General features: G+C 70.7%; 50 protein-coding genes and 2 pseudogenes (2 of these 52 running past the window's edge). 35 read left to right on the top strand and 17 right to left on the bottom strand.

Annotated elements, in window-relative coordinates:
• A pseudogene (locus tag QYS60_RS11075) lies at positions 1 to 340 on the bottom strand (hypothetical protein); its annotated part reaches 11 nt to the left of the window's first position; the annotation flags it as partial.
• Between the two features lie 241 nt (positions 341 to 581).
• On the opposite strand from QYS60_RS11075, the gene QYS60_RS11070 reads away from it, so the two are divergent.
• Entirely contained in the window at positions 582 to 1934 is a 1353-nt protein-coding gene (locus tag QYS60_RS11070; RefSeq protein WP_003938137.1) for an ammonium transporter, read from the top strand.
• Between the two features lie 193 nt (positions 1935 to 2127).
• On the opposite strand, the gene QYS60_RS11065 is transcribed toward QYS60_RS11070, so the two are convergent.
• From QYS60_RS11065 to glnT, 5 genes are all read right to left on the bottom strand, one after another.
• Entirely contained in the window at positions 2128 to 2775 is a 648-nt protein-coding gene (locus QYS60_RS11065) for an XRE family transcriptional regulator (protein WP_054374234.1), read from the bottom strand.
• Positions 2776 to 2908: 133 nt separating this feature from the next.
• Entirely contained in the window at positions 2909 to 4234 is a 1326-nt protein-coding gene (locus tag QYS60_RS11060; RefSeq protein ID WP_371383151.1) for an FMN-binding glutamate synthase family protein, read from the bottom strand.
• Between the two features lie 34 nt (positions 4235 to 4268).
• Entirely contained in the window at positions 4269 to 5012 is a 744-nt protein-coding gene (locus QYS60_RS11055; RefSeq protein WP_371383149.1) for a protein glxC, read from the bottom strand.
• 44 nt (positions 5013 to 5056) lie between these two features.
• Positions 5057 to 5944 (bottom strand): glutamine amidotransferase, encoded by an 888-nt coding sequence (locus QYS60_RS11050; RefSeq protein WP_003938141.1) that lies wholly within the window; start codon positions 5942 to 5944, stop codon positions 5057 to 5059.
• A gap of 46 nt (positions 5945 to 5990) precedes the next feature.
• Complete coding sequence (gene glnT / locus QYS60_RS11045; protein ID WP_371383147.1) at positions 5991 to 7352, bottom strand: type III glutamate--ammonia ligase; 1362 nt, start codon at positions 7350 to 7352, stop codon at positions 5991 to 5993.
• A 297-nt stretch (positions 7353 to 7649) separates the two neighbouring features.
• Here glnT and QYS60_RS11040 point away from each other — a divergent pair, with 297 nt between their 5' ends.
• The 8 genes from QYS60_RS11040 to QYS60_RS11005 all read left to right on the top strand — a co-directional run bounded on the left by QYS60_RS11040 (position 7650) and on the right by QYS60_RS11005 (position 13864).
• Positions 7650 to 8027, top strand: a complete 378-nt coding sequence (locus QYS60_RS11040; protein ID WP_003938143.1) for an ethanolamine utilization protein EutQ — start codon at positions 7650 to 7652, stop codon at positions 8025 to 8027.
• A 10-nt stretch (positions 8028 to 8037) separates the two neighbouring features.
• A complete protein-coding gene (locus QYS60_RS11035; protein ID WP_371383146.1) occupies positions 8038 to 8550 on the top strand; it encodes a dimethylamine monooxygenase subunit DmmA family protein in 513 nt (170 codons plus the stop codon).
• Entirely contained in the window at positions 8550 to 9545 is a 996-nt protein-coding gene (locus tag QYS60_RS11030) for a 2Fe-2S iron-sulfur cluster-binding protein (RefSeq protein ID WP_371383145.1), read from the top strand. Before QYS60_RS11035 ends, QYS60_RS11030 begins: the two co-directional genes overlap by 1 nt.
• Positions 9542 to 10549, top strand: a complete 1008-nt coding sequence (locus QYS60_RS11025; RefSeq protein WP_371383144.1) for a DUF3445 domain-containing protein — start codon at positions 9542 to 9544, stop codon at positions 10547 to 10549. The genes QYS60_RS11030 and QYS60_RS11025 overlap by 4 nt, the downstream gene beginning before the upstream one ends.
• Positions 10546 to 11022, top strand: coding sequence for a dimethylamine monooxygenase subunit DmmA family protein (locus tag QYS60_RS11020; RefSeq protein ID WP_371383143.1), 477 nt, complete (start codon positions 10546 to 10548; stop codon positions 11020 to 11022). The genes QYS60_RS11025 and QYS60_RS11020 overlap by 4 nt, the downstream gene beginning before the upstream one ends.
• Positions 11023 to 11045: 23 nt before the next feature.
• Complete coding sequence (locus QYS60_RS11015; RefSeq protein ID WP_003938148.1) at positions 11046 to 12053, top strand: DUF3445 domain-containing protein; 1008 nt, start codon at positions 11046 to 11048, stop codon at positions 12051 to 12053.
• A 71-nt stretch (positions 12054 to 12124) separates the two neighbouring features.
• Positions 12125 to 13291 carry a lycopene cyclase family protein gene (locus QYS60_RS11010; RefSeq protein ID WP_371383142.1) on the top strand — a complete coding sequence of 389 codons (1167 nt, stop codon included), beginning with the start codon at positions 12125 to 12127 and terminating at the stop codon, positions 13289 to 13291.
• Between the two features lie 333 nt (positions 13292 to 13624).
• Complete coding sequence (locus QYS60_RS11005; protein WP_017680511.1) at positions 13625 to 13864, top strand: WhiB family transcriptional regulator; 240 nt, start codon at positions 13625 to 13627, stop codon at positions 13862 to 13864.
• A 41-nt stretch (positions 13865 to 13905) separates the two neighbouring features.
• Here the strand turns inward: QYS60_RS11005 and QYS60_RS11000 are convergent.
• Positions 13906 to 15916: pseudogene (locus QYS60_RS11000) on the bottom strand (SpoIIE family protein phosphatase).
• 97 nt (positions 15917 to 16013) lie between these two features.
• Complete coding sequence (locus QYS60_RS10995) at positions 16014 to 17204, bottom strand: NAD(P)/FAD-dependent oxidoreductase (protein WP_371383141.1); 1191 nt, start codon at positions 17202 to 17204, stop codon at positions 16014 to 16016.
• 148 nt (positions 17205 to 17352) lie between these two features.
• Between QYS60_RS10995 and QYS60_RS10990 the strand changes: the two genes are divergently transcribed.
• From QYS60_RS10990 to proB, 12 genes are all read left to right on the top strand, one after another.
• Positions 17353 to 17967, top strand: a complete 615-nt coding sequence (locus QYS60_RS10990) for a GNAT family N-acetyltransferase (RefSeq protein WP_371383140.1) — start codon at positions 17353 to 17355, stop codon at positions 17965 to 17967.
• Between the two features lie 125 nt (positions 17968 to 18092).
• A complete protein-coding gene (locus QYS60_RS10985; protein ID WP_371383139.1) occupies positions 18093 to 18509 on the top strand; it encodes a toxin-antitoxin system YwqK family antitoxin in 417 nt (138 codons plus the stop codon).
• A gap of 185 nt (positions 18510 to 18694) precedes the next feature.
• Positions 18695 to 20698 carry a prolyl oligopeptidase family serine peptidase gene (locus tag QYS60_RS10980; protein ID WP_371383138.1) on the top strand — a complete coding sequence of 668 codons (2004 nt, stop codon included), beginning with the start codon at positions 18695 to 18697 and terminating at the stop codon, positions 20696 to 20698.
• An 82-nt stretch (positions 20699 to 20780) separates the two neighbouring features.
• On the top strand, positions 20781 to 23456 hold the full coding sequence (locus QYS60_RS10975; protein WP_371383136.1) for a valine--tRNA ligase: 2676 nt from the start codon (positions 20781 to 20783) through the stop codon (positions 23454 to 23456).
• A complete protein-coding gene (locus tag QYS60_RS10970; RefSeq protein WP_371383135.1) occupies positions 23453 to 24886 on the top strand; it encodes a folylpolyglutamate synthase/dihydrofolate synthase family protein in 1434 nt (477 codons plus the stop codon). Before QYS60_RS10975 ends, QYS60_RS10970 begins: the two co-directional genes overlap by 4 nt.
• On the top strand, positions 24883 to 25308 hold the full coding sequence (locus QYS60_RS10965; protein ID WP_371383134.1) for a DUF4233 domain-containing protein: 426 nt from the start codon (positions 24883 to 24885) through the stop codon (positions 25306 to 25308). Before QYS60_RS10970 ends, QYS60_RS10965 begins: the two co-directional genes overlap by 4 nt.
• 16 nt (positions 25309 to 25324) lie before the next feature.
• Positions 25325 to 25744, top strand: a complete 420-nt coding sequence (ndk, locus tag QYS60_RS10960; protein ID WP_003938159.1) for a nucleoside-diphosphate kinase — start codon at positions 25325 to 25327, stop codon at positions 25742 to 25744.
• 388 nt (positions 25745 to 26132) lie between these two features.
• On the top strand, positions 26133 to 29306 hold the full coding sequence (locus QYS60_RS10955; RefSeq protein WP_371383133.1) for a translation initiation factor IF-2 N-terminal domain-containing protein: 3174 nt from the start codon (positions 26133 to 26135) through the stop codon (positions 29304 to 29306).
• A 202-nt stretch (positions 29307 to 29508) separates the two neighbouring features.
• Complete coding sequence (rplU, locus tag QYS60_RS10950) at positions 29509 to 29820, top strand: 50S ribosomal protein L21 (protein ID WP_003939076.1); 312 nt, start codon at positions 29509 to 29511, stop codon at positions 29818 to 29820.
• A gap of 36 nt (positions 29821 to 29856) precedes the next feature.
• Positions 29857 to 30120 carry a 50S ribosomal protein L27 gene (rpmA, locus tag QYS60_RS10945; protein ID WP_003939075.1) on the top strand — a complete coding sequence of 88 codons (264 nt, stop codon included), beginning with the start codon at positions 29857 to 29859 and terminating at the stop codon, positions 30118 to 30120.
• 200 nt (positions 30121 to 30320) lie between these two features.
• Positions 30321 to 31778 (top strand): GTPase ObgE, encoded by a 1458-nt coding sequence (gene obgE / locus QYS60_RS10940; protein ID WP_371383131.1) that lies wholly within the window; start codon positions 30321 to 30323, stop codon positions 31776 to 31778.
• Positions 31779 to 31805: 27 nt separating this feature from the next.
• Positions 31806 to 32906, top strand: coding sequence for a glutamate 5-kinase (gene proB, locus QYS60_RS10935; protein WP_371383129.1), 1101 nt, complete (start codon positions 31806 to 31808; stop codon positions 32904 to 32906).
• A 10-nt stretch (positions 32907 to 32916) separates the two neighbouring features.
• Here the strand turns inward: proB and QYS60_RS10930 are convergent, their stop codons facing one another.
• The 6 genes from QYS60_RS10930 to QYS60_RS10905 form a co-directional block, all read right to left on the bottom strand.
• Positions 32917 to 33750, bottom strand: coding sequence for an NAD-dependent protein deacetylase (locus tag QYS60_RS10930; RefSeq protein WP_371383128.1), 834 nt, complete (start codon positions 33748 to 33750; stop codon positions 32917 to 32919).
• 21 nt (positions 33751 to 33771) lie between these two features.
• A complete protein-coding gene (locus QYS60_RS10925; RefSeq protein WP_371383127.1) occupies positions 33772 to 34707 on the bottom strand; it encodes a D-isomer specific 2-hydroxyacid dehydrogenase family protein in 936 nt (311 codons plus the stop codon).
• A 49-nt stretch (positions 34708 to 34756) separates the two neighbouring features.
• The gene (locus QYS60_RS10920) at positions 34757 to 35152 is read right to left on the bottom strand and encodes an ectoine synthase (RefSeq protein ID WP_003939070.1); all 396 of its coding nucleotides are present in this window, start codon (positions 35150 to 35152) and stop codon (positions 34757 to 34759) included.
• A 56-nt stretch (positions 35153 to 35208) separates the two neighbouring features.
• Positions 35209 to 36489: a diaminobutyrate--2-oxoglutarate transaminase gene (ectB, locus tag QYS60_RS10915; RefSeq protein ID WP_003939069.1), complete on the bottom strand. Its 1281-nt coding sequence runs from the start codon at positions 36487 to 36489 to the stop codon at positions 35209 to 35211.
• Between the two features lie 43 nt (positions 36490 to 36532).
• Positions 36533 to 37072: a diaminobutyrate acetyltransferase gene (ectA, locus tag QYS60_RS10910; protein ID WP_040784215.1), complete on the bottom strand. Its 540-nt coding sequence runs from the start codon at positions 37070 to 37072 to the stop codon at positions 36533 to 36535.
• 141 nt (positions 37073 to 37213) lie between these two features.
• Complete coding sequence (locus QYS60_RS10905) at positions 37214 to 39316, bottom strand: ATP-dependent DNA helicase RecQ (protein ID WP_371383172.1); 2103 nt, start codon at positions 39314 to 39316, stop codon at positions 37214 to 37216.
• Between the two features lie 404 nt (positions 39317 to 39720).
• On the opposite strand from QYS60_RS10905, the gene QYS60_RS10900 reads away from it, so the two are divergent.
• Positions 39721 to 41274 carry an acetyl-CoA hydrolase/transferase family protein gene (locus QYS60_RS10900; protein WP_371383126.1) on the top strand — a complete coding sequence of 518 codons (1554 nt, stop codon included), beginning with the start codon at positions 39721 to 39723 and terminating at the stop codon, positions 41272 to 41274.
• 22 nt (positions 41275 to 41296) lie between these two features.
• On the opposite strand, the gene QYS60_RS10895 is transcribed toward QYS60_RS10900, so the two are convergent.
• Entirely contained in the window at positions 41297 to 41914 is a 618-nt protein-coding gene (locus QYS60_RS10895) for a DUF3515 domain-containing protein (protein WP_371383125.1), read from the bottom strand.
• Between the two features lie 132 nt (positions 41915 to 42046).
• Between QYS60_RS10895 and QYS60_RS10890 the strand changes: the two genes are divergently transcribed.
• The 3 genes from QYS60_RS10890 to QYS60_RS10880 are packed head-to-tail and all read left to right on the top strand — an operon-like array spanning position 42047 to position 44252.
• On the top strand, positions 42047 to 43024 hold the full coding sequence (locus QYS60_RS10890) for a thiamine-phosphate kinase (RefSeq protein WP_371383124.1): 978 nt from the start codon (positions 42047 to 42049) through the stop codon (positions 43022 to 43024).
• A gap of 10 nt (positions 43025 to 43034) precedes the next feature.
• Entirely contained in the window at positions 43035 to 43556 is a 522-nt protein-coding gene (locus QYS60_RS10885; protein ID WP_003939063.1) for a gamma carbonic anhydrase family protein, read from the top strand.
• Positions 43557 to 43574: 18 nt separating this feature from the next.
• A complete protein-coding gene (locus QYS60_RS10880; protein ID WP_289381743.1) occupies positions 43575 to 44252 on the top strand; it encodes a uracil-DNA glycosylase in 678 nt (225 codons plus the stop codon).
• An 11-nt stretch (positions 44253 to 44263) separates the two neighbouring features.
• Here QYS60_RS10880 and QYS60_RS10875 read toward each other — a convergent pair whose 3' ends face one another.
• On the bottom strand, positions 44264 to 45055 hold the full coding sequence (locus tag QYS60_RS10875; protein WP_371383123.1) for an enoyl-CoA hydratase-related protein: 792 nt from the start codon (positions 45053 to 45055) through the stop codon (positions 44264 to 44266).
• A 132-nt stretch (positions 45056 to 45187) separates the two neighbouring features.
• Positions 45188 to 45379 carry a 50S ribosomal protein L28 gene (gene rpmB, locus QYS60_RS10870; protein ID WP_003939060.1) on the bottom strand — a complete coding sequence of 64 codons (192 nt, stop codon included), beginning with the start codon at positions 45377 to 45379 and terminating at the stop codon, positions 45188 to 45190.
• A 196-nt stretch (positions 45380 to 45575) separates the two neighbouring features.
• On the opposite strand from rpmB, the gene QYS60_RS10865 reads away from it, so the two are divergent.
• The 10 genes from QYS60_RS10865 to mutM all read left to right on the top strand — a co-directional run.
• On the top strand, positions 45576 to 47204 hold the full coding sequence (locus QYS60_RS10865) for a DAK2 domain-containing protein (RefSeq protein WP_371383122.1): 1629 nt from the start codon (positions 45576 to 45578) through the stop codon (positions 47202 to 47204).
• 59 nt (positions 47205 to 47263) lie between these two features.
• Positions 47264 to 49561, top strand: coding sequence for an ATP-dependent DNA helicase RecG (recG, locus tag QYS60_RS10860; protein WP_371383121.1), 2298 nt, complete (start codon positions 47264 to 47266; stop codon positions 49559 to 49561).
• Positions 49562 to 49745: 184 nt separating this feature from the next.
• Positions 49746 to 53144 carry a pyruvate carboxylase gene (locus QYS60_RS10855; RefSeq protein ID WP_371383120.1) on the top strand — a complete coding sequence of 1133 codons (3399 nt, stop codon included), beginning with the start codon at positions 49746 to 49748 and terminating at the stop codon, positions 53142 to 53144.
• Positions 53068 to 53733: a 16S rRNA (guanine(966)-N(2))-methyltransferase RsmD gene (gene rsmD, locus QYS60_RS10850; RefSeq protein ID WP_371383119.1), complete on the top strand. Its 666-nt coding sequence runs from the start codon at positions 53068 to 53070 to the stop codon at positions 53731 to 53733. Before QYS60_RS10855 ends, rsmD begins: the two co-directional genes overlap by 77 nt.
• Entirely contained in the window at positions 53730 to 54224 is a 495-nt protein-coding gene (gene coaD / locus QYS60_RS10845) for a pantetheine-phosphate adenylyltransferase (RefSeq protein ID WP_003939055.1), read from the top strand. The genes rsmD and coaD overlap by 4 nt, the downstream gene beginning before the upstream one ends.
• A gap of 158 nt (positions 54225 to 54382) precedes the next feature.
• Complete coding sequence (locus QYS60_RS10840) at positions 54383 to 55144, top strand: DivIVA domain-containing protein (protein ID WP_371383170.1); 762 nt, start codon at positions 54383 to 54385, stop codon at positions 55142 to 55144.
• Between the two features lie 126 nt (positions 55145 to 55270).
• Positions 55271 to 55885, top strand: coding sequence for a DUF177 domain-containing protein (locus tag QYS60_RS10835; protein ID WP_003939053.1), 615 nt, complete (start codon positions 55271 to 55273; stop codon positions 55883 to 55885).
• A 2-nt stretch (positions 55886 to 55887) separates the two neighbouring features.
• Entirely contained in the window at positions 55888 to 56070 is a 183-nt protein-coding gene (gene rpmF / locus QYS60_RS10830) for a 50S ribosomal protein L32 (RefSeq protein ID WP_371383118.1), read from the top strand.
• A gap of 19 nt (positions 56071 to 56089) precedes the next feature.
• Positions 56090 to 56851 carry a ribonuclease III gene (gene rnc / locus QYS60_RS10825; protein ID WP_054374642.1) on the top strand — a complete coding sequence of 254 codons (762 nt, stop codon included), beginning with the start codon at positions 56090 to 56092 and terminating at the stop codon, positions 56849 to 56851.
• Between the two features lie 6 nt (positions 56852 to 56857).
• Positions 56858 to 57671, top strand: partial view of a bifunctional DNA-formamidopyrimidine glycosylase/DNA-(apurinic or apyrimidinic site) lyase gene (gene mutM / locus QYS60_RS10820; RefSeq protein WP_010592786.1) — the 5' portion only. 56 nt of this gene lie beyond the right edge of the window; only the first 814 of its 870 coding nucleotides appear in the window; its start codon is at positions 56858 to 56860; its stop codon lies off the right edge, out of view.

Below are 57671 nucleotides of genomic sequence, written 5' to 3'. Positions count from 1 at the left end.
CGGTGCCGTAGCTGCGGATCGGCAGGTGGTAGAGGAACGCGGCCTCCTTGCTGGTGCGACCGGAGGTGTAGAAGACGGCGTGGTCCGGGGTGGTGCCGTTCTCGCAGAACTCCGCGGGTTTGCGATGGCCGGGGGTCTCGGGCCGTGCACTGCCCGGGCAGTCGAAGCCATGACGCTGGTTCGGACGCGGCAGCGTCGCGGCGGTGCGGGCGACGCCCCTCCGTTCGCAGGCGTGCTTCAGTGACACCAGGACCGCCGGGACGCCGGCGGCATGGTCCTTCGGCTCGGTGAGGTCGAGGCCGGATTCCACGATGTCGTGCAGCGAACCGTGTCGCGTCATGTGTCCATCCTCACCCGCGGGAGATGCGTCTACCGGTTCGAACGCTACCGGGCGTGGCCGAGCGAGCGCTGGGCGGTCGCGGTTCCCGAGGGGGCGAGCCGCCGTTACACGAAGTTCACCGGCGACTCCCACGCTCATTACACAGCAGGTTCACTCTCAGGTGACGGTGATTAACAACATAAGACAGTCACCGCGACACGTACGAGGGGCGATCCCTCGGGACTGAACAAGGTGGACACCTATGGAAGAGGCAATCGCTGCCGCCGACACCGCCTGGATTCTCGCGGCCTTCACGGCGGTCTCGCTGATGGTTCCCGGGCTCGCGCTGTTCTACGGCGGCATGGTGAGCGTCCGCAGCACGCTCAACATGATCATGATGACATTTGCAGGATTCGCGCTGGTCGGAGTCCTGTGGGTGCTGTTCGGCTACTCGGCCGTGCTCGGAAACTCGCTCGGCGGTGCCGGACTGCTCGGCAACCCCCTCGAGTATCTCGGGCTCGGCCAGCTGCTCGAGGCGCCGGCCGAACCGGGACTGCCCCCGGCCCTGATAGCAGGATTCCAGCTGCTGTTCGCGGGTATCACCGTCGCCCTGGTGTGCGGCGCCCTCGCCGACCGCATGAAGTTCTCGGCCTGGATGGTGTTCGCCGGGCTGTGGGCGGTGCTGGTGTACTTCCCCGTCGCACACTGGGTGTTCGCGTTCGACTCGGAGGACGGGTCGATCGTCGGCGGTTGGATCGCCAACACCCTCGGCGCGGTCGACTTCGCCGGCGGCACCGCCGTGCACATCAACGCCGGCATCGCGGCGCTCGCCGTGATCCTCGTCCTCGGCAAGCGCCGCTCGTTCCTCAATCCGCCTCGGCCGCACAGCCTTCCGCTGACCGTTCTCGGCGCCGGCATCCTGTTCTTCGGCTGGTTCGGCTTCAACGGGGGTTCCGCGCTCGCCGCGAACAACAGTGCCTCCGTCGTGGTGCTCAACACCCTCGCCGCGGCGTGCGCCGGCATCTGTGGCTGGCTGATCGTCGAAAAGCTGCGGGAGGGCCACGCCACCACCCTCGGTGCGGCGTCCGGCCTCATCGCCGCCCTCGTCGCGATCACCCCGGCCTGCGGTGCGGTCTCGCCGATCGGCGCGCTCGTCGTCGGTGCCCTGGCCGGCGCGCTGTGCTGCTTCGCGATCTCGCTGAAGTTCCGCCTGGGCTACGACGACGCGCTCGACGTCGTGGGCATCCACCTCGTCGGCGGCGTCCTGGGCACGATTCTCATCGGATTGCTGGCCGTGCCGGCGGCGCCGAGCGGTGCCACCGGGCTGTTCTACGGCGGCGGATTCGGCCTGCTGGGCACCCAGACCGTCGCCGTGCTCGCGGTGCTGACCTATTCCTTCGCGGTCACCTGGATCATCGCCAAGGGTCTCGACCTGGCCATGGGCCTGCGCGTCGACCCGGAGACCGAGTACGAAGGCCTCGACGTCGTCGTGCACGGCGAAACCGCGTACGTCCTCGACGCGGTGGGATTCTCCGGCACGTCCCGCCCGGAGGCGGCGTCGGTGGCCGAGGCCGCGACGGCCCTCACGTCGAAGGCCGCCGCCGAGAAGATCTGAGCGAAAGAGCCGGCCGAGCGAGGCCCCCGCTCCGGCGGGGGTCTCGTCGGCGTGAGCGGGAGGTTCTCCCGACGAGCGGGCGGTGGGGGCGGTCGGCACCCGCGAAACGCCGCGACCTGCTCCCGCTCGGGGCGAAAACCTCCCGCTCGGGGCGAAAACCTCCCGCTCGCCGTTCTCCCGATCGCCGCGGCGGTCAGTCCTGGTGCTTGTCGGGATACGCGGTGACGGCGAGGAACCGGATCGGCAGGGTGACGAGTTCGTTCGGTCCGTGGATGCCCTCACCGTCGAGCAGCAGGGCGTCGCCCGGCTGGAGCCGGTACTCGGATTCGCCGTGCCCGTATACCATCTCGCCCTCGAGCATGTAGAGCAGCTCGGTTCCCGGGTGCTGGAACAGGGGGAAGACCTCGCTCGCGTCGGTGAGCGTCACCAGTACCGGCTCGAGCCGCTTGTGCTGACCCCGCAGCGTGCCGAGCAGTTCGTAGTGGTGCCCGACGCGGGTACCGCGGCCGACGATCTCCGCGCCCTGCCCGGCCTTGACGAACACCGCCTCGCGTTGCGCGTCCGCGCCCCGGAACAGCGACGTCACCGGGACGTCGAGACCTGCCGCCAGGCGAGCGAGGGTCGACAGGCTGCACGATGTCTGGGCATTCTCGATCTTCGACAGCATCGCCTTGGAGATGCCCACCTTCGCGGCCATGTCGCCCACGGAGAGCCCGCTGGCGATCCGCAGCTTGCGGACCTCGCGGGCGATGGCGCGTTCCAGGTCCACCCCGGTCGGGGTGTCGCGCGGGACCTCCCGGCCCGGCGCGTCGTGCAGTACGGGACGCTCGGGACTGCTCATGTCCTCACTGTACGTGTTGTTTCCCGACAGTGGACGGTCGTGCGGGGGCGCACATGCGAAAGCGAGCGAATGTGCCTTGCCGTCGGACAGGCCGACAGTAAGGCACATTCGCTCGGTGGGAGGCGGGAGCGGCTCAGAAACCTCGGCCGGGAATCCAGTCGGTGCCGGCCAGCGGCACGCGCGCCATGGCGGCCGACTCGAGCGTCAGGGCCACCAGGTCCTGCGGCTCGAGGTTGCGCAGGTGCGACTTGCCGCAGGCGCGCGCAATCGTCTGGGCCTCCATGGTGAGCACGCGCAGGTAGTTCGCGAGGCGGCGGCCGCCCTCGACCGGATCGAACCGGGCCTGCAGGTCCGGATCCTGTGTGGTGATGCCGGCGGGGTCCTTGCCGTCCTGGAAGTCGTCGTAGAACCCGGCGGCCGAGCCGAGCTTCTCGTACTCCGCCTGGTATCGGGGGTCGTTGTCGCCCAACGCGATCAGCGCTGCGGTGCCGATCGCGACGGCGTCCGCGCCGAGGGCCATGGCCTTGGCGACGTCCGCGCCCGAGCGGATGCCGCCGGAGACGACGAGCTGCACGCCGCCCGGGGTGCGGTGCATCCCCAGCTCCTGCAGCGCCTGCACGGCCTGCGGGATCGCGGCGAGCGTCGGGATCCCGACGTGTTCGATGAACACGTCCTGCGTGGCCGCCGTGCCGCCCTGCATGCCGTCGACGACGACGACGTCGGCGCCGGCCTTCACGGCGAGCTTGACGTCGTAGTAGGTACGGGTCGCGCCCACCTTCACATAGATCGGCTTCTCCCACCCGGTGATCTCCCGCAGCTCGATGATCTTGATCGCGAGGTCGTCCGGACCGGTCCAGTCGGGGTGCCGGCACGCGCTGCGCTGATCGATCCCGACCGGCAGGGTGCGCATTCCGGCGACGCGCTCGGTGATCTTCTGACCGAGCAGCATGCCGCCACCCCCGGGCTTGGCTCCCTGGCCGAGGACGACCTCGATCGCATCGGCCTTGCGCAGGTCGTCCGGGTTCATCCCGTAGCGCGACGGCAGATACTGGTAGACGAGGTGCTTGGACTGGCCGCGTTCCTCCGGCGTCATTCCCCCGTCGCCGGTGGTGGTGGAGGTGCCGACCTCGCTCGCGCCGCGCCCGAGCGCCTCCTTCGCCCGGCCGGACAGCGCCCCGAAGCTCATCCCGGCGATGGTCACCGGGATGTCCAGGTGCAGTGGGTACTTCGCGTGCCGGTCGCCGAGGACCACGTCGGTCTCACACTTCTCGCGATAACCCTCGAGGGGGTATCGCGACATCGACGCGCCGAGGAACAGCAGGTCGTCGAAGTGCGGAAGCTTGCGCTTGGCGCCCCATCCACGGATGTCGTAGATGCCGGTGTCGGCGGCACGCTGGATCTCGTGGATGACGTTGCGGTCGAAGGTGGCCGACTCACGAAGTCCGGGCTGGAAGGTCATGGGAGTCTCCTGGGATGCGGTGCGGGCGGTGCGGTCAGTACGACGAGGCGTTGTCGACGTGGAAGTGGTAGAGCCCGCGGGCCGAGCCGTAGCGGGTGAACTCGGCCGGGTCGGCGTCGAAGCCGGCCGTCCGGAGGAGGTCGCGCAGTTCCTCGAGGTGCTCGGGCCGCATCTCCTTCTTCACGCAGTCCGCGCCGAGGGAGGCGACGGTGCCGCGCACGTAGATGCGTGTCTCGTACAACGAATCTCCGAGGGCCTCACCGGCGTCGCCGAGGACGACGAGCCGTCCGGCCTGTCCCATGAAGGCGCTCATGTGGCCGATGCTGCCGCCGACGACGATGTCGACGCCCTTCATGGAGATGCCGCAGCGGGCGGCGGCATTGCCCTCGATCACCAGAAGCCCGCCGTGGGCCGTGGCACCGGCGGACTGGGAGGCGTCCCCCGTGACCCGCACGGTGCCCGACATCATGTTCTCGGCAACCCCGACCCCGGCGTTGCCCGCGATGGTGACGGTCGCATGCTTGTTCATTCCGGCGGCGTAGTAGCCGACGTGGCCTTCGATGCGCACGTCGATCGGCCGGTCGAGCCCGCACGCGAGGGCGTGCTTGCCCTGGGGATTGGTGACGGTCACCGACGCGGGTGCCTCGGTGGCCTGCAGTGCGGCGTTCAGTTCGCGCGTGGTGGTGACGTCGAGGTCGTACGTCGTGGTGGCGGCAGGGATCTCGGCAGGCAGGGTGTCGGCAGGCAGGATCTCGGCAGGCAGGGTTTCGGCAGGCATGGTCGTCTCCGGCGTCGAGGAGGTGGGGGAAGCGTCGGTGCTGGTCAGCGGTGCCATACGTAGACCCGCTCCGGCTCGGGTTCGAAGATGTGGGCGTCCGCGATGCCGGGCAGACCGGCGAGGGCCCGGAACTCGGAGGCCATCGCGACGTACGCGTCGGTCTCGGCGACGATCGCGGGCTTGCACGCGATCGGGTCGCGCACGACGGCGAAGGAGTCGGACGTCGACACGAGCAGGGTGTAGAACCCGTCGAAGCGGTCTCCGAGCAGCCGCAGGGCCTTCTCGAGGTCGGCGCCCTCGGCGAGGTGCTTGGCGACGAATCGCGCCCCGACCTCGGTGTCGTTCGCGCTGTCGAACGCCACCCCCTCGGCCTCGAGTTCCCGCTTGACCGACAGGTGGTTGGAGAACGAGCCGTTGTGCACCAGGCACTGATCCGGGCCGACGGCGAACGGGTGCGAGCCGGCGGCGGTGACGGCCGATTCGGTGGCCATGCGGGTGTGGCCGACGCCCTGCCATCCGGAGGCGACGGGGATCCCGAAGCGCTCGGCCAGCGCCACCGGGTCACCCATGCCCTTGAGGACGGTGACGTCGTCGCCGAAGCCGATGAGCGTGGCGCCGGGATCGACAGCGCGGACGGTGTCGGCGAGCAGCTGCGCCGGAACCGGCGCGTGCAGCACCGTGGTGGGTGCCAGGTCGATGCCGGTCACGCTCACCCCGAGTGCGGCACCGACGGTGGCGGCGAGGTCCGGGGCGGCGCCGAGCAGGGACACCGAGGTGTGGCCGGCGGGGGAGAAGGTGGGGTCGCCGTAGAGGGCGACCCCGGCCGAATCCGGCCCCCGGTCGACCATCTGGCCGAGCATGCCGGTCAGCAGGCTGCCCAGGCGGGGGGCGAGGGCGGCGTCACGCAGGTGAAGCCCGACGATTCCGCACATGGGTCGTCTCTCCTTTTCGATCGTCGTTCGCGGTGACCCGAACGGGTCAGAAGGCGGTCAGGTAGCTGTCGATCTCCCACGCGGTCACGGTGTTGTGCCAGTGGAAGAACTCCTCGCGCTTGAGGGCGGCGAAGTATTCGGCGACACCCGGGCCGGCGGCATCGAGGGCGCCGGTCACGACGGGGTCGGCGGTGAGGGCGTCCATCGCGTGCAGCAGGGTCATCGGCAGCGTCTCCGGATTCGGGGTGCCGCCGGGTGCACCGGGATCGAGCCTGCGGTCGATGCCGTCGAGGCCCGCCGCGACGGCTGCGGCGGCAGCGAGGTAGGGGTTGGCCGAGCCGTCCCCACCGCGCAGCTCGACGCGGTTGCCGTCCGGAACACGCAGGTAGTGGGTGCGGTCGTTGCCGCCGTAGGTGGCGTGCCGGGGCGACCACGTCGCGCCGGAGCTGGTCGCGGTGGCTCCGGTCCGCTTGTAGGAGTTGACGGTCGGGGCGATCACACCCTGCAGGGCGCAGGCATGGTCGAGGATGCCGGCGATGAACGCGTACGCGGTCTCGGACAGCCCGAGTCCGCGGGGGTCGTCGGCATCGGGGAACGCGGCCCCGTCCGCCCGCCACAGCGACAGGTGCATGTGCATGCCCGAACCGGTGCGGTCGGCGAACGGCTTGGGCATGAAGGTCGCGGTCATGCCGCGTTGCTCGGCGAGCACCGAGATCAGGTAGCGCAGCGTGACCACGCGGTCGGCGGTGGTCATCGCGTCGGCGTAGTGGAAGTTCTGCTCGAACTGCCCGTTGCCGTCCTCGTGGTCGTTGGCGTAGTTGCCCCAGCCGAGGGAGTTCATCGCCGCGGAGATCGAGGTCAGGTGTTCGTACATGCGGGTGACGTCCCGGGCGTCGTAGCAGGGCTGGCGCGAGGTGTCGAGGACGTCGGCGGTGCGCAGCGTCCCGTCCTCGTCCCGCCGGACGAGGAAGTACTCGATCTCGGCACCGACTTTGACGGAGAGGCCACGCTCGGCGGCCTTGCCCAGGACCTGCTTCAGGATCACCCGAGGGGCGTAGGGCCAGGGCTTGCCCTCGACGTGGGGGTCGCAGTGCACCAGCGCGAGGCCCGGACGCACGAACGGGATCGGCGTGAAGGAAGTGGGGTCCGGGAGTGCGACGAGGTCGGGATCCCTCGGGACCTGACCCATCGCTCCGGCGGCGTAGCCGGCGAAACCGACCCCGTCGGACTGGAGCTCGTCGACCGCCTCGACCGGGACGAGCTTGGCGCAGGGCTTTCCGGCGAGATTGGTGAACACCGCGAGGATGAAGCGGGTGTCGGTGGCGCGGGCGAGAGCGGCGAGATCGGCGGCGGGGGCGTCCGTGGAGGATAGACGCATCACGGGGAGGTCGGTGGCTTCGAGCGTCATGGGTGCTCCTGAGGTCCGGCTGCGAAGTTTCATACTGTGAATCGCTGTCGAATGAAATGAAACATAGCATGCATGACGACCGTGTTACGTGGTCGTGAGTTTGTGGTGACGGTCCGGCCCGGCCCGCCGGAGTTCCGCCGAATCGCGAATTTCCCTCGGACCGAGAGGATTCGGTTACACGCGTTAACGCGACCGCAACCGCCCGGGGTGTTTCATCTCATTACTGTCTGTTTCACGTCAGCGATCGACGTTCTTCTCACCCCGCCGGTGCAGCCGGCCTCGAACCCAGGAGCCTCCATGGCAGAGACCACCACCGTCCCCGCGTTCCGCGTCACCGCCGACTTCTGGAAGAGCCTGCCCCAGATGTCCACCGACGAATTCCCGGGCACCGAAGGCTTCATCGACGACGTCTACCCCAACCCCGAGGGGTCGGAGATGGCCGCCGGATACTTCAAGCTCGAGCACACCGACGCCCCCCTGGACTACCTGTACGAATACGACGAGATGAAGGTCGTCCTCGAAGGCGAGTTCCGCCTCGAGAACCTCGACACCGGCCAGGTCGCGATCGCCCGCGCCAAGGACGCGATCTTCTTCCCCAAGGGCTCACGCATCCGCTTCACCACGCCCGACGGTGCGCTGGCGTTCTACGTCGGCCAGCGCACGTTCGCGCCGTGAGGATCCGGACATGAGTGTCTGCACGGAGACGACCAGCGTCCCGCGCTGGGACGAGGAGCGGGTCGTCGCCGACGGCGGCAGGGCGGTCACCGTCCTGTCGTTCGGCGACGCCGCCACCGACCACGCCCGCCGCCTGGTGACCTCTTTCGAAGGCCGGCGGGTGAGCTGGCTACGGGCGCCCGCCACCTGGGGCGACGCGGCCGCGGAGGTCCTGCAGCGACAGCTCTCCGCGGCCCGCGTCGGCTGGCGGCTCGTCCTGGTGGGCGACGAGGCCGCCGTCCTCGCCGCCCGGGCTGTGGCCGTCGCCGCGGGGGCGCTCGACGACGAGATCCTGCCCGAGGTCCTGACCATGGACACCCGCACGGTGTACTGCGCGCACTGCCGGCACACCCACGACACCGCCGCCGCGATCGGGCAGACGAGCACGTGCCCGGGATGCGCGGCGAACCTCGTCGTCTACCACCATGTTTCGCGCCACCACGGCGCATATCTCGGCTACCAGCTCGACGCGGAGGAATGCTGATGACACTCGTATCCGACGCCGGAGCGGCCGTCCGGCGCAACGACGCGACCCTGACCCTCGCCGTCGCCGAGGTGACCACCGTCGCCACCGGTGTGCGGCACGTGCGGTTCGTCGACCCCACCGGTGCGCCACTGCCGTCGTTCACCCCGGGCAGCCACGTCGTGCTCTCCTGCGGCCCCCACGACGACGGCCGGCCCCGCCGCAATTCCTACTCCCTGACCGGTCCGGAGCTCGAACCGCAGAGCTACTCGATCTCCGTGCGGCTCGACGAGACCGGCCGGGGCGGCTCCCGCTGGGTCCACAATCTCGAGGTCGGCGACGTCGTGGAGGTCAGCCGGCCCCGCAGTGCCTTCGCGCCGATTCTCACCGCGCGCCATCACCTGCTGGTGGCCGGTGGTATCGGCGTCACACCCATCCTCTCGCACGCCCGCGCCGCCGCGCAGTGGGGCCGCTCCTTCGAGGTCCACTACACCTTCCGCGAGGGCGACGGCCCGCACCTGGGCGAGCTGCGCGAACTGTGCGGCGACCGCCTGCACACCTACCACACACCCGCGCAGCTCTGGGCCGCGCTCGGCCCGGCCCTGCTCGATCAGCCGCTCGGCACGCACCTGTACGTGTGCGGACCCGCCGGTCTGATCGACGAACTCACCGCCCGCGCCCGCGGGGCGGGGTGGCCGGACGCCCGCGTCCACTACGAGCACTTCGGTGTCGGCGACCTCGACCCCGGAGCCCCGTTCACCGCGCATCTGAACCGCACCGGGATCGACATCGCCGTGAACTCCGGCGTGAGCCTGCTCGACGCGCTCGAAACGAACGGGATTGCGGTGCCGAACCTGTGCCGGCAGGGAGTGTGCGGCGAATGCCGGATCCCGGTGACCGGCGGCGCGATCGAGCACCGCGACCTCTACCTGACCGACGCGGAGAAGCTCGCCGGCGACTGCGTGATGCCCTGCGTCTCCCGCGCCGGCGGCGACCGATTGGAGCTGGACCTGTGACTGCCGCAACCGAATTCGAGGTACTCCCGGAACGCGTCGCGCGGTTCCCGTTTCCGTTCCCCCGCGACACCTACCGCTACAGCACCAATGTCGAACCCGCCGGGACCCCCGCCGACACGGCCGCCGGCGGGTGGGGTGAGCACCCGGTCGACGTGGACGGCTTCCTCCTCGACGAACTCGCCGAACGACGGCGCGTGCTCGACGCCGACCCGGGCCGCTTCCAGGCGCTCGGGCACATGGAGGTCGCCCAGTGGGACGCGATGCTCACCCTGATGACCATGCTGGCCGAGGCGTACCCGCAGACCTTCGCGCTCGACCGCGACGGCACCGCCCGGCGGTGGAGCAACCGCGCCCTCGACCTCGAGCACGTGTTCGTCTACGGGCAGTCCGCCACCCTGCCCGAGCCACCCCTGCTGTACATCGGCCGGCAGATCCAGGAGGACGTCGTGTTGCTGGACCAGCGCGACGGCGCCCTGTGGGGCGACGCGGGCCTGGTGACGTTCGCGGCGGACTGGTCGCTGCGCTTCGACGTCGGGATGAGCTTCCTGCAGATCCACGGTCCCGTGCCCCGCATCCACACCGAGGGGGTGATCACCCGCGCCCAGTCCTTCCTCATGGGACTGCAACCCGGGCAACGGTACCGGCGCACCAACTGGACTTTGACCGTGGGCCGCCGGCTCGACACGGCCACCGAGACGTATCCCGAGTGGGGACGTGACCGGCGCCTGCTCGCCGAGGGGCCTCTCGAGGACGTCGGCCGTCGCCTGCACCTGCGGGTCGAGGTGCAGCACCTGATCCGGCTCGGCGCGTCCGGCGCGATCATGTTCCTCGTCCGCACCTACCTGCTGCCCTTCGAGGAGGTCGCGCTGGTGCCGGAATGGGCCGACCGGCTCTACCGGGTCCTCGAGGAACTGCCCGGGGACATGGCCGACTACAAGGGCCTCACCCGCACCCGCGAGCCGGGCCTGAAGTGGTTGCGCGAGTTCGGGGGTGTGCGGCCGTGAAGAACTCCGGTTTCGTCACCGGTGCGGTGCCCCCGCTCGATCCGAGTGGGCGCATCCATCTCATGTTCTGCCTCGGTGGCGGCGCCGACGCGCGGGCCGCGGTGACGGCCTGGGCGGCGGAGGCGCTCGCCGCCGGCCGCATCGCCACCGTGGTTCCGGATGCGAGCGCTGCGGAGGTGGCGCGTCTCGTGCGCGAGGCCCGCGCCGGTACCCGCGTGCTGATCGCCGGACCGCGGCGGGAAGCGATGGCGGCGACGGCTGCCGCGCGCGCCGCCGGCCTGCTGCCGTGCGAGACGACCACCTACGTCACGGCCGTCGACGGAGTACCGGTGTTCTGCCCGCACTGCGGCACGACCGGGTCCGTCGAAGCCGGACCCGGGGATGTCGTCGCCTGCGGTTCGTGCGGCCTCGACCTCGAGATCCGCCCCCATCTGTCGGGGCACCACGGTGCCTATCTCGGCGCCGTGGCCTGACACCTACCGGAAAGGAACCCCTCGTGACCGCCTCCGTCGTCAGCGACCTGTCCTGTCTGCCGTGGCCCTTCCCGCAGGGCGACAAAGTGTTTCGTTACGCCGTCAATGTCGAACCGGCACCGCGCCGCACCGGGACCGCCGCCGGGGCCTGGGGCGAGCACATCGTCGACCTGGGCAAGAGCCACGACGAGTACCTGGAGATGATGCGGTTGCGCCGCGCGATCCTCGAGGCCGACCCCGGGCGCGTGCAGATGCTGCCCCACATGACGCCGGCGTGCTGGGATCTGATGCTCTACTACATGCGCGACATGGCGGCCTCTTTCCCCGACATCATGCACTTCGACGTCGAGATCGACGGGTACCGCTGGCGCAACGATCTTCTCGGGATCGATCAGCGGTTCGTCCTCGGCGATCTGTCCACCCTGCCGGAACACCCACTGGTCTTCATCGGATGCCAGCTGCCCGACGACGTGCTGCTGGTGACCGAGCGCGACGGGCACCTGTGGTTCGACGCGGCGCTGGTCACGTCGTCCGCCGACTGGTCCGTCAAGTTCGACATCGGGATGAGCCTGCACGAGATCCACCGGCCCGTACCCGGCCTGACCTCGACCGGGGTGACCGACCGCGCCGAGCAGTTCATGCGCCGTCTCACCACGGAGCGGCCGTACCGGCGGGTGAACTGGACCTTCTCCGCGGTCGGCTCGCGGCGACGGGACACCAGCCTCGAGACGATGCCCGAATGGATGGACGACATGCCACGGCTCGTCGCCGACCGCGACTGGGGCCGCATCCAGCTGCGCATCGAACTCGAGCATCTGATCCGGTTGCCCATGACAGGGACAGTGGTGTTCAACATCCGCACCTACATGGCGCCGCTCGAGGAGATCGCGCAGGTCCCGGTATGGGCCGAACAGCTCGCCGACATCGTGGAGGAGCTGCCCGGCGAGATCGCCGCGTACAAGGGCATCGACTCCTACCGCATGCCGGCGATGGCCTGGTTGCGGGAACGGGCACGCGCACACGCGGCGTAGCACCGCACGACCGTCCCCGGCGGCCGGTACGGTGGCGAAGGAGAAGGCTCCGGCGACGGGGAGGGGCGAGCGTGCGAGCCTGGAACGAACCGGTCGACGGCGGCATCGCCGTCCTGGGGGCGGGCCTGAGCGGCCTGTCCCTGGCGGCCCATCTCGCCACCGTCCCGGCGCGGCCCGGTCCGGTGGTGCTCGTCGACGACGGCGCCCGCGACATCCGAGAAGCCGGATGGGCGTTCTGGTCCCGCCGGCCCGGACTGCTCGACACCGCCGTCTCCGCGCGGTTCGCCCGGGTCCGGGTCCACGCCGGCGGGCGGTCCCGCACCCTCGGTCTCGGCCGGTACCGGTACGACGTCGTCCGCGGCGCCGATCTGGTGTCGGTGGTCGACGAGATCACGGACGCAGTCGACGACATCGGGCTCCGCACCGGCCGCGTGATGCGCGTGCACGACGGAGCCCGTCCGCGGGTCGGCCTGTCCGACGGGACGGAACTGCACCCCGAGTGGGTCTTCGACGGCCGCGGCCCCGGCAGCGCCGACCCGGGCGACGAGACGAGCCCCGATGCCTGGCTCGACTTCCGCGGGTGGCGGATCCGCACCGAAGCGCCCCTGTTCGATCCCGACGTCCCCACCCTGTTCGACTTCCGCACCGATCAGGGCCGGGCCGCCTCCTTCGTGTACGTGCTGCCCACCGACGACCGTCGCGCCCTCGTCGAGCACACGAGTTTCGCGCACCCCGCCGCCGGGCCCGTCGGCGCCGCCGGCCACGACGACGCACTCCGGGAGTACCTGGCGGCGGTGCTCGGCGCCGACGAGGGCACCTACGTCGTGGAGGCGGACGAGTCCGCGCGGCTCCCGTTGGCGTCGCAGCCACCGGCGCGGCGCCGCGGCAACATCGTGCGGATCGGCGCCGCGGGCGGGATGCTCAAGGGCAGCAGCGGATATGCCTATCAGCGGATCCAACGCGACAGTGAGGCGCTCGCGCGCTCGCTCGCCCGGCACGGACACCCTTTCGACGTGCGCCCGGCCGCGTCCCGGTTCGCCCGGTACGACCAGGGGCTGTTGCGGGCCGTCGTCGAGCGGCCCGCGGTGCTCGAGCGCGCGTTCGCGGGCCTGTTCGACCGGTCCTCCGCGGAGCCGATCCTGCGGTTCCTCGACGAGGAGTCGTCGTGGCGCGACGAGGCGGCGCTGTTCGCGTCGCTGCCCGCGGCCCCATTGCTCAGGGCGATGGCCGGTCGCTGACCGTCCGCGGCGGTTCCGGGGTACCGCGAACAGGGGATATGTGCGTCGCGGACCGGGTCGGCCGGGGTTCCACCCCCAGTTTCGTGGATCTTCGACAAATCTCACTTTCTGTTGGCATGAATTCCGGTGGCGTGGGGTACTCCCCGGTCCATGAGATCGACGAACCGAGATGCGGCCCCTCGCGGGGGTCTCGGCGCGTGGATCGAAGTGAGCGAAAGGTCGCAGACTTTCGTTTGGTCCGCTCGCACTGCGTGTGAGCCTGCTGTCAAGGAGAGCCCCGTGCCATTGTCACCCCACCCCCTCCGGCCGACCGTCGATGTCTGGAACTGGCAGATGCAGGGCTTGTGCCGCGGTGTCGACTCGTCGGTGTTCTTCTCGCCCGACGGTGAACGGGGCCGAGCGCGGTACCAGCGGGAGTCGAAGGCCAAGGAGATGTGCCATCGGTGCCCGGTCATCGAGCAGTGCCGTGAGCACGCGCTCACGATGGGCGAACCCTACGGGGTGTGGGGTGGGATGTCGGTCGCCGAGCGGGAGAAGTACGTGCAGTCCCGGAGACGAAAGATCGCGAGCTGATCCGGGTCTTCTTCCGGCACCGACATTTCGTCGGTGCCGGTTCACGTCTGCGGGTCCCCGGAGGACTCGGCACTGCCGCCCGCATGGGGTTCGGCCCGGGCGTGGAGTCCGACCAGACTGAGCACATGATGGGCGGTGGTGCCCGGTGGGGCCACCAGGGTGACTGCGGTGTGTTGCCTGGCCGCGCGGTCCCGGGCCGTCGAGAGCAACGAGACCCCGGCGGAGCCGAGATGGGTGACCTCGCTCAGATCCACTGTCACCGAGAGTGTTCCGCCGCGTGATGCCGTGTCGAGGTATCCCTTCAGGATGGGGCGGTGTCGATGTCGACATCCCCCCGCACCGCGAGGCGACCGGGTGTGGTCTCGTCGACGGCGAAGTCGCGCGGAGGATCGGGACGACCGACGATCGCGCCGTCGGTGAATTCGGTGACGACGCGGGCGCTGCGGGTGAGCCGGAACGTCACCGTCGCAGTCGTGCCCGTGTCGTCGCAGTCGATGCGGAGATCGTCGGCGAAGAGCCGGACCATCGTCAGCCCGCGGCCGCGCCTGCCCGGCAACCGGTGGGAATCCGGGGTTTTCGCGGGGTCCTTCCAGCGGCCCCGGTCCCGTACCCGGATCCGGAGGCAGCCGTCGGCGTCGAGAATGCCGCCGATCTCGACCGGGGTGTGCTCGGCGGCGGTGTCGGGATAGGCGTGCTCGACGACGTTGGACACGAGTTCGGAGACCGCGTGCTCGACGGCCACGGTTCCCGCATCGTCGGCCCCGATGCGCACGAGCCAGTGCCGCAGCGCCGCCCGCGCGGCCTTCGGCGCCTCCCGGTCGGCGCGCAGGTGAAGATGCAGGGGATCCGGCATCGCCGTCCGCTGAGCGGCGACGATGGTCACGTCGTCGCTGTATCCGGTTTCCCGGAGCAGGAATTCGAGGATTTCCCCGCACACCCGATCCACCGTCCGGGCGCGTGTGTCCGGGATCGGGAACGAGCGGCCGGTCACGCTCAGGGCCGCCCGCTCCGCGAGTTCGGCGGTGCTCACCGGGGGCGGCCGGCCGGGACGCTCGATCAACCCGTCCGTGTAGAGCAGCACGACGTCGCCGGTAGCAAGGATGTCGGTGGCGACGGGGAACGTCGAGCCGGTGCCGATCGGCGTCGCGCCCGAGGGGGACAGGTAGCGCACCGCCCCCGCCGGGCTCGCCACCAGCGGCGGGGGATGCCCGCCGGTGCAGTAGCAGACTCGGCCGGTGGCGGTGTCGAGCACGACGACACAGACCGTCGCGGTGCGGGCGCCGGGGACGTGCGCCGAGAAGGCGTCGAGAGTGGACAGGGCGCCGGTGACGTCTGCACCCGCGAGGATCTGCTGGCGCAGCACCGCCCGGAGTTGTCCCATCACGGCGGCGGCCTCGACGCCGTGCCCGACGACGTCCCCGGTGATGAGCGCGAGCTCGCCGTTCGGGAGGGCCAGCGCGTCGAACCAGTCGCCGCCGGCGGCCGTGTCCTCCGCGGCGACCAGGTAGGCCGCCGCCACCTCGGCTCCCGGCACGACCGGAACGGACGGCGCCAGCAGGGCGTGCTGCATCACCGTCACCGCGTCGCGGGCTTGCTCGTACTTCTCCGACATCAGCTGGGCCCGGGCCTCGGCGACGTGCCTGGCCAGGACGCTCTCGGTCACGTCGGAGGCGAAGAAGAGCAGGCCGGCGACGCCGCAGCCGGGGTCGCGGCAGGGAGCGATGGTGAAGTCGAAGTAGCGCTCGCGCACTACTCCGCTACCGTCGGTGTCGATCTGCATGCGCCAGTCCTTGGCGGTCTCGGCGACGCCGGTCGCCGCCACCCGGTCGAGCAGTTCGAAGAACTGCTGACCCTCGAGTTCGGGGACGACCTCGCGCACCGGCCGGCCGAGGAGATCGTCCCGGCCGAGGAGCGCACGGTAGGCGGCATTGGTCGCGACGTACACATGATCGTGTCCCTGCCACGCCCCGAGAGCGAACGGCAGCGCCTCGAACACGCGGAGAACCGTGTCCGGCTCTCCGGTGCCGAGAACAGGTCCTCGTCGTCCGGCATGACGTGTACCTTCTTCGGTCCCCGCGGTGCGGCGTCACCTTCAGTTCTATACCCCGTCGGGGCTTCGGTACAGCGGCGTGCCCGCCGGTGCGGTTCGTCAGCGCATCTCTCCGGCGCCGACGTACGGGTTCAGGCTGGCGAGCGGTTTGCCTTCGGCGAAACGCGAATACCGGAAGTTGGTGCCGTCGACGGCGGGGTCGCTGCTGATGCCGTCGAGCAGGAGGTCGGCGGCGAGCCGGCCGACGGCGGGGGAGATCTTGTAACCGTGGCCGCTGAAGCCCACGAGCAGGAACAGTCCCGGCGCCGGGGACGGGCCGATGATCGGGTTGTAGTCGGGTGTGGTGTCGTAGCATCCCGCATATGACGAGGCGAGTCGCGGATCGGGCATGGCGGGCAGCAGCCGGTCGAGCTTCGCGACGGCGGATTCCACGAACGGGTCGTCGGCGCGATTGACGTAGTCGTCCGGGTCCGCCCATTCCGGCGCGGAGTGGTCGCTGTTGCCCACCAGCAGGTCCCCGTTGGGCTCGCGGCGGATGTACTGGAGATTCACCAGGTCGGAGAAGGTGGGTATGTCGGGGGTGGGTTCGCCCTGGTCGACGAGCAGCAGTTGTTCCCGCTGGGCCCGGATCGGGAGGTCCACGCCGGCGGTCGCGCCGAGTGCCGGTGACCACACGCCGGTCGCGAGCACGACGGTGCCCGCGTGGATTTCGGAGCCGTCCGCGAGCTGCACCCCGTAGACCTCGCCGCCCTCGCGCTGCAGGAGGGAGGTGACGGGGGTGCTCTGGCGCACTCGCACGCCGAGGCTTCGGGCGCGGGTGCCGTAGGCCATTCCGGTCATGTAGGCGTCGCCGTGGCCGCCGAGGGGTTCGTACGCGAAGGCTGCGAAGGGATCGAGGGCGATCCCTGGTAGCAGGCGGCGGACCTCGTCGGCGTCGATCGTCTCGACGGGCACTCCGAGAGCGCGGTGCATCTCGACGTTGGCGGCGAGCGGGGCGGTGTTCTCGGGCCCGACGCCGACGACGTATCCGGTCTGCCGGAAGCCGATGTCGGCGCCGAAGATCGCCTCGGCTTCGGAGAACACCTGCACGCCGTGCCAGGCCATCGCGGCCAGCGACGGAACGCCGTAGTGGCAGCGGACGATGCCGCTGGACTTGCCGGTCATGCCGGAGCACATCGTCCCGCGTTCCAGCACCAGGACGTCCGTTTCGCCGCGCTCGGCGAGAGACCAGGCCGCAGCCAGGCCCTCGAGTCCGCCGCCGACGATGACGATGTTCGCGGTTTCGGTCATCGTGTTTCCTCACAGCTCGCACTTGGTAGTTTCTTACAGAGAAACATTGTTGCATCAAATGAAACATCGGTCACCCGCTCGGTGTGACAACGGCGTAAAACCTGCTGGGCGGCAACGATGCTCCTTCGAGGCCGGTAGCCTCGTCCGCATGGCCCCTGTCGTCCGCCCGGTCACCCGACGGGACATACCGGTCTTCGCCCGCACCCTCGCCGACGCGTTCTTCGACGATCCGGTGATGATGTGGATGTGGCCCGACGACGAGCGCCGGCGCCGAGGTCTGCCCCGCATGTTCGCCGTCGAGGCGAGGCATCACCTGCTGTCGCACGGCGGACTCGAGATCGCCGAGGGGCCGGACGGGTCCGCCGGGGGCGCGACCATGTGGGCGCCGCCGGGTCGCTGGAAAGCCACGGGGTGGCGGTCCGTGCTGGTCACGGCGGGGATGATCCGTGCGCTCGGGAGCCGGGCCCGCGTCGGCGCCGAGGTCGACGGCGCGCTCGACGATGCGCACCCGGCCGAGCCGCACTGGTACCTCTCCGCCATCGGAACCGGAAATGCCGCGCGTGGTGGGGGTTTCGGAAAGGCGCTGCTGCGTTCGCGGCTGGACCGCTGTGACGCCGACGGGGTGCCCGCGTATCTCGAGTCGAGCAAGGAGAAGAACATCTCCTATTACGAACGGTTCGGGTTCCGGGTCACCGGCGAGATCGCCGTCCCGAACGGTGGGCCGACCCTGTGGAAGATGTGGCGCGAACCCGTCACGCCGTGACCCGGCGGATCCCTTGATATGCAAGCAGTCGCTTGCATATAGTCGGTGTCTGTGAGTGATGTCTCGCGGATCGCCGCAGGACCGAACTGCGCATGCGAAGCCCCGGCCCGGCTCGGGGGTACGGGGTGAGCGCGCCCCTCGAGCGTCCGAACGCGGTGGACGGTCACGGCCGCAGGACCGGCGAATGGGCGGAGCCCGACCCGCACGGCGGGCTGATGGTGGGCACTTACGTCGACGGCGAGCGTCACGGGACGTGGCGGCACTTCTCCGCCGGTGGGGCGCTACGTTCCGAGGGTGGTTACGACCGCGGCGTCCTGCACGGTCCCTGGACCTGGTACCGCGCCACCGGCGGTCTGCTGCAGCGCGGTGCATTCGCCCACGGTGACAAGCACGGCCACTGGGAACGCTGGACGGCGGCGGGGACACTCGTCGACAGCGGACACTGGGAGCACGGCAGGAAGACCGGCGAGTGGACCTACTACGACACCGACGGGAGCATCAGGAAGACGACCACCCACCGGCCGAGGTCGCCGCGCGGGTGACCGCCCGGATGGCTCTCGGGAAGGAAGCAGACGATGGACCGGCAGGAGGTCGACCGTGGGGCCTGTGCACATGCGGCGCCGGCGAGGGCGCAGACCGCAGTGCCGGTCGGCAGGGGCATTCGCCGTCCGAAACGGCAGTGCCGGCTCCCCGGTGACAGCCCCGGCGCGCACTACCCTCGGGCACCATGACCGCATTCGACGACCTCGACGACTATCTGGCTCTCCCGCGCGTCACCGCGCTCGCGCTGGCGCCGGACGGGAACCGTGTCGTGATCGCCCAGTCCACCCCGGACGAGGAGGGGACGGGGTACGTCGGGGCGTTGTGGGAGGTCGACCCGCACGGACAGGAGCCCGCCCGGCGGCTCACGTGGGGCGCGAAGGGCGAGTCGGGCCCCGTCTTCACCGCCACCGGTGACCTGCTGTTCACCGCCGCCCGGACCGACGGGACGGACGGCGACGGCGCCCCGGCCGCACTGTGGCGGCTGCCGGCAGCCGGTGGCGAAGCGCAGCGCGTGGTCTCCCGCAAGGGCGGGGTACGCGCAGTGCACGCGGCGCGGGCCGCCGACCGGATCGTGGTGACGGCGGACGTGCTCGGCCGCACCGACGGCGACGACCAACGGATCCGGGACGCCCGCAAGAAGCACAAGATCTCCGCCGTGTTGCACACCGGATACCCGATCCGGCACTGGGATCACGACCTCGGGCCGGCCGAGCCGCACCTGCTCGCCCTCGCGGACGGCCCCGACGCGCCGCTGTCGGACCTGACCCCGGGACCCGGGGGCGCGCTGCACGAGGCCACCCTCGACCTCGCCCCGGACGGCACGTTCGTCGTCACCACCTGGTCGGTGCCCGGAGCACTCGCATCCCGCCGCACCACCCTGGTGCGCATCGACACCGACACCGGACTGCGCACGGTCCTCGTCGACGACGAGACCGCCGACGTGTTCGCTCCCGCGATCTCACCGGACGGCACCCGGGTCGCGTTCCTGCACGAGACGCACTCCGACCCCGAGACCGCGCCGAGAATCACGCTGCGGCTGTTCGATCTTCGTTCGGGGGACACGACGCTCCTGGTGCCCGGGTGGGACCGGTGGCCGACGTCCGTCGTCTGGCGTCCCGACTCCCGAGCGCTGCTCGTGACCGCCGACGAACACGGCCGCGCGCCGATCTTCCAGGTCGCGTTGTGGGCCGACGTTCCCACCCCGTTGACCACCGACCCGGCCGCCTACACCGACCTGCGCGTCGCACCCGACGGAACGTGCGTCTACGCCCTGCGCGCGGCCTACGACGCCCCGCCGCACCCGGTGCGGATCCCGCTGGACGGCTCCGGCGCCGTCACCGCTCTGCGCGCTCCCGCCGAGCTACCGGACCTCCCCGGCCGTCTCACGGAACTGACCACGGCCGCCGACGACGGCACCCCGCTGCGGGCCTGGCTGGCCCTGCCGGCCACCGCCGATCCCGACGCCCCCGCGCCGCTGCTGCTGTGGATCCACGGTGGCCCCCTCGGCTCCTGGAACACCTGGTCGTGGCGATGGAACCCGTGGCTGCTCGTCGCCCGCGGCTACGCCGTGCTGCTCCCGGATCCCGCCCTGTCCTCCGGATACGGGCAGGACTTCGTCCAGCGCGGGTGGGGCAGATGGGGCAAGGAGCCCTATACCGACCTGATGGCGCTGACCGACGCCGCGATCGAACTCCCCGTGATCGACGCCGACCGCACCGCCGCGATGGGCGGCTCCTTCGGCGGATACATGGCCAACTGGGTGGCCGGGCACACCGACCGCTTCCGGGCGATCGTCACCCACGCGAGCCTGTGGGCTCTCGACCAGTTCGGACCCACCACGGACTCGGCCTGGTACTGGGCTCGGGAGATGACCCCCGAGATGGCGGTGGAGAACTCACCCCACCTGTACGTCGCCGACATCGTCACCCCCATGCTGGTGATCCACGGCGACAAGGACTACCGCGTGCCGATCGGGGAGGGCCTGCGACTGTGGTACGAACTGCTGTCCGAGTCGGGGGCACCCGCCGCCGAGGACGGCTCCACCGTGCACCGCTTCCTCTACTTCCCCGACGAGAACCACTGGGTGCTCGGCCCCCAGCACACGAAGATCTGGTACGAGGTGGTCGAGGCGTTCCTCTCCGAACACGTACTCGCGCGTCCCCGGGCGCTGCCCGAGGTGCTGGGCTGAACCGAACCCGCAGGCCGGCGGCCCCGATCCGGGTCCGTGGGGCGTGTTCAGGCGGTTTGCCTCCGCTGACTACGATTGCGGGGTGACCAGTGCGCCAGAGAACCACCAGAACCCCGCCGACGCCCTCCCCAAGAGCTGGGACCCCAGCGCCGTAGAGGACGAGCTGTACCAGGGCTGGGTGGACGCCGGTTACTTCGCCGCCGATCCGTCCAGCGACAAGCCCGGTTACTCGATCGTGCTGCCGCCGCCGAACGTCACCGGCAGCCTGCACATGGGTCACGCACTCGACCACACCCTCATGGACGCGCTCTCGCGCCGCAGACGCATGCAGGGCTACGAGGTGCTGTGGCTGCCCGGCATGGACCACGCCGGCATCGCCACCCAGACCGTCGTCGAGAAGCAGCTCGCGGTGGACGGGAAGACCAAGGAGGACTTCGGTCGCGAACTGTTCGTCGACAAGGTCTGGGACTGGAAGCGCGAATCCGGCGGCACCATCCAGGGGCAGATGCGCCGTATCGGGGACGGCGTCGACTGGTCCCGCGACCGGTTCACCATGGACGAGGGACTCTCGCGGGCCGTGCAGACGATGTTCAAACGGCTCTACGACGACGGGCTGATCTACCGCGCCGAGCGACTGGTGAACTGGTCGCCCGTGCTGCAGACCGCGATCTCCGACATCGAGGTCAAGTTCGAGGAGGTCGAGGGCGAACTCGTCTCGTTGCGCTACGGCTCCCTGAACGACGCCGAGCCGCACGTGATCGTCGCCACCACCCGGGTCGAGACCATGCTCGGTGACACCGCCGTCGCGGTGCACCCGGACGACGAGCGCTACAAGCACCTGGTCGGCACCACCCTCGAGCACCCCCTCACCGGCCGGCGGATCCCCGTGATCGCCGACGAGTACGTCGACCCCGAATTCGGCACCGGCGCCGTCAAGATCACCCCCGCCCACGATCCCAACGACTTCGAGATGGGCGTGCGGCACAACCTGCCGATGCCCACCATCATGGACAAGGCCGGCCGGATCGCCGACACCGGAACGCCATTCGACGGCATGGACCGGTTCGAGGCGCGGGTCCGGGTGCGCGAGGCGCTGGCCGAGCAGGGGCGGGTCGTCGCCGAGAAGCGTCCCTACCTGCACAGCGTCGGTCATTCCGAGCGCAGCGGCGAGACGATCGAGCCCCGGCTGTCGATGCAGTGGTGGGTCAAGGTCGATGCGCTCGCCAAGGCTGCGGGCGACGCGGTCCGCAACGGCGACACCGTGATCCACCCGGCCAGCCAGGAGCCGCGCTGGTTCGCGTGGGTCGACGACATGCACGACTGGTGCATCTCGCGGCAGTTGTGGTGGGGTCACCGCATCCCGATCTGGTACGGCCCGGACGGCGAGGTCGCGTGCTTCGGACCGGACGAGACCGCCCCCGAGGGCTGGGAACAGGATCCCGACGTCCTCGACACCTGGTTCTCCTCGGGCCTGTGGCCCTTCTCCACGATGGGCTGGCCGGACAAGACGCCGGAGCTCGAGAAGTTCTATCCCACCAGCGTTCTCGTCACCGGATACGACATCCTGTTCTTCTGGGTGGCCCGGATGATGATGTTCGGCCTGTACGTGGCGAACGACGAGGCGATCACCGCCGGCGGGAAGTCCGGCGTCCAGGTGCCGTTCAAGGACCTGTTCCTGCACGGCCTCGTGCGCGACCAGTTCGGCAAGAAGATGTCCAAGTCGCGCGGCAACGGCATCGATCCGCTGGACTGGGTGGAGCGGTACGGCGCCGACGCGCTGCGCTTCACCCTGGCCCGCGGCGCGAACCCGGGTAGCGACCTCGCCGTGGGCGAGGACCACGCGCAGTCCTCCCGCAACTTCGCCAACAAGCTGTTCAACGCGACCAAGTTCGCCCTCATGAACGGCGCGGTCGTCACCGAGCTCCCGGCGCGCGCTGCCCTCACCGACGCGGACCGGTGGATCCTCGACCGGCTCGAGCGGGTCCGCGCCGACGTCGACGAGGCGTTCGAGCGCTTCGAATTCTCCAAGGCGTGCGAGGCGCTCTACCACTTCGCGTGGGACGAGGTGTGCGACTGGTATCTCGAGCTCGCCAAGGTGCAGCTGGCCGACGGCAGCGAGTACGCGCAGGGCACCAAGGCGGTCCTCGGTAACGTTCTCGACCAGCTGCTCCGTCTGCTGCATCCGGTGATCCCGTTCGTCACCGAAACCCTCTGGAAGGTGCTCACCGGCGGCGAATCCGTGGTCGTCGCGTCCTGGCCGAGCGCCACCGGCGTCGAGCCCGACGTTGACTCCGCGCGTCGCATCGAGGATCTGCAGAAGCTCGTCACCGAGGTCCGCCGTTTCCGCAGCGACCAGGGCCTCAAGCCGTCGCAGAAGGTCGCCGCGCGCCTCGCCGAGATCGACGCAGCCGACCTGGCCGCGCAGGTGCCGGCCGTACGGTCACTCGCGCGGCTGACCGAGCCGGGGGAGGAGTTCGCCGCCACCGCCGCCATCGAGGTGCGCCTGTCCGGTGCCACCGTCACCGTGGAACTGGACACCTCCGGCACCGTCGACGTGGCGGCCGAGCGGGCCCGCCTGGGCAAGGACCTCGCGGTCGCAGAGAAGGAACTCGCGGGCACGTCCGCCAAGCTCGGCAACGAGGCTTTCCTCGCCAAGGCGCCCGCGGCGGTCGTGGAGAAGATCACCGCCCGCAGACAGATCGCGGAGGAGGAGATCGCGCGGATCACCGCGCGCCTGCAGGAACTGGGGTCGGCGTGAGCGAGGACCGGTCCGCGGCCACCCCGGCGAAGCCGTCGCCGGTCGACCTGGCCGAGCTGACCCTGGTCGAGGCCGAACTCGACAAGCGCTGGCCCGAAACGAAGATCGAGCCTTCGCTGACCCGGATCGCGGCGCTGATGGATCTGCTCGGATCCCCGCAGCGCAGCTATCCGGCCATCCAGATCGCCGGCACGAACGGTAAGACGTCGGTGAGCCGGATGATCGACGCCCTGCTGACCCGGTTGCACCGGCGCACCGGCCGCACCACGAGCCCGCACCTGCAGCTGGCCACGGAGCGCATCAGCATCGACGGGGCGCCGGTCTCCCCGCGCACCTACGTCGACACCTATCGCGAACTCGAGCCGTACGTCGCGATGATCGACGCACAGTCGCAGGCCGCGGGCGGCCCGGCGATGAGCAAGTTCGAGGTGACCACGGCCATGGCATTCGCCGCGTTCGCCGAGGCCCCCGTCGACGTCGCCGTCGTCGAGGTGGGACTCGGTGGCACCTGGGACGCCACCAACGTCGTCGATGCGCAGGTCGCGGTCATCACCCCGATCGGGCTCGACCACACCGAATACCTCGGACCCGACCTCACGACGATCGCGGGGGAGAAGGCCGGGATCATCAAGAAGGCACCCGACGACGGGCTCGTGCCCCGCGACACCGTCGCAATCCTGGCCCAGCAGGAACCCGAGGTGATGGAGGTGCTGCTGCGCCGGGCCGTGGAAGCGGATGCCGCTGTCGCGCGCGAAGGCTCCGAGTTCCAGGTCCTGGCCCGGCGCATCGCCGTAGGCGGGCAGCAACTCGAGCTGCAAGGCCTCGGCGGGGTGTACACCGACATCTTCCTGCCGCTGCACGGCGAGCACCAGGCCCGCAACGCCTCGCTCGCGCTCGCCGCCGTGGAGGCGTTCTTCGGTGCCGGCGCCGACCGGCAGCTCGACGCCGACGCGGTGCGCGCGGCGTTCGCCTCGGTGCTCAACCCGGGCCGGCTCGAACGGGTGCGCAGCGCTCCGACGGTGTTCCTCGACGCCGCCCACAACCCCCACGGTGCGAAGGCTCTCGCTGCCGCCCTCGCCGACGAGTTCGACTTCCGCAAGCTGGTCGGGGTGGTGTCGGTGATGGCCGACAAGGATGTGCCCGGTCTGCTCGACGCCCTCGAGCCGGTGTTCGACGAGATCGTCGTGACCCACAACGGCTCGCCGCGGGCGATGGACGTCGACGAGCTCTCCGACCTGGCCGTGGCACGGTTCGGCGACGAACGCGTGGTCGTCGCGCCGACACTGCCCGACGCCCTCGAGACCGCCATCGCCATCGCCGAGGAGGTCGCCGAGCCGGGTGAGGCAGTATCGGGGGCGGGTGTCGTGGTCACCGGTTCGGTGGTGACCGCCGGCGCCGCCCGCACTCTCCTCGGAAAGGACCCCGCGTGAGCGAGGCAGCTGACAACTCCGCCGCATCGCCGGACCGGGACTCCGCCGTCCGGCCCCCCGCGAAGGACCCGTGGAAGGGGCTGCGGGGCGTCATGGCCGGCACGCTCGTCCTCGAAGCCATCGTGGTCCTGCTGGTGCTGCCGGTCGTCGCGGTCGTCGGTGGGGGACTCACGTGGCTCTCGGGTGGCTACATCGTGCTCCTCGCCGTCGCGATGATCGCGGGCGCCGGGCTGCAGGGCCGGCTCTGGGCGCTCCGGTACAACCTCGCGCTGCAGGTGCTGACCCTGCTGGGGTTCTTCGTCGACCTCTCGCTCGGCATCGTCGGCGTGATCTTCAGCGTGGTGTGGGGCTACATCCTGTACCTGCGCAAGGACATGAAGGACCGCGAGGCGCGGGGCCTGCTACCGGGGCAGCGGGGCTGACCACTACGCTGTGCGCGTGACTGAGCGGACCCTGGTACTGATCAAGCCCGACGGCGTGGCCCGTCGTCATGTCGGCGAGATCCTCTCGCGCATCGAGCGCAAGGGACTCGACATCGTGGCACTCGAGCTGCGCACCGCCACCGAGGAGGTGGCCGCCGCCCACTACGCCGAGCACGAGGGCAAACCCTTCTATCCCGGCCTGATCGAGTTCATCACCGCGCGGCCGCTGGTCGCGGCGGTCCTCGAGGGGCCCCGGGCCATCGCCGCATTCCGCCAGCTCGCGGGCGGCACCGACCCCGTCGAGAAGGCCGTACCCGGTTCCATCCGCGGTGATCTCGGGCTCGACGCCGGAGAGAACCTGGTGCACGGTTCCGACTCGGTGGAGTCGGCCGAGCGTGAGATCGCTCTGTGGTTCCCGGCCCTCGCCGGGTCCTGATTCATCCGTCGACCTACGTGCCACGGCGCCCTTCGGGGCGCCGTTGGCGTGTTCACGGACCTCTGTGTGGGATACTGAGGTAGGTCGCTCCGCTTCGGAGTGTTGCGGAACGACCGAACGACATCACGGATCGATGCCCGACATCGCTGTGACCGGGGACGCAGGAGACACCTCGCCCGGTTGCACGCTGGATGCACCGGCGCTCGATCCGCGATCCAGCCAGGCACCGCTCGGCCGTGCAGTGAAAACGGGCACCGGACGACCGTGCGATGCGAGACCGCACATCTCGCGCCTCCCGGTGCGAGCCCACACAGACAGCGCCCCCGCGTGGCCGCGTCACATCGCTCGAGACGAGGATGGACGCGCCCGGGGGCCCGAGGAGACCTACGTGGCCGACCAAGCGCCGCCGAACGACACTTCCATCGATGAGGGCACCGTGGTGCTGCCGCCGAAGATGCGCGTGCACGCCCTCGCCAAACTGCTCGGCCTCACGAGCAAGCAGGTCATGGCGAAGGCCGCCGACCTCGGCACCGAATTGCGCAGTGCCCACTCGAGCTTGCAGCGCGACCTCGCCGAACAGATCCGCGCCGCTCTCGGTGCGCCCGCCGAGACCGGCGCGGAAGCCGCACCGGAACCGGTGGGGGAGGTGCCCGAGGTGCCTGCCGAGACCGCCGAGGTTCCCGCCGCCGAGGTTCCCGCCGGAGAGCCGGCCGTCGCGGCGGAGGCCGCGGTCGAGGACACCACCGCTCAGGAACCCGCCGCGCCGCCCGCGGCTCCGACTCTGTTCACCGGCGTGGAACAGGAGACCCCGGTGTTCACCGCGCCGGAACCGAGCGCCGTCGAACCCGTCGTCAGCGCGCCGTTGTTCCTGCAGCCGGAAGTCACCGCCCCCGCCGAGGCGGCGCCGCGTCGCCGCCGGTCCCGCCGGGCGGCCGAGGCACCCGAACCCAGCGTCGCCGAGGAGGTCACCGAGGAGACCGCGGCGGCGGAACCGGGCGAGGAGGCCGCCGAGGAGGAGCCGCGCCGTCGCCGTCGTGGCCGACGCGGCCGTGGCCGTGGGCGCGGCGAGCAGGCCGAGACGCCGGAGGAGACCACCCCCGAGGAAACGTCCCCTGCAGAGACCGCCGCCGAGGAGGGCGCTGCTCCGGAGAAGGGCGAGGGACCGGAAGCAGAGCCCGAGGAGCCGGCGACGGAAGAGGTCGCGACCGCCGAGCCGAGCGCCGAGCAGGCCGAAGGCGAGCAGGCCGAAGGCGAGCAGGCCGAGGGCGAGCAGAAGGAGTCCGAGCTGCGCGAGGGCGAGGAGGAGTCCGCAGAAGGGCCGTCCCGTCGTCGCCGCCGCCGTCGTCGCCGCAAGGGCAGCGCGGACGGCGCCGACACCGCGGTCGAGGACGACTCGGTCCCCACCGTCGTCCACGAACGTGAGCCGCGGTCCAAGACACGCGCCGCCAAGGACGAGGTTCAGGGCATCACCGGTTCCACCCGGCTCGAGGCCAAGCGCCAGCGCCGCCGCGACGGCCGGGACGCAGGCCGCCGTCGGCCGCCCATCCTCACCGAGTCGGAATTCCTCGCCCGCCGCGAGTCCGTCGACCGCGTCATGGTGGTGCGGGAGAAGGCCGGTGACACCGCGAACCCCGGAAACATCACGCAGGTCGCGGTCCTCGAGGACGGTGTCCTGGTCGAGCACTTCGTGACCAGCGCCGGCTCCGGTTCGATGGTCGGCAACATCTTCCTCGGCCGCGTCCAGAACGTGCTTCCCTCGATGGAGGCAGCGTTCATCGACATCGGCCGGGGCCGCAACGGCGTCCTCTACGCCGGCGAGGTCAACTGGGAGGCCGCCGGGCTCGGTGGCAACTCGCGCAAGATCGAGCAGGCCCTCAAGCCGGGCGACCGCGTGCTCGTGCAGGTCAGCAAGGACCCGGTCGGGCACAAGGGTGCCCGGCTCACCACGCAGATCAGTCTCGCCGGCCGATTCCTGGTGTACGTGCCGGGCGGCTCGTCGACCGGCATCAGCCGCAAGCTGCCCGACACCGAGCGCAAGCGGCTCAAGGAGATCCTGCGAGAGGTCGTCCCGGCCGAGGCCGGTGTGATCATCCGTACTGCGGCGGAGGGCGTGAGCGAGGACGAACTCGCCCGCGACGTACAGCGCCTGCAGACGCAGTGGGCGTCGATCGAGGAGCAGGCCGCCAAGCTCGAGGCCGACGGTTCGGGACAGCCGAAGACCCTCTACGAAGAGCCCGACCTGCTGGTCAAGGTGATTCGTGACCTGTTCAACGAGGACTTCTCCAAGCTCGTCATCGAGGGTGGGAACGCCTGGAGCACTGTCGAGAACTACATCCGCACCGTCGCCCCGGACATGCTGCCCCGCGTGGAGCGGCACGATTCCGAGTCGGGTGGGCGTGACGTCTTCGCCGCCCACCGCATCGACGAGCAACTCGCCAAGGCGCTCGATCGCAAGGTGTGGCTGCCGTCCGGCGGCACTCTCGTCATCGATCGCACCGAGGCGATGACGGTCGTCGACGTCAACACCGGCAAGTTCACCGGCGCCGGGGGCAACCTCGAAGAGACCGTCACACGCAACAACCTCGAGGCAGCCGAGGAGATCGTGCGGCAGATGCGCCTGCGCGACATCGGCGGCATGATCGTCGTGGACTTCATCGACATGGTGCTCGAGTCGAACCGGGACCTGGTGCTGCGGCGCCTGACCGAGGCGCTCGGCCGGGACCGCACCCGTCACCAGGTCTCCGAGGTGACCTCGCTGGGACTCGTGCAGATGACGCGCAAGCGGCTCGGAACGGGGCTCGTGGAGGCGTTCTCCACCACCTGCGAGCACTGCCACGGACGCGGCATCCTCGTGCACAGCGAACCCGTCGAGGTCGCCGCGGCCGAGGACGGTGGCCGGCCCGCGCGCGGCGAGAGCGGCTCCCGTCGCCGCCGCGGCCGTGATCGGGGCACCCAGCCGGAACCGGCGACGACCGAGGCGGCCGTGTCCCAGCCGGCCCCCGAGGCGCCGGTGGTGGACGCGACCGTCAAGCGCGCCCACCCGGTCGCTCTGGCGATGGCCGCGCATCACGGCAACCACGACGAACACCCGACCGAATCCGGAGCCGAGCCGGCGGAGGCAGTTCCGACAGAGGCAGTTCCGACGAAGGCAGTTCCGACGAAGGCAGGGCCGACGACGGCAGGGCCGACGACGGCAGGGCCGACGAAGGCAGCGCCGACGAAGGCAGCGCCGGCGGAGACGCCCACCGAAGCCGTGTCGGCCGAAGCCGCGCCGGCCCCGGTGGCCGAACCGCGCGAGGCGCGGCCGGCCGAAGCGCCGGAGGCCGGCACGCAGCCCGCCGAGCCGGCGGCCCGTCGCCGTCGCCGGGTCTCGCGGGCCGCTGCGGCTCCGACGGGCGACGGCACCGGCACGGTCTTCGTGGTGCCGACACCGGCCCCGGAGCCCGTGGCCGTGGCCACCGCGCCGGCCGGTGACAGCGCCGAGCCGGTGACTGTTCGACGGCCACGTCGTCGCCGGGCCGCGGGCCGGCCTGCCGGCCCGCCGGTCGAAGCACAGGCATGAGGTCGAACCGGGCCCGACTGCGGCCGGGCCCGGTTTGACCCTGGCAGTCACCTTCCCGTAATCTTGGTCAGTCGCTACTCGGCGATACGGCCCTGCTGCGCCCGATGCGGGATTGTGGCGGCCCCGAGTCAGCAACCACCAGACCAGTCGCGCTGCACACCGTGGCGCGAGCACGTTCGAACTAGCAAGGGGTAGCCGTCCGATGGCAACGTACGCGATCGTCAAGACCGGCGGTAAGCAGTACAAGGTCGCTGAGGGCGATCTCGTCAAGGTCGAGAAGATCGAGGGTGAGCCCGGCACTGCTGTCTCGCTTGCTCCGGTCCTCGTCGTCGACGGAGCCGAGCTGACCACCGACGCCGACAAGCTGGCGCAGGTCACGGTCACCGGCGAGATCGTCGAGCACACCAAGGGCCCGAAGATCCGCATCCACAAGTTCAAGAACAAGACCGGCTACCACAAGCGCCAGGGTCACCGTCAGAAGCTGACGGTCCTGAAGGTCACCGGCATCAAGTAATTCGGGCTTCCGCTTCAAACCCCAGGAGGGTTCGTCATGGCACACAAGAAGGGTGCATCCAGCTCCCGCAACGGTCGCGATTCGAACGCCAAGCGTCTCGGCGTCAAGCGCTTCGGCGGCCAGGCCGTCAGCGCCGGTGAGATCCTGGTGCGCCAGCGTGGCACCCACTTCCACCCCGGCGTGAACGTCGGTCGTGGCGGCGACGACACGCTCTTCGCGCTCGCTGCCGGTGCCGTCGAGTTCGGTACCAAGCGTGGTCGCAAGACGGTCAACATCGTTCCGGTCGCGGCAGACGCCTGATCTGCCGTCCGAATCGGACACCGCGAAGGTCTCCTTCGCACATACTCCCAGTAGGGGCGGACCAGGGTCGCACACCCGGGTCCGCCCCTACTGTTTTCGGACCATCGGTAACGCGGTGGCCCCGGCACGACTCCGGTGCTCCCGGCACATCGGGAGCACCGGCCGACACAACAGTTCCACCATTCGACGGAGGTCCACCCATGTCCCGCTTCATCGACCGGGTGGTGCTGCACGTCACCGCCGGCAAGGGTGGTAACGGCTGCGCCTCCGTCCACCGGGAGAAGTTCAAGCCGCTCGGCGGCCCCGACGGGGGCAACGGCGGGAACGGTGGCAACGTCGTGCTCGAGGTGGACGAGGGTGTCCACACCCTCCTCGACTTCCACTTCCACCAGCACGCGAAAGCCACGAACGGCACCCAGGGCGCGGGCAGCAACCGCGACGGCGCCAACGGCGGCGACCTCGTGCTGAAGGTGCCCGACGGCACCGTCGTGCTCGACAAGGACGGCCGGATCCTGGCCGACATGGTCGGCGCCGGCACCCGCTTCGTCGCCGCGCACGGCGGCCGCGGAGGTCTCGGCAATGCGGCGCTGGCTTCGAAGGCCCGCAAGGCCCCCGGCTTCGCCCTGCTCGGCGAGGAGGGGGAGGAGCGCGACCTCGTCCTCGAGCTCAAGTCCGTCGCGGACGTCGGGCTGGTCGGGTTCCCGTCCGCGGGCAAGTCGTCCCTGGTGTCGGTGCTCTCCGCGGCGAAGCCGAAGATCGCCGACTATCCGTTCACCACGCTCGTCCCCAACCTCGGAGTCGTGCAGTCGGGCGACACCACGTTCACCGTCGCCGATGTGCCGGGCCTGATCCCCGGTGCCAGCGAGGGCCGCGGGCTCGGCCTGGATTTCCTACGACACCTCGAGCGGTGCGCTGTGCTGGCCCACGTCGTCGACTGCGCCACGCTCGAGCCGGGTCGCGACCCGATCTCCGACATCGATGCACTCGAGGCCGAGCTGGCCGCCTACCGGCCGGCACTGTCCGGTGACAGCAGCCTGGGCGACCTCGCCGACCGTCCCCGCATCGTCATCCTGAACAAGGCCGACGTGCCCGACGCCGCGGAACTCGCGGACTTCGTCACCCCGGACCTCGAGGAGCGGGGCTGGCCGGTGTTCAGGATCTCCGCCGTCAGCCGGGAAGGCTTGCGGCCACTGACGTTCGCGCTGGCGCGGATGGTGGAGGAGTACCGGAAGGCGCATCCGCCGGCGGCGCCGCGACGGCCCGTCATCCGGCCCGTCGCCGTCGACGAGACCGGGTTCAGCGTCGTTGCCGATCCCGAGACGCCGGGCGGCTTCATCGTGCGCGGCACCCGGCCCGAGCGCTGGGTGCAGCAGACCGCGTTCGACAACGACGAGGCCGTCGGTTACCTCGCGGACCGTCTCGCCCGCCTCGGTGTCGAGGACGAGCTCGTCAAGCAGGGCGCCGAACCGGGCGCGTCCGTCACGATCGGCGACGTCTCCTTCGAGTGGGAGCCGCAGACGCAGGCCGGCGTGGACGTCGTGCCGACCGGCCGTGGCACCGACGCCCGTCTCGACCAGGTCGATCGGGTCGGGGCGGCCGAACGTCGCCACGCCAAGAAGGTACGGCGCGGTCTCGCGACCGACGACGACGAGTTCTGACCACCTCGAACCCAGAAGCAGGAGATCGTGAGCGATACCCGGGAGGCCGTCGCCGGCGCACGCCGCGTCGTGGTGAAGATCGGCTCGTCCGCCATCACCAGCTTGGTCGGCGGACTGGATCGGGACCGCCTCGACCGTCTCGTCGACGCGCTCGAGGGACGCATGCGCGACGGCTCGGACGTGGTGGTGGTGTCCTCCGGTGCGGTCGGTGCCGGACTCGCTCCGCTCGGCCTGACCGTCCGGCCCCGCGACCTGGCCACCAAGCAGGCGGCGGCCAGCGTCGGGCAGCTCGCCCTCGCCCACGCGTGGGGCACCTCCTTCGCCCGGTACGACCGCACCGTCGGGCAAGTGCTGCTCACTGCCGACGACATCGCGCGACGCACCCAGCATCGCAATGCGCAGCGCACCCTCGACCGGCTGCGCGCGCTGCACGCCGTGCCGGTGGTCAACGAGAACGACACCGTCGCGACCGCCGAGCTGCGGTTCGGTGACAACGACCGTCTCGCCGCGCTCGTCGCGCACCTCGTCGGGGCGGACGCACTGATCCTGCTCTCGGATGTCGACGGCCTCTACGACGGCGATCCCCGCAAGGGCGATGCGCACCTCATCGCGGAGGTGACCAGCCCGGAGGACCTCGACGGCGTCGTCGCCGGGTCCGGGGGCGCCCTCGGCACGGGCGGAATGGCCTCCAAGCTGTCCGCCGCGCGGCTGGCCGCCGACTCGGGCGTGCCGGTGCTGCTCACCGCCGCATCCCAGGCCGACCGCGCTCTCGGCGCCGCGGATGTGGGGACCGCGTTCGCGCCCCGGCCCGACCGGATGTCCGCGCGGCGATTCTGGGTACGGCACGCCGCCGACACCCACGGCACCCTGCACCTGGATGCCGGCGCGGTGCGGGCAGTGGTCGAACGGCGCCGCTCGCTGCTCGCCGCAGGCATCACCGGGATGAGCGGGCGCTTCCATGGTGGGGACGTGGTGGCGCTGGTCGGTCCCGACGGTCGGACGGTGGGGCGCGGCGTAGTGGCCTACGACGCCGCCGAACTGGACTGGATGATCGGGTTCTCCACGCAGAAGCTGCCGGCGGACCTGCAGCGGCCGGTGGTGCACGCCGACGACCTCGTGACGCTGTAGGGGCGGGCGCTCACCGTCCTGGGGCGGCGGCCGGCGACCGGGCGGCCAGGGTCGTGAGCACCTCCGAGCACCCGGCGTCGACCTTCACCGTGGCCAGCGCATCGCCCCGGGTGGTCCCGCGGTTGACGATGCCCACGGGTTTGCCGAGTTTCGCGGCGTGCCGCACGAAGCGCAGTCCGGACATCACCGTGAGCGAACTGCCGACGACGAGCAGCGCATCCGCCTCGTCGACGAGCGCGAACGCGCGCTCGACGCGTTCGCGAGGCACCGATTCCCCGAAGTACACGATGTCCGGCTTGAGCATTCCCCCGCACCGCTCACAGTCCACCGGGCGGAAGCTGCCGGTGTCGTCGACGACCGCGTCGGCGTCCGGTGCGACCTCCAGACCGGTCGTTCCCCGGACCTTGTCGAGGAAGCCCGGATTGGCGGCGGTGAGTTGCTCGGCGAGGGTGAACCGCGAGATCCGGTGGTTGCACGCCAGGCAGCGCACCTGGGCGTAGCAGCCGTGCAGGTCGATCACCCGTCGGCTGCCGGCCTTGGTGTGCAGCAGGTCCACGTTCTGGGTGAGCACACCGAGGACGGTGCCGCGCCGTTCGAGCGCGGCGAGGGCACGATGCCCGGCATTGGGCCGCGCGGAGTCCATGTGCCGCCACCCGACATGGTTGCGCGCCCAGTAGCGGCGCCGGAACTCGGGATCGCCCACGAACTGCTGGTAGGTCATCGGGTTGCGGGGTGGCGCGCCGGGGCTGCGGTAGTCCGGGATGCCGGAATCGGTGGAGATCCCGGCGCCGGTGAGCACGCACAACCGCCGGCCGTCGAGCAGGTGGTGCAGCGGTTCGATCACCCCGTCCAGGGTAGCGGGGAGTCAGTACCCGGCGCTCGGATCGACGACCGCGGCGAGGTCGAGTCCGGCGGCGAAGCGCGTGACGTTCTCGGTCACGTGCTCGGCGAACGCGGGGATGCGCAGCGCCGGGGGATTGGAATCGTGTGGAGTGATCATGGCATTGCGCAGGGACCACAGGGGATGCCCGTCCGGCAGCGGTTCCGGGTCCGTGACGTCCAGGCCGGCGCCCGCGATGACGCGGCGGCTGAGAGCGTCCACCAGCGCGTCGGTGTCGACGAGGCTGCCGCGGGCAACGTTGATCACCCAGGCGGTGGGCTTCATCGCAGCCAATTCGTCGGCCCCCACGAGCTGCTCGGTCTCTGCCGTGGCCGGAGCGGCGATCACGAAATGATCTGCGCGGGACCATACTTCGTCGATCCGCGCGACGGGGACGGTCTCGACGGCGCCCGGGACGGGACGGCCGCTGCGGGTGACCGCGAGCGCCTGGGCGCCCAGCGCGCCGAGCATGGGGATCAGGGCCCGGCCGATGCCCCCGGCGCCGATGATCCCCACGGTGGCGCCGCGCAGGGTTCCCAGCTGGGGGTAGAACTCGTTCGGCGTCCACGACGTCGCGGCCAGATGGTCGGGCAGCGCCCGGACCCCGGCGAGCAGCAGCATGAGCGCATGTTCGGCGACCGTCGCGGCGAACGCACCGGCCGCCGAGGTCCACGTCACCTGGGGGTGAGTACGGATGATGCCGGCGTCGAGCCAGTCCTCCACACCGGCGGCGGGGAGCTGGACCCATCGCACCGACGTCGGCAACGCCGCGGGGAACTCGTCCGATGTGCCGGTCCAGACCACCGCGTCCGGGTGGTCGTCGAACCCGCATACGCGACCGCCGCCGGCCCCGATCGCCCGGTCGAACACGATGTCCGGGGCGGGGCCGACGGCGATCCGCGGCTGTCGCTCGTAGGTCATGGATCCGACTCTAGGCGCGAAGGGCCGGCCGGGCACATGCTGCGGGCTCTCAGACGACCTCGACGAGGGGGTACACGCCGTTCTCGTCGTGGACCTCCCGGCCGGTGACCGGCGGGTTGAACACGCAGAACATGCGCATCCGGGTGTCGGGCTCGACCCGGTGCCGCTCGTGGCCGTTCAGCAGGTACATCGTGCCGGGCGCGAGCGGGTACACGGTGCCGGTCTCGAGATCGGTGAGCGTGCCGGTGCCCTCGATGAGCCACACGGCCTCGATGTGGTTGGCGTAGTGGAATTCGTTGACGGTGCCGGCCTCGATCGTGGTCTCGTGGAACGAGAACCCGACCTTGTCGCCGCCGAGCACGATGCGCTTGCTGCGCCAGTTGCCGTTGTCCGACGTGATGTCGCGGTCGGTGCCGGTGATTTCCTCGGTGGTACGGACGATCATGCGCGGGTCCTTCCGATGCTCGTCTTCTCGTGCGGGGTTCGACGGGTGGCCGGGGCTCAGGCCCGGACCACCGAGGTGGCCTCGCACAGGATGTTCAGGCCGTGCTCGAGCTCGTCGTCGCTGATCGTCAGCGGCGGCAGCAGCTTGACGACTTCGTCGGAGGGGCCGGAGGTCTCCGCGAGCAGGCCCTGCTCGAATGCCAGGGCGCACACCTTCTGCGCGTCGCTCGGCTCGTCGAACACCAGTCCCTGAACCATGCCGCGTCCGCGGGTGGAGACGCCGTCGAACATGTCGGACAGGTTCATGAAGGTCTGCCGGATCCGCTCGCCCTTGCGCAGCGTGTCGCGCTCGAGACGGTCGTCGGCCCAGTAGTGCTGCAGTGCCTTCGCCGCGGTGACGAACGCCGGGTTGTTGCCGCGGAACGTGCCGTTGTGCTCGCCCGGGCCCCACACGTCGAGTTCCCGCTTGAACAGCGTCAGCGCGAGCGGCAGGCCGTACCCGCCGATCGACTTGGACAGGGTCACGATGTCCGGGGTGATCCCGGCGACCTCGAACGAGAAGAACGGGCCGGTGCGGCCGCAGCCCATCTGGACGTCGTCGACGATGAGCAGGATTCCGCGCTCGGAGCACAGGTCCGCGAGGGCGCGCAGCCACTCGGGACGGGCGACGTTCACGCCACCCTCGCCCTGCACGGTCTCGACGATGACGGCCGCCGGGCGGTTCAGGCCGCTGCCGGAGTCGTCGAGCACGCGGGAGAACCAGTGGAAGTCCTCGGTGACGCCGTCGAAGTAGTTGTCGAACGGCATGGGGGTGGCATGCACCAGCGGCACGCCGGCCCCGGCGCGCTTCATCGAGTTGCCCGTCACCGACAGCGCGCCCAGGGTCATTCCGTGGAACGCGTTGGTGAAGTTGATGATCGACTCGCGGCCGGTGACCTTGCGGGCGAGCTTGAGGGCCGCCTCGACCGCGTTGGTGCCCGTCGGACCGGGGAACTGGACCTTGTAGTCGAGACCGCGCGGAGCCAGGATGTGGCTCTCGAACGACTCCAGCAGCTCCCGCTTGGCGGGGGTGGCCATGTCCAGGCCGTGGGTGATGCCGTCGCCCATGATGTAGTCCACGAGCGCGGTCTTCAGGATCGGGTTGTTGTGCCCGTAGTTGAGGGCTCCGGCGCCGGCGAAGAAGTCGAGGTAGTCCTTGCCGTTCTCGTCGCGGATCCACGATCCGGATGCCGTCTCGAACACGGCCGGCCAGCCACGGCTGTAGCTGCGCACCTCGGATTCGAGGTGATCGAAAATGCTGTGCTTGGCGGGGGTTTCGGGGTGCTCCAGAATGGTCATTCCTCGTCCTCCTGCGGCGAATTCGTTTTCGCCGGTCGTGTATTCATTCGCCGATCGTGTAGAGATCCTCGGCCATGTGTGAATCGGGAAAATCCGAAGGGGTGAACAATTCGCTCCGGGTGATGCGCAGCCCGCGTCGCCGGGCGAGCGCGGTGAACATCGCGATCGATGCCTCGTTGTCCGGGCTGACCGTCGTCTCGAGCCGGGTCACGCCGGCGTCGGTGAGTCGGTCCCACAGGCTGTCGAGCATCCGGCCCGCGACGCCGCGGCCCCGTTGGTCCTGGTCCACGGCCACCTGCCAGACGAACAGCGTGTCCGGTGCGTCCGGGCGTCGGTAGCCGCTGACGAAACCGACCGCCTCGTCGTCACCAGCGGTGGCGACCACCGAGGTCGCCGCGAAGTCGCGGCACCACAGCACGTACGCATAGCTGGAATTGACGTCGAGCACTTTCGAATCGCGCGCGATCTGCCACATGCGAATTCCATCGGAAATGCGCGGTGCGCGGAAATGCGGCTCGGCGGGTGCGTCCGCCGTGTCGGCAGGCGCGGTGGGCGGGGTACTACTTTGTGTCACAGGCGTCATAAGCGGTCTCGAACCTAACAACTTCGCGGACGGGAATCACCCGTCTTGTCGGGATCCGTCCCCGGGTACCCCGCCTCCGTGCAGGTGAGACCTTGATGTGAGAAGCGTCACTTCGCGTAGCGCCGGAGTGGAGCGCAGCGATTATTTCGGGCTCGCCAGAGCCAACGGGAGCACCGCGGACGCACCGGCGTGGATCAGGGTCCGTGCCGCCATCGTCAGCGTCCAGCCGGTGTCGGTGACCGCGTCGACGAGCAGGATCGGCCCCGGGTTTCCGTGGAGGTCGGGGCTCTCCCACGCGTCCACGAGGCCGGCGATCCGGTACGCCGAGTTCGCCGCCGTCACCGGGGGCCGGCCGGGCCGGGCACGTAGCACGCCGAGGTCCTCGAGCCGGCCGAGCTGCGCCAGCCGCGTCGCGAGGGAACCGACCAGCAGGGGCCGGGTCGCCGACTCCAGGGCCATCACCGCGGTCGGCCGGTGCGACCAGTCCCACGCCCTGAGCACGTCCACGGCGGCCTGCACGACCGCATCGGGCACCGGCGCGTCGGGGCCGTCCAGCAGTGCCCGCAGCCGCGGTCCCCATCCCAGGTCCGACAGCCGGCCGAGCACCCGCCCCGGCTCGGGCCCGTCGGTGATCTTTCCGGACAGTGCCACGCCGAGCTTGGCCATCCCGGTCGGCCACTGCCGCCGCGGCGGCAGGTCCACCCCCGGCCGGTCCAGCCGGGCCCGTACCCGGCCCAGCTCGGTGTCGTCGACGTCCGCAGACCACCGGGCCCCGCAGCAGTTGTCGCACCGACCGCAGCCCGCGGTCTCGGATGTCAGGCCGGGATCGTCGAGCTGGGTGCGCAGGAACACCATCCGGCACCCGGTGGTCCGCTCGTACTCGAGCATCGCCTCCTGCTCGGCCGCACGCGCCTGCTCGAGCTTGGCATACCGGCCGGCGTCGTACTCCCAGGGCGCGCCGGTGGCGATCCAGCCGCCCTTGACCCGGCGCACCGCGCCGTCCACGTCGAGGACCTTGAGCACCATCTCCAGCCGGGACCGGGTGAGGTCGACCAGCGGTTCGAGGGCCTGCGTGGACTGCGGTCGCTCCGGCTCGAGCACCTCGATCACCCGCCGCACCACCTCCTCCCGCGGGAAGGCCACCGACGCGAACCAGCTCCAGATCTGCCGGTCCTCGGGCCCCGGAAGCAGGATCACCTCCGCACGCTCGGTCGCGCGCCCCGCGCGCCCGACCTGCTGGTAGTAGGAGATGGGCGACGACGGGGCTCCCAGGTGCACGACGAACCCGAGATCGGGTTTGTCGAAGCCCATGCCCAGCGCCGAGGTGGCGATCAGTGCCTTGACCCGGTCGCCGAGCAGGTCCGCCTCGAGCTGTTCCCGCTCGGCCGGGTCCGACTGGCCCGTGTACGCCGCGACGGCGTGACCGTGCTCGGACAGCAGCGCGGCCAGGTCGTGCGCGGCCGACACGGTGAGGGTGTAGACGATCCCGGACCCCGGCAGCTCGTCGAGGTGCTGGGCGAGCCATGCCGCTCGCCGGGCGGGCTCGTCGATCCGCAGAACCGACAGGTGCAGCGACGGCCGGTCGAGGCCCCCGCGCAGTACCAGGGTCTCGCCCCGGCCCTCCCCGACGCCGAGTTGTGCCGCCACGTCCGCCACGACGCGGTCGTTCGCGGTCGCGGTCGTCGCGAGCACCGGGATGCCCTCGCCGAGGTCGGCGACGAGGGTGCGGATACGCCGGTAGTCGGGGCGGAAGTCGTGGCCCCAGTCGGAGACGCAGTGCGCCTCGTCGACCACCACCAGCCCGGCGTCGCGGGCGAGCGACGGCAGCACCTGGTCACGGAAGTCCGGATTGTTCAGTCGCTCCGGGCTGACGAGCAGCACGTCCACTGCGCCGTCGGCGACCTGCCGGTGGATCTCCTCCCACTCGGTGACGTTGCCGGAGTTGATCGTGGCGGCGCGGACACCCGCGCGCTGCGCCGCCTCGACCTGGTTGCGCATCAGGGCCAGGAGGGGAGAGACGATCACGGTCGGCCCGTGCCCGCGGGCGCGGAGCAATTTGGCGGAGATGAAATAGACCGCCGACTTGCCCCACCCCGTGCGCTGGACGACCAGTGCTCGACGGCGATGCACCACCAGTGCCTCGATGGCGTTCCATTGGTCCTCGCGCAACCGGGCCCCGGGTCCGGCGAGATCGCGGAGCAGTCGTTCGGCGTCGTCGCGTAGATCCGTGGTGGCGGTGCTCATGGAACCCATCGTGCCGGACGGTGACGACATCGTGGCGCGGGCGAGACCGGCGGTGGCGTCCGATTCGGGGACGAACGTGCCCGGTTCCGCGACGAACGGGGTCGTTTCGTCGGCGAATGACCCGTCGGGCCGGTCGCGGAACCGCGTCCCGTCCCCGCGCCGGCACGGGACGCCGATCGAGTCGGGATCGTCGGCGCCGCAACCGCCCGGAGTCGGGCCCGCTGCGGTCACGATGGTCGGACCCACTGCGCGACAGTTGCTTTCGGGTGCCGACGCAGGGGAGATGTTCGGCCGTGCGGAGTCGGCCGGACGGAATGCGGTGGGGGAGTGGTCCGCGCCCCATCCGGTCGATCGCTGTGACGGAGGCTTCGTCGGCCGCCGCGCGTGCTCGTACCCTGTTCGCTATGCAGACGCAGTTCCTCCGCCCCGCATCCGACTCCGCTCCGAGCCGAATCGACCACCCGGCGTTCCGGCAGAAGGTCGTATCCGCGGAGGAAGCCGTCCGCTGGATCCAGCCCGGCCACACCGTCGCCATCAGCGGCTTCGCCAGCGCCGGCACACCGAAGGCGATCACCCCGGCGCTCGCGGAACGCATCGGCGCGGCCCGCGCCGCCGGCACCGACTTCACGGTCAACCTCCTCACCGGCGCGTCGGTCTCCGCCGAGACCGAGCGGATGCTGTCCGAGGTGGCCGGCATCTCCCTGCGGATGCCGTACCAGGCCGAACCCACCGCCCGCCGCAACATCAACAGCGGCCGGATGGACTACGTGGACATCCACCTGTCCCACGTCGCCCAGCAGGTCTGGGAGGGCTACTACGGGCACGTCGACGTCGCGGTCGTCGAGGTCTCCGGCGTGACCGAGACCGGTGAACTGATCCCGTCCGCGTCGATCGGCAACAACAAGACCTGGCTCGACGTCGCGGAGAAGGTGATTCTCGAGGTCAACTCGTGGGTTCCGGCCGCGATGACGGGCATCCACGACGTGTACTACGGCACCGCCCTGCCGCCGCACCGTAAGCCGATCATGCTCACCGACGTCGAGGATCGTATCGGCCAGAGCACCTTCCGCGTCGACCCCGACAAGGTCGTCGCGGTCGTCGAGACGCACGCGCGCGACAGCGCCAGCCCGCTGACCCCGCCGGACGCGGTGAGCCGGGGGATCGCCGCGCACGTGCTCGACTTCTTCGAGCACGAGGTCTCCCGCGGACGGCTGCCGGCGGATTCGCTCCTGCCGCTCCAGTCCGGCATCGGCAACGTGGCCAACGCGGTCCTCCAGGGTCTCGACGCCGGACCCCACAAGGGGCTGACCTGCTACTCCGAGGTCATCCAGGACGGCATGCTGCACCTGATCAAGCACGGCACGGTCCGCTTCGCGTCCGCCACGTCGCTGGCGTTGAGCGAGGCCGGGATCGACGAGCTGGTGTCCAACATCGACTTCTACCGCGAGCACATCGTGCTGCGTCCGCAGGAGATCAGCAACCATCCCGAGATCGTGCGTCGCCTGGGCATCATCGCCATGAACGGCATGCTCGAGGCCGACATCTACGGCAACGTCAACTCCACCCACGTCATGGGCACCAAGATCATGAACGGGATCGGGGGATCCGGGGACTTCGCCCGCAACGGCTACCTGTCGATGTTCCTGAGCCCGTCCACCGCGAAGGGGGGCAGCATCTCGTCGATCGTGCCGATGGTGCCGCACGTGGACCACACCGAACACGACGTGCAGGTCCTCGTCACCGAACAGGGGCTTGCGGACCTGCGTGGGCTGTCGCCGCGGCGGCGGGCACGGGTCGTCGTCGACAACTGCGCCCATCCGGACTACCGGGACATGTTGCACGACTACGTCGACCGGGCCGAGGCCGTGCCGGATGCGGGACACACCCCGCATCTGCTCGGCGAGTCACTGTCCTTCCATCAGCGATTCCTGCAGACGGGATCCATGCTGGCACAGTGAATCCCGTGGGCCGCCGGCCGCGTCAGCCGCCGGCGACCGGCGCGGGATCGATCGGCTGCTGGGGCAGCGACTGCGTGATCGCCGCCGAAACCGTCTGCAGCGGAGTCGGACCCGAACCGTTGGGCACCGTCAGCGCCACGTACACCGGCCGGTCCACGACGAACCACGTGCTCGCGTCGATGCCCTCCGCGGCGCCGGACACCTCGAACCACTGGACGCCGTCGACCACCTGCAGCGCCGCCGCCTGATCGAACTCCGCGGGCCGCTCCAGCCCGCACCGCAGCACCACTGGCTCGCCCTCGACGGGCTGCCACGCCGCGGCGCCCGCGGGGGCCGGGTCCGTCAGCTCCGCGCGGCGGAGGTCGCCGACCTCCTCGGGCAGCGCCTCCAGCAGTGCCGCGCACTCCGGTGACTCGGCCTGCGGCGCCACCACCGGTCCGAGCGCCACGGGCGCCAGTTCCGGGGTGCGATTCGCCAGCACCGCCGCCACCACGATGCCGATCAGCAATGCCACCGGCAGCGCGACGGCCGTCGCGACCAGCGCGGGGCTGCGGCGGTGCTCGTCGTCACCGGAAGTGCCGTCGGGGGAAGTGCCGTCGGGAACGGGATGGGGGTCGGGGGAGGGCGTCGGCTCGGTCATCGTCTCTCGGGAATCGGGAACGGTAGCGTGGTCGAAACTACCGTGTCCGCCGAAGCCGGTGGCCCTCCGACCTACGAACGGGAGCGCAGCGTCCCAGTGCCCGAAGTTCCTCCAGTGCCCGGTGTCTCTCCAGTGCCCGGTGTCTCGCCAGGGGCCCCCCGCACCGGTCCCACCGTCGCCGACCTCGGCGAGTTCCCCGTGATCGACCGCGCGGTCGCCGGACGCCGCCAGCCCCCCACCACCCTCGTCGGGCCGGGGCACGACGCGGCCCTCGTCGCCGCCGCCGACGGACGGGTCGCCGTTTCCACCGACATGCTCGTCGAGGGCCGGCACTTCCGGCTCGACTGGTCGACGCCGCACCAGGTCGGACGCAAAGCCGTTGCCCAGAACGGTGCCGACGTCGCGGCGATGGGCGCCCGCCCCACCGCCTTCCTCGTCGGGCTCGGCTGCCCACCGGACACCCCAGTCGGCGTGCTCGACGGCGTCTCCGCCGGCATCGGCGAGGCCGCGGAGGCGCTCGGCGCCGGCGTCGTCGGCGGCGACCTGGTGCAGGCGTCGCAACTGATCGTCGCGGTGACCGTCCTCGGCGACCTCGGGGGGAACGCGCCCCTCCTGCGGTCCGCGGCCCGACCCGGCGACATCGTCGCGCTGGCCGGTTCCACCGGGCGTTCCGCCGCCGGACTGGCCGTCCTCACCGCCGGACTCGCCGGTCACCCGGACCTGGTGGCTGCCCACAAGGTGCCGTCGCCCCCGTACGCCGCGGGCCCCGCCGCAGCCGCCGCCGGTGCCCATGCCGCGACCGACATCTCCGACGGCCTGCTCGCCGACCTCGGGCACATCGCCGCCGCGTCCGGCGTCGCGATCGACGTCTCGCGCGAACTGCTCGAGCCCGGCCCCGGGCTGCGGTCCGCCGCCGCGGACCTCGGCGCCGACGTGTGGGAGTGGGTGCTCACCGGCGGCGAGGACCACGCCCTGGCCGCGTGCTTTCCACCGGACGCGCCGCTCCCCACGGGCTGGCGTCCCGTCGGCACGGTGCGTGCGGGCGGCGGCGTCACCGTCGACGGTCACGACCGGCCGGGTCCCGGCGGCTGGCAGAGCTTCTCGAGATAGGTTTCAGGACATGGCTGTGTATGCGCTCGGCGACCGTGTGCCCGATATCCATCCCGACGCCTGGGTCCATCCCGATGCGGTGGTCATCGGCGACGTCACCCTCGGTGCCCGCGCCTCGGTGTGGCCCACCGCGGTCCTGCGCGGCGACTACGGCCGGATCGTCGTCGGCGCCGAGAGCAACATCCAGGACGGGACGATCATCCACTGCACCGCCGTGGACGCCACCGTCATCGGCGCGGGAACCGTCGTCGGCCACAACGCCCACATCGAGGGCTCCACCATCGGCGACGGCTGCCTGATCGGTTCCGGCTCGCTCGTGCTCAACGGCTCCGTCGTCGGCGACGGGGCGATCGTCGCGGCCGGCGCGCTCGTGGCCCCCCGCTTCCAAGTCCCGCCGCGCTCGATGGCGATGGGTGTGCCGGCGAAGGTCCGGGACGGATACGAGGTGCCGGAGGGGCACATCGATGCCAACGCCAAGATGTACGCGGCGAACGCCGAGTACTACCGTGGCGCGCTGCGGCGGATCGACTAGAAGGACCGGTCACCACCGATGGCTGTACGACCCCTGCCGGAGATCGTCGAGGAGGGCTGGGCGCGGGCACTGGCCCCCGTCGCCGACGACATCGCCGCGATGGGTGACTTCCTGCGCGCCGAGAACGCCGCCGGACGCGGCTACCTGCCTGCCGGCGCGAACGTGCTGCGAGCCTTCACCCAGCCCTTCGACCGGGTGAAGGTCCTCGTCGTCGGCCAGGACCCGTACCCGACGCCGGGGCACGCCGTCGGGCTGAGCTTCTCCGTCGCACCGGACGTACGACCGGTGCCGCGCAGCCTGGCCAACATCTACCGCGAGTACAGCGACGACCTCGGCCTGCCGACACCACCGAACGGCGACCTCACGCCGTGGTCGGCACAGGGGGTGCTGCTGCTCAACCGCGTCCTGACGGTGCAGCCGGGGCAGCCCGCGTCGCACCGGGGCAAAGGCTGGGAGCGCGTGACCGAGCAGGCGATCCGGGCGCTCGTCGCGCGTACGGCGCCGCTCGTCGCGATCCTGTGGGGTCGGGACGCGGCCACACTCGAGCCGATGCTCGGCGACGTGCCCACCGTGAAGTCGGCGCACCCGTCCCCGTTGTCGGCCTCCCGCGGGTTCTTCGGGTCCCGCCCCTTCAGCCGTGCGAACGCGCTGCTGGCCGATCAGGGCGGGGACCCGGTGGACTGGCGCCTGGCCTGACCGGGTGCGGTTCAGCCCCGGTCGATCGACTCGAAGTCGGGACGCCGCTTCTCGACGAACGCGTCGACACCCTCCATACCCGTGGGGGTGGTGGCCGCCGCGGAGATCGCGTCGGCCTCCGCGTCGAGCTGCTCGGACAACGACCGTCCCATGGAATCGGCCACCAGTCGCCGGATGCCGGCGTAGGCGGCGGTGGGACCGTTCGCGAGGGTGCGAGCCACCCGCATCGCCTCGCCCTGCACCTCGTCGTCGGCGACGAGGCGGCTGAGCACCCCGAGTCGCACGGCCTCGTCGGCGTTCAGGACACAGTCGGTCAGGATGATCTCCCGCGCGCGGGCGACCCCCACGATGCGCGGCAGGGTCCACGACATCCCGCCGTCGGGTGTGAACCCGATCGACGGGTACGCCGGACGCAGCTTCGTCGAGGGACCGCCGAGCGCGATGTCGGCGTGCAGCACGATGCTCATGCCCGCGCCCGCCGCCCAGCCCTGGACCGCGGCCACCACGGGCATGCGAGCCGCGTCGAGGGCCCGGACGAAGTCGTGGAACAGGCGTGCGACGTCGCCGACGAACTCGCCGCGGTCCGGCGCGGTGGCGAACGCACGGACGTCGCCGCCCGCGCAGAAGTTGGCGCCCTCACCGACGAGCAGGACGGCGCCGACCTCGGCTCCGGCGGTTCGCAGGGCCTCGATGCCCTGGGTCATGCCCGTGGGGGAGAGGGAGGTGCCACGCTCGGCGGTCGCCACGGCGATGCGCAGCACGCCGTCCTCGATACGGACGTGGGACAGTACTGATTCGGTCACCCGGGCACCCTACCGGTCGCCCCCAGGGGCGGTGCGAGCCCCGTCCCGACGGTGCATGCGAGTCCGTCGCGACGGGGACCGAACACGACGAGGCCCCGGCGTCGCAACGCCGGGGCCTCGTCGAACCGGGTATCAGCCGCGGACGACCTTGCCTGCCTTGAGGCAGGAGGTGCACACGTTGACCTTGCGCGTGTTGCCCGGGGCAACCTGAGCGCGAACGCTCTGGATGTTCGGGTTCCAACGACGGTTGGTACGCCGGTGCGAGTGCGAGACCGACTTACCGAAGCCGGGGCCCTTGGCGCATACGTCGCAGACGGCAGCCATAGTCGCGAACTCCTTGGTGAGTAGTGGATATTTTCGTGTCTTCGTCGGCCTGCGAACACGAGAAGGCGTCCGCCACCCGTGCGAGGCAACCCTGCAAGCGTAGCGGGTGGGGGTGGCAATGGCCAAACCGGCCGTCCGGCGGGCACACCGTTACCCTTGCGTCACCGTTGCGTGGTGGTCGAAGAGGGGGAAGCAGGTGCTCGAGGTCGGGGAGGCAGTCGACGGGACCGCCCTGCGCAGATGGGTGGATCTGGGGTTGCGGGTCCTCGCCGAGCGCCGCGACGAGATCAACAGCCTCAACGTCTTCCCCGTCCCCGACGGCGATACCGGCACCAACCTGCTCGTCACCCTGCGCTCCGCGGCAGCGGAACTCGACACCTCCGCGGCCGACGCCGACGATGTCGCCACGATCGTCGCCGCTTTGGCGCGCGGCGCGTTCCACGGCGCCCGCGGCAACTCCGGGGTCATCCTCGCCCAGATGCTGCGGGGCCTGGCCGACGCCCTCGACGGCGCCGTCGTGGTCGACGCCACCGAACTCGGACGTGCCTTGTGTCATGCCGCCGACCTCGTCACCGGTGCCCTGAGCTGCCCCGCCGAGGGCACGATCGTCAGTGTGCTGCACGCGGCCGCCGACGGCGCGCACGCCGCCGGCGGGTCCGGTTCGCTCGTGACGGTGGCGACCGCAGCCGCCGACGCCGCCGCCGAGGCCGTGCAACGCACCACGGCACAGCTCGACGTGCTGGCCGAGGCCGGGGTCGTCGATGCCGGTGGGCTCGGTCTGCTCCTGCTGCTCGACGCGTTCGTCGAGACGGTCTCCGGCCGGCGTCCGGACCGGGCGCCGATCGCGACGTCGCGGCCCGGCGCCCCCGCCCGGCACGTCGGGCACGGCCTCCGCGACGACGGCCAGGACTTCGAGGTCATGTACTTCGTCGAGGACTCCGACACCACCCGCATGGACGTCCTGCGAACCCGCCTCGACGCGCTGGGGGACTCGGTGGCCGTGGTCGGTGACGGCGCCGGCACCTGGTCCGTGCACGTGCACTGCTGCGACGCGGGCGCCGCCGTCGAGGCGGGCCTGGAGGCCGGGCGCCTGCACCAGGTCACCGTCACGTGCTTCGCGCTGGAGGCCCAGCAGCGGATCGGCGTCCATCCGGTCGGTTCCGGTGCCGGAACCCGCTCGGTGCTTGCCGTCGTGGCCGGCGACGGAGCAGCCGAGCTGTTCGAAGCCGAGGGTGCGGCGATCGTGCGAGCGGACGATCCGATCACCCGCCGGCATCTGCTCGATGCGATCCGCCGGCTGGGCAGCCGCGACGTGATGGTCCTGCCCAACGGTGCGCTCCCCGCCCAGGAACTCGTCGCCGTGGGTGCGGCGGCTCGCGACCACCGGCGTGAGGTGATGTTCCTGCCCTGCTCGTCGATGGTGCAGGGGCTGGCGTCGCTCGCGGTGCACGACCCGGGCCGCGATTCCGCCGACGACGCCTTCGCCATGTCCGAGGCGGCCGCGGCGACGCGGTGGGGCTCGTTGCGCATCGCGAACGAACGCGCCCTGACGTGGGTGGGAACCTGCGAGCCGGGGCACAGCCTGGGCCTGTCCGGTCACGATGTCGTAGTCATCGAGCATGATCTGGTGACGGCGGGAGCGTCGCTGCTCGACAAGGTGCTCGCCGCGGGCGGAGAGCTCGTGACGATGCTCGTCGGCCTCGACGCCCCCGACGGACTCGCCGAACAGCTGACCCGGCACGTCAACGACCGCCACCCCGAGGTGGAGGTGCTGGTGTACCACGGAGGGCAGCGCAGCGACCTGCTGCAGCTCGGCGTGGAATAGCCGGCACAGGAACAGTCGGACACCGGACGCCGGTGTCGATCGGAGCGGAGAGGACGGCAGTGGCGACACTCGCGGACCGACTCGATCATCTTCTCGGCCGCAAGACCGCGGATGCACTCGCCGAGTCGTTCGGCATGACCACCGTCGAGGACCTGCTGCGCCACTACCCCCACCGGTACGCCACCCAGGGCGCCGAACTCGGCGACGCGCAACCGGTCGAGGGCCAGCACGTGACGATCATCGCGCGGGTGGCCAAGGCCGACGAGGTGCGGATGAAGAGCCGCCCCGGTACCCGTCTCGCTGTCGTGCTCGAATCGGACCGGCAGAAGATCGACGTGACCTTCTTCAACCCGCACAAGGTCAAGTACAACATCAAGCCCGGGGTGCGCGGCATGTTCTCCGGCACCGTCAAGTACTTCCGCGACAAGTGGAGCCTGGCCCACCCGAGCTACATCATCCTGCCCGAGCCCCGCGGCCCCGAGATCGGCGGTGCGGCCCTGCGGCCCGCCCGGGTCCGCGGCGCCGGCGCCCTCGCGGGGATGGCCCGCAGCGCCCAGGGCGACGGCGGCATAGACATGTCAATCTTCGACCGGGCTCTCATCCCCATGTATCCCGCCACCCGCGACGTCGAATCGTGGACCGTAATGCGATGCGTGCGGCAGATCCTCGACCAGCTCGAGACCGTCGACGACCCGCTGCCCGACTGGGTGCGGCGCGAGCACGGTCTGATCGGGCTGGACGAGGCGCTGCGCCGCATCCACCTGCCCGACGACCGGGACGACGTCACCGCCGCCCGCGAGCGCCTGCGTTTCGACGAGGCCGCGGCGGTGCAGCTCGTGCTCGCCCGGCGCCGCCACGACGTCGCGGTGCGCACCGCCCCGGCGTGCCCGCGCCGCAGCGGCGGTATCGCCGACGAGTTCGATCGCCGGCTGCCGTTCGAGCTGACCGCCGGCCAGCTCGCCGTCGCCGACGAGATCGCGGCCGATCTCGCCGGCGACCATCCGATGAACCGGTTGCTGCAGGGCGAGGTCGGTTCGGGCAAGACGATCGTGGCGCTGCGGGCCATGCTGCAGGTCATCGACGCGGGGCACCAGTGCGCGCTGCTCGCTCCGACCGAGGTCCTCGCCGCCCAGCATGCGCGGTCGCTGACGAAGATGCTCGGCGACCTCGCCGCGGCGGGCGAACTCGGCGCCCACGAGCTGGCCACGAAGGTCACCCTCGTGACGGGATCGATGGGCACGGCCCGCAAACGGCAGGCCCTGCTCGACGTCGTGAGCGGCGAATCCGGTCTCGTGATCGGCACCCACGCGCTGATCCAGCAGGGTGTGGAGTTCCACGACCTCGGTCTCGTCGTCGTCGACGAACAACACCGCTTCGGGGTGGAGCAGCGCGACGTGCTGCGCAACCGCGGCCGCGACGGTGCCAGCCCGCACGTGCTGGTGATGACGGCGACCCCGATCCCGCGCACCATCGCGATGACCGTCCTCGGCGACCTCGAGGTGTCCACATTGCGGGAACTGCCTCGCGGCCGGTCGCCCATCACCAGCCGGGTCGTGCCGGCGAAGGTGCATCCGAGCTGGGTGGCGCGCGCGTGGGAACGCATCGGCGAGGAGGTCGCGGCGGGCCGGCAGGCGTATGTGGTGTGCTCGCGCATCGGCGACGGCGACAGCGACGAGGACGCCGACCTCGTCGACGTCGACGAGGCGGAGACGACCGGTGGGCGCAGGGGAAAGGGCGCGCCTCCCGAGACGAAGTCAGTGCTCCAGCAGTTCGACGAGCTCGCCGGCGGGCCGCTCGCTCACCTGCGGGTCGGGCTGCTGCACGGGCGCCTGCCCGCCGACGAGAAGGACGCGGTGATGCGCGACTTCGCCGCGGGCGACATCGACGTGCTGGTGTGCACCACCGTCGTCGAAGTGGGCGTGGATGTGCCCAACGCGACGGTGATGGTCATCGTGGATGCCGACCGCTTCGGGGTCAGCCAGTTGCATCAGCTCCGCGGCCGGGTGGGCCGGGGCGGACATGCCGGGCTCTGCCTGCTGGTGACCGATTCCAAGCCGGGCGCGCCCGCGATGGCCCGACTCGAGGCCGTCGCCGCGACCACCGACGGATTCGCGCTCGCTCAGCTGGACCTGCAGCAGCGTCGCGAGGGTGACGTGCTCGGCGTCGCCCAGTCGGGTACCACGTCGACGCTGCGGATGCTCTCGCTCGTCGACGACGTCGAGGTCATCTCGGCCGCGCAGGCCTTCGCGCGGGCGGTGACCGACCGGGATCCGCGGCTCGAGGAGCACCCCGGTCTTGCCCGCATGGTCTCGGCCGCGCTCGACACCGAACGGGTCGCGTACCTCGAGAAGTCGTGAGGTTACGTTTCGCGCACGTCGAGTGCCGCGCCCGCGTGAGGTGACGGCGGAACCGTCCTCCGTGTTTCCGGCGCGTTAAGGATCTCTCGACCTGCATCGTTTCAGTCGGACAAAGACTGCCGTCCGTCCCACGATCTGGGACGCGGGCGCCGAACGGAGTGTTTCGTCGCGGTACCGTCGTCCAATGTTCTCCAAAGTGCTTGTCGCCAACCGAGGCGAGATCGCGATCCGCGCATTCCGTGCCGCCTACGAACTGGGTGCCGGGACCGTCGCGGTGTTTCCGTACGAGGACCGCAATTCCCTGCACCGGCTCAAGGCCGACGAGGCCTACCAGATCGGGGAGCAGGGGCATCCGGTCCGTGCGTACCTGTCCGTGGCGGAGATCGTCGCCGCCGCGAAGAAGGCCGGGGCCGACGCCGTCTACCCCGGCTACGGCTTCCTGTCCGAGAACCCGGATCTGGCGGCGGCGTGTGCGGCGGAAGGGATCACCTTCATCGGTCCGTCGGCGCACGTGCTGGAGCTGACCGGGAACAAGGCCCGGGCGATCGCCGCGGCGAAGACGGCCGGCCTGCCGGTGCTGGCGTCGTCCGAGCCGTCGGCGGACCTCGAGGAGCTGCTCGAGGCGGCGGAGTCGATGGAGTTCCCGATCTTCGTCAAGGCCGTCGCCGGCGGCGGTGGCCGCGGCATGCGGCGCGTCGCCGAGCCGGCGGCGCTGCGCGAGGCGATCGAGGCGGCGTCCCGCGAGGCGGACGCGGCGTTCGGCGATCCCACGGTGTTCCTCGAGCAGGCCGTGGTCGATCCCCGGCACATCGAGGTGCAGATCCTGGCCGACACCCAGGGCAACGTCATGCATCTGTTCGAGCGGGACTGCTCGCTGCAGCGCCGCCACCAGAAGGTCATCGAGCTGGCCCCGGCACCGAACCTCGCGCCCGAGCTGCGGGAGCGGATCTGCGCGGACGCCGTCGCCTTCGCGAAGCAGATCGGGTACAGCTGTGCCGGCACCGTGGAGTTCCTCCTCGATTCGCGCGGCAACCACGTCTTCATCGAGATGAACCCGCGCATCCAGGTCGAGCACACCGTCACCGAGGAGATCACCGACGTCGACCTCGTGCAGGCGCAGCTGCGCATCGCCTCCGGCGAGTCGCTGACCGACCTGGGCCTGTCGCAGGACAAGGTCGCCATCCGCGGGGCGGCGCTGCAGTGCCGCATCACCACCGAGGATCCGGCCAACGGATTCCGGCCCGACACCGGCCGCATCAGTGCCTACCGCACGCCCGGCGGCGCCGGGATCCGCCTCGACGGCGGGACCTCCGTCGGTGCCGAGGTCTCCGCTCACTTCGACTCGATGCTGGTCAAGCTCACGGCGCGCGGCCGCGACCTGCCGACCGCCGTCGCCCGTGCCCGCCGCGCGGTCACCGAGTTCCGCATCCGCGGCGTGTCGACGAACATCCCCTTCCTGCAGGCCGTACTCGACGATCCGGACTTCCGGGCCGGCAACGTCACCACGTCGTTCATCGACGAGCGCCCCCAGCTGCTGACCGCCAAGACGTCCGCGGACCGCGGCACCAAGATCGTCGAGTACCTGGCCGACGTGACGGTGAACAAGCCGCACGGCGAGCGCCCGACGACCGTGTACCCGCACGACAAGCTGCCGAAGATCGACCTCGACGTCGCCCCGCCGGAAGGCTCGCGGCAGCGTCTGCTCGCCCTCGGCCCGGACGGCTTCGCGAAGGCGCTGCGCGAGCAGAAGGCCCTCGCCGTCACCGACACCACCTTCCGCGATGCGCACCAGTCGCTGCTCGCGACCCGCGTGCGCAGCAAGGACCTGCTCACCGTCGCCGGTCACGTCGCGCGGATGACCCCGCAACTGCTGTCGATCGAGGCGTGGGGCGGTGCCACCTACGACGTCGCGCTGCGCTTCCTGCACGAGGATCCGTGGGAGCGGCTCGCGGCGCTGCGCGAGGCCATCCCCAACATCAACCTGCAGATGCTGCTGCGCGGCCGCAACACGGTCGGCTACACCCCGTACCCGGAGGTGGTCACACGCGCGTTCGTGCGTGAGGCCACCGACACCGGCATCGACATCTTCCGCATCTTCGACGCGCTGAACAACGTCGACCAGATGCGGCCGGCGATCGACGCTGTCCGCGAGACCGGCACTGCCCTGGCCGAGGTCGCGATGTCCTACACCGGGGACCTGTCGGATCCCGGCGAGACGCTCTACACCCTCGACTACTACCTGCGCCTGGCGGAGCAGATCGTCGAGGCCGGGGCGCACGTGCTGGCGATCAAGGACATGGCCGGGTTGCTGCGCGCCCCCGCGGCCGCCACCCTGGTCTCGGCGCTGCGCAGCAACTTCGACCTGCCGGTCCACGTGCACACCCACGACACCCCCGGCGGCCAGCTCGCGACGTACCTCGCGGCATGGCAGGCCGGCGCCGACGCCGTCGACGGCGCGTCCGCCGCACTGGCCGGCACCACCAGCCAGCCCGCGCTGTCGGCGATCGTCGCGGCGGCGGCCCACTCGGAGCACGACACCGGCCTCGACCTGCAGGCGGTATGTGACCTCGAGCCGTACTGGGAGGCGTTGCGCAAGGTGTACGCGCCGTTCGAGTCGGGTCTGCCCGCCCCCACGGGCCGGGTCTACACCCACGAGATCCCCGGCGGGCAGCTGTCGAATCTGCGGCAGCAGGCCATCGCGCTGGGCCTGGGTGACCGGTTCGAAGAGGTCGAGGCCAAGTACGCCGCCGCCGACCGGATGCTCGGCCGGCTGGTCAAGGTCACTCCCTCGTCGAAGGTGGTCGGCGACCTGGCTCTGCACCTGGTGGGCTCCGGCGTCGCCAGCGAGGAGTTCGCGGCCGACCCGTCCCGCTTCGACATCCCGGACTCGGTGGTCGGATTCCTCCGCGGCGAGCTCGGCACTCCGCCCGGCGGGTGGCCCGAGCCGTTCCGCTCCAAGGCCCTCGAGGGCCGCGGTGCCCCCAAGGCCGAGGTGCCGCTGACGTCCGAGGACGAGAAGGCCCTCGACGACACCTCCACCGAGCGCCGCGCCACCTTGAACCGGCTGCTGTTCCCCGGCCCGACCCAGGCGTTCCTCGAGCACCGGGACCGCTACGGCGACACCTCGGAGCTGTCGGCCAACCAGTTCTTCTACGGGCTGCGGCGCGGGGAGGAGCACCGGGTGCGCCTGGACAAGGGCGTCGAACTGCTGATCGGGCTCGAGGCGATCTCGGAGCCGGACGAGCGCGGCTTCCGGACGGTGATGTGCATCCTCAACGGGCAGTTGCGTCCGGTGTCGGTGCGCGACAAGTCCGTCGCCAGCGAGGTTCCGGCCGCGGAGAAGGCCGACCGCACCAACCCCGGGCACGTCGCCGCACCGTTCGCCGGCGCCGTGACCCTCCTGGTCGCCGAAGGTGACCGGGTCGCCGCCGGTGACACCGTCGCCACCATCGAGGCGATGAAGATGGAGGCCGCGATCACCGCGCCGCGCGGCGGCACCGTCACCCGTGTCGCCCTCGGCGGCGTGTCCCAGGTGGAAGGCGGTGACCTGCTGGTCGTCGTGTCCGAGGCGAGCGCGGAGTGATCGGACGGTTCTCCGGGACGGTGCGATGACCCGGATCGTGGCCGGCCGGGCCGGGGGGCGGCGCCTGAAGGTGCCGCCCCGCGGCACCCGGCCCACCTCGGAGCGGGTCCGGGAGGCGCTGTTCAGCTCCCTCACGGCCCGGATGGAGCTCGAGGGCGCGTCGGTGCTGGACCTGTACGCCGGCTCCGGCGCGCTCGGCCTCGAGGCGTTGTCCCGGGGCGCCACCCATGCCCTGCTCGTCGAGTCCGACGCGCAGGCCGCCGCGGTGATCCGCCGGAACATCGGCGAACTCGGGCTGCCTGCGGTGTTGCGGGCGGCGCCGGTGGCTGCGGTGCTCGGCGGGGTTCCGGACCGGGTCTACGACCTGGTGCTCGCAGATCCGCCGTATGCGGTGACCGAGCAGGCGGTGTCCGCGATGCTCGCCGGCTTGGTCGACGGGGGCTGGGTGGGGGAGGGTTCCGTGGTGGTGCTCGAGCGCTCCTCCCGCTCGCCGGAAACGGTGTGGCCGGACGCCCTCGAACCGGAACGCGTCCGCAAGTACGGTGAGACCCGGATCGAGATTGCCACCTGCTACGGTTCGGACTCATGAGCAGTGCGGTCTGCCCCGGTTCGTTCGATCCCGTGACCAATGGCCATCTCGACGTCATCTCGCGGACTGCTGTGCAGTTCGACGAAGTGACGGTGACCGTCGTGATCAACCCCAACAAGCAGGGAATGTTCACGGTCCCCGAGCGCATCGAGATGCTCACCGAAGCCACCGCGCATCTCGGCAACGTGCGCGTCGACTCCTGGCAGGGCCTGTTGGTGGACTACGCACGTGCCCACGGGATCACCGCCATCGTCAAGGGCCTGCGCGGTGCCAACGACTTCGACTACGAGCTGCAGATGGCGCAGATGAACCACAAGCTCACCGGCGTCGACACCCTCTTCGTCGCGACCAATCCGGCCTACAGCTACCTGTCGAGTTCGCTCGTCAAGGAGGTCGCCACCTACGGCGGCGACGTCGCCGACATGCTTCCGGCTACGGTGCACAAGCGGCTCCTCGCGCGGATCGCGGAGCGCACAGCCGCGCAGCGCTGATCGGGCCCAGCCGCGCAGCGCTGGCCGGGCGGGGCCGGCCCCGCCGTTCGATTGCCGACACACCGGGTGCGCGATGCCCGACTCGGACGGTGCCTGCGGCAGACTTGCATCCGGCGGCGGTCGCACCGGCCGCGCCGGGACGACGATTGGGGTTGCGCGTGTACCGGGTATTCGAGGCACTCGACGAGCTGGTCGCGATCGTCGAGGAAGCACGCAGTGTCCCGATGACCGCGAGCTGCGTGGTCCCGCGCGGCGACGTACTGGATCTGCTCGACGACGTCCGCGACGCGTTGCCCGCGGAACTGGACGACGCGCAGGACGTCCTGGACCATCGTGACAAGCTCATCGGTGACGCGCGGACCCAGGCCGACAAGACGGTCGCGGACGCCGACGCGGAAGCCCGCGAGACTCTCGACAACGCCCGCGCGGACGCGGACCGCATGCTCGCCGACGCGAAGGCGCAGGCGGACCGGATGGTGCAGGAGGCCCGCGCCCACGCCGACGATCTGGTGCGCGATGCCCAGGCCGAGGCCGACGACACGATCGCCGACGCCAAGGAGCAGTACGAGTCCGTGACGGTCCGCGCGCAGGCCGAGGCCGACCGCATGATCGAGGCAGGCAAGGCCTCGTACGAGCGGTCGGTCGCCGACGGCGAGGCCGAGCAGGCTCGGCTGGTGTCGAAGACGGAGGTCGTGCAGGCCGCGCACGCCGAGTCGGCCCGGGTCATCGACGCCGCGCATGCCGAGTCGGATCGGTTGCGATCGGAATGCGACGAGTACGTCGATTCGAAGCTCGCCGAGTTCGAGGACGTGCTCGGAACGACCCTGCGGTCGGTGGGTCGCGGCCGGCAGCAGTTGCGAACGGGCGCCGGGGTGCCCGACTACACGGAGGCCGAACGCCGGTCCGAGCGGCGCCGCTGACGCTTCCGGCGTCCGCGCGGGGGGTTGGGGGGCGATTTCGTTGTGCCCGGCTCCGTCGCGTATCGTGGAGTGGTTGCCCAGCCGTTCCGCGGCATCCGCCACCTGGAAAGAGGAAGAAGCATTCCCGTGTCTGCCCGCCGTCACAGCTCCCAGCATCCCGACCGGGATTCGGGTCTCGTGCTGGACGTACTCTCGCTCGGCCGCCGTCCGGGTTCCATGCGCACCGTCCACGAAGTGGTACCCGCGCCGGTGCGGATCGGACTCGACGCAATCGCGATCGAGGAAGGCACGGATGTGGAACTCGACCTCCGGTTGGAAGCGGTCTCGGAGGGGGTCCTCGTCACCGGGACCGTGCGTGCCGATACAGTCGGCGAGTGCTCGCGCTGCCTCGAGCCCTTCGAGGACTCGGTGGAGTTGTACCTGACGGAGCTGTTCGCCTACCCGAACAGCGTCACGGAGCAGACCACCGACGAGGACGAGGTCTACCGCCTGGTGGACGACACGATCGACCTCGAGCCGGTCATCGTCGACACCGTCGGACTGGAACTTCCGCTGCGGCCGTTGTGTAGTGACGACTGCGCGGGACTGTGCCCCGAATGCGGCATTCGCCTGGCGATTGCGGAATCCGGGCACGGGCATGAGAGAATGGATCCTCGCTGGGCTGGGTTGGCAGCCGCTTTCGGCGCAGGCTCCGAAGAACCCAGCAGTGCATCCGACAGCAAGAACAACGAGGAGAAGTAGACGTGGCCGTCCCCAAGCGCAGAATGTCGCGTTCGAACACCCGGTCGCGGCGGAGCCAGTGGAACACCACTGCGCCGACGCTCGTCACCTGCCCGAGCCGCGGCTGCGGCGAGAAGAAGCTGCCGCACGTGGCGTGCCCGTCGTGCGGCACCTACAACGGCCGTCAGGTGACCGCCGCCGTCTAGTTCTCGAATCTGAGACATCGTGACGAGCGATTCGACCACCGCATCCGAGGGCGGCGAAGGGGAACACGCGTCCCTTCTCGCCGCCCTCGGTGTCGATGTGGATCCGGAGCTGCTGACGCTTGCGCTCACGCACCGCTCCTACGCGTACGAGAACGGCGGCCTGCCGACCAACGAGCGTCTCGAGTTCCTCGGCGACGCCGTCCTGGGCCTCACCGTCACCGAGAAGCTGTACCTGTCGCACCCGGACAAGTCCGAGGGTGAACTCGCGAAGATCCGGGCTTCGGTGGTGAACATGCACGCCCTCGCGGAGGTCGCGCGATCCCTCGGTGAGGGGGGCCTCGGTCCGCACCTGCTGCTCGGCAAGGGTGAGGAACTCACCGGTGGCCGCGACAAGCCCAGCATCCTCGCGGACGGCATGGAGTCGCTGCTCGGTGCCGTCCACCTGCAGCACGGCATCGACGTCGCGCGCACCGTCGTGCTGCGCCTGTTCGCCGAACTCCTGGAGCGCGGCCCGCGCCTCGGCGCCGGCCTCGACTGGAAGACGAGCCTGCAGGAACTGACCGCGGAACGCGGCGTGGGCGTGCCGGCGTACGAGATCACCGCCACCGGCCCGGACCACGACAAGGAATTCACCGCGACGGTGATCGTCGCGGGCGACGCTCGTGGTGTCGGCGTGGGACGCACGAAGAAGGAAGCCGAGCAGAAGGCCGCCGCCGCGGCCTGGCAGAGCCTGTCCGACAGCGACGCCGCCCCCACCGGCGCCGCGGCCGACCAGAACTGACCCGGCGTGCCCGAACTGCCCGAGGTCGAGGTCGTCCGCCGCGGCCTGGACGCGCACGTCCGGGGCGCCACCATCGAGTCCGTCCAGGTGCTGCACCCTCGTGCGGTGCGCCGCCACGAACCCGGCCCGCGGGATCTCGCGTTGCGGCTGACCGGGCAGGCCGTCGCCGCCGTCCAGCGTCGCGGCAAGTACCTGTGGCTCGTCCTCGAGCCCGCCGACGTCGCGCTGGTCGTGCATCTCGGGATGAGCGGACAGATGCTGGTCCAGCCGCCTGCGGTGCCGGACGAGAAGCACCTGCGCATCCGCGCCGTTCTCGACAACGGCACCGATCTGCGGTTCGTGGACCAGCGCACCTTCGGAGGCTGGGCCCTCGCCCCGCTCGTCGAGGTCGACGGCGCCGTCCTGCCGGAACCCGTCGCACACATCGCCCGCGACCCCCTGGACCCAGCGTTCGATGCGGCCGCCGTGGTGAAGGTGCTGCGCGGCAAGCACTCCGAGATCAAGCGCCTCCTCCTCGACCAGACCGTCGTCTCGGGCATCGGCAACATCTACGCCGACGAATCGCTGTGGCGGGCCGGCGTACACGGCAACCGCGCAGCCGATCGGCTCGGGGGACCGACCCTGCGCCGGCTGCTCGATGCGGCCCGCGACGTGATGGGCGAGGCACTCGCGAAGGGTGGCACCTCGTTCGATGCCCTCTACGTCAACGTCAACGGCGAGTCCGGGTACTTCGATCGGTCGCTGAACGTCTACGGCCAGGAGAACCTGCCGTGCCCGCGGTGCGGTACGCCGGTGCGGCGCGAGAAGTTCATGAACCGTT

It is taken from the genome of Rhodococcus sp. GXMU-t2271 (genome assembly GCF_041414735.1).
Taxonomy (GTDB): Bacteria; Actinomycetota; Actinomycetes; order Mycobacteriales; family Mycobacteriaceae; genus Rhodococcus; species Rhodococcus indonesiensis.
The sequence above is the reverse complement of the archived record's forward strand: the minus strand, read 5'-3'. Positions and strand labels throughout refer to the sequence as shown.

Coding starts and splice junctions, on each gene's coding strand:
- ectA (WP_040784215.1), bottom strand. CDS start 37,072: ATGACGCCTGTGACACAAAGTAGTACCCCGCCCACCGCGCCTGCCGAC.
- QYS60_RS10920 (WP_003939070.1), bottom strand. CDS start 35,152: ATGATCGTCCGTACCACCGAGGAAATCACCGGCACCGACCGCGACATC.
- QYS60_RS10880 (WP_289381743.1), top strand. CDS start 43,575: ATGGCTGTACGACCCCTGCCGGAGATCGTCGAGGAGGGCTGGGCGCGG.
- ectB (WP_003939069.1), bottom strand. CDS start 36,489: ATGACCATTCTGGAGCACCCCGAAACCCCCGCCAAGCACAGCATTTTC.
- QYS60_RS10900 (WP_371383126.1), top strand. CDS start 39,721: ATGCAGACGCAGTTCCTCCGCCCCGCATCCGACTCCGCTCCGAGCCGA.
- QYS60_RS10855 (WP_371383120.1), top strand. CDS start 49,746: ATGTTCTCCAAAGTGCTTGTCGCCAACCGAGGCGAGATCGCGATCCGC.
- QYS60_RS11070 (WP_003938137.1), top strand. CDS start 582: ATGGAAGAGGCAATCGCTGCCGCCGACACCGCCTGGATTCTCGCGGCC.
- QYS60_RS10980 (WP_371383138.1), top strand. CDS start 18,695: ATGACCGCATTCGACGACCTCGACGACTATCTGGCTCTCCCGCGCGTC.
- QYS60_RS10925 (WP_371383127.1), bottom strand. CDS start 34,707: ATGACCTACGAGCGACAGCCGCGGATCGCCGTCGGCCCCGCCCCGGAC.
- QYS60_RS11035 (WP_371383146.1), top strand. CDS start 8,038: ATGAGTGTCTGCACGGAGACGACCAGCGTCCCGCGCTGGGACGAGGAG.
- rplU (WP_003939076.1), top strand. CDS start 29,509: ATGGCAACGTACGCGATCGTCAAGACCGGCGGTAAGCAGTACAAGGTC.
- QYS60_RS10895 (WP_371383125.1), bottom strand. CDS start 41,914: ATGACCGAGCCGACGCCCTCCCCCGACCCCCATCCCGTTCCCGACGGC.
- obgE (WP_371383131.1), top strand. CDS start 30,321: ATGTCCCGCTTCATCGACCGGGTGGTGCTGCACGTCACCGCCGGCAAG.
- coaD (WP_003939055.1), top strand. CDS start 53,730: ATGAGCAGTGCGGTCTGCCCCGGTTCGTTCGATCCCGTGACCAATGGC.
- QYS60_RS11055 (WP_371383149.1), bottom strand. CDS start 5,012: ATGCCTGCCGAAACCCTGCCTGCCGAGATCCTGCCTGCCGACACCCTG.
- QYS60_RS11030 (WP_371383145.1), top strand. CDS start 8,550: ATGACACTCGTATCCGACGCCGGAGCGGCCGTCCGGCGCAACGACGCG.
- rpmA (WP_003939075.1), top strand. CDS start 29,857: ATGGCACACAAGAAGGGTGCATCCAGCTCCCGCAACGGTCGCGATTCG.
- QYS60_RS10990 (WP_371383140.1), top strand. CDS start 17,353: ATGGCCCCTGTCGTCCGCCCGGTCACCCGACGGGACATACCGGTCTTC.
- rpmB (WP_003939060.1), bottom strand. CDS start 45,379: ATGGCTGCCGTCTGCGACGTATGCGCCAAGGGCCCCGGCTTCGGTAAG.
- glnT (WP_371383147.1), bottom strand. CDS start 7,352: ATGACGCTCGAAGCCACCGACCTCCCCGTGATGCGTCTATCCTCCACG.
- QYS60_RS11005 (WP_017680511.1), top strand. CDS start 13,625: ATGCAGGGCTTGTGCCGCGGTGTCGACTCGTCGGTGTTCTTCTCGCCC.
- QYS60_RS11040 (WP_003938143.1), top strand. CDS start 7,650: ATGGCAGAGACCACCACCGTCCCCGCGTTCCGCGTCACCGCCGACTTC.
- QYS60_RS11065 (WP_054374234.1), bottom strand. CDS start 2,775: ATGAGCAGTCCCGAGCGTCCCGTACTGCACGACGCGCCGGGCCGGGAG.
- QYS60_RS11050 (WP_003938141.1), bottom strand. CDS start 5,944: ATGTGCGGAATCGTCGGGCTTCACCTGCGTGACGCCGCCCTCGCCCCC.
- QYS60_RS10905 (WP_371383172.1), bottom strand. CDS start 39,316: ATGAGCACCGCCACCACGGATCTACGCGACGACGCCGAACGACTGCTC.
- QYS60_RS10885 (WP_003939063.1), top strand. CDS start 43,035: ATGGCTGTGTATGCGCTCGGCGACCGTGTGCCCGATATCCATCCCGAC.
- QYS60_RS11060 (WP_371383151.1), bottom strand. CDS start 4,234: ATGACCTTCCAGCCCGGACTTCGTGAGTCGGCCACCTTCGACCGCAAC.
- QYS60_RS10995 (WP_371383141.1), bottom strand. CDS start 17,204: ATGACCGAAACCGCGAACATCGTCATCGTCGGCGGCGGACTCGAGGGC.